Annotated in this window: 34 protein-coding genes and 6 pseudogenes; 24 read left to right on the forward strand and 16 right to left on the reverse strand. The window is 65.4% G+C overall.

All coding sequences use genetic code 11. From position 1 onward, the window contains the following. Positions 1-1011: 1011 nt before the first annotated feature. Positions 1012-1716 (forward strand): glutathione S-transferase family protein, encoded by a 705-nt coding sequence (locus NCT05_RS32080; protein WP_250504072.1) that lies wholly within the window; start codon positions 1012-1014, stop codon positions 1714-1716. Positions 1717-1818: 102 nt separating this feature from the next. Here the strand turns inward: NCT05_RS32080 and NCT05_RS32085 are convergent, their stop codons facing one another. From NCT05_RS32085 to NCT05_RS32115, 7 genes are read right to left on the reverse strand one after another with little or no spacing between them, the layout of a single operon-like run. Continuing rightward, complete coding sequence (locus NCT05_RS32085) at positions 1819-2865, reverse strand: ABC transporter substrate-binding protein (protein ID WP_250504073.1); 1047 nt, start codon at positions 2863-2865, stop codon at positions 1819-1821. A 14-nt stretch (positions 2866-2879) separates the two neighbouring features. Further along, positions 2880-4013 carry an NAD(P)/FAD-dependent oxidoreductase gene (locus NCT05_RS32090; RefSeq protein ID WP_250504074.1) on the reverse strand — a complete coding sequence of 378 codons (1134 nt, stop codon included), beginning with the start codon at positions 4011-4013 and terminating at the stop codon, positions 2880-2882. Then, the gene (locus NCT05_RS32095; RefSeq protein WP_250504075.1) at positions 4006-5430 is read right to left on the reverse strand and encodes an FAD/NAD(P)-dependent oxidoreductase; all 1425 of its coding nucleotides are present in this window, start codon (positions 5428-5430) and stop codon (positions 4006-4008) included. The genes NCT05_RS32090 and NCT05_RS32095 overlap by 8 nt, the downstream gene beginning before the upstream one ends. Next, positions 5427-5741, reverse strand: coding sequence for a (2Fe-2S)-binding protein (locus tag NCT05_RS32100; RefSeq protein ID WP_250504076.1), 315 nt, complete (start codon positions 5739-5741; stop codon positions 5427-5429). The genes NCT05_RS32095 and NCT05_RS32100 overlap by 4 nt, the downstream gene beginning before the upstream one ends. 10 nt (positions 5742-5751) lie before the next feature. Then, the gene (locus tag NCT05_RS32105; RefSeq protein WP_250504077.1) at positions 5752-6546 is read right to left on the reverse strand and encodes an ABC transporter permease; all 795 of its coding nucleotides are present in this window, start codon (positions 6544-6546) and stop codon (positions 5752-5754) included. A 15-nt stretch (positions 6547-6561) separates the two neighbouring features. Next, positions 6562-7479, reverse strand: a complete 918-nt coding sequence (locus NCT05_RS32110; RefSeq protein WP_250504078.1) for an ABC transporter permease — start codon at positions 7477-7479, stop codon at positions 6562-6564. Then, on the reverse strand, positions 7472-8560 hold the full coding sequence (locus NCT05_RS32115; protein ID WP_250504079.1) for an ABC transporter ATP-binding protein: 1089 nt from the start codon (positions 8558-8560) through the stop codon (positions 7472-7474). The genes NCT05_RS32110 and NCT05_RS32115 overlap by 8 nt, the downstream gene beginning before the upstream one ends. A 282-nt stretch (positions 8561-8842) precedes the next feature. Between NCT05_RS32115 and NCT05_RS32120 the strand changes: the two genes are divergently transcribed. From NCT05_RS32120 to tagF, 19 genes and pseudogenes are all read left to right on the forward strand, one after another. Further along, on the forward strand, positions 8843-9724 hold the full coding sequence (locus tag NCT05_RS32120; protein WP_250504103.1) for an IclR family transcriptional regulator: 882 nt from the start codon (positions 8843-8845) through the stop codon (positions 9722-9724). A 361-nt stretch (positions 9725-10085) separates the two neighbouring features. After that, positions 10086-10860 (forward strand): annotated as a pseudogene (locus tag NCT05_RS32125) (aspartyl/asparaginyl beta-hydroxylase domain-containing protein). A 56-nt stretch (positions 10861-10916) separates the two neighbouring features. After that, positions 10917-11624, forward strand: a pseudogene (locus tag NCT05_RS32130) (MlrC C-terminal domain-containing protein); the annotation flags it as partial. Between the two features lie 71 nt (positions 11625-11695). Beyond that, positions 11696-12718: a hypothetical protein gene (locus NCT05_RS32135; protein ID WP_250504080.1), complete on the forward strand. Its 1023-nt coding sequence runs from the start codon at positions 11696-11698 to the stop codon at positions 12716-12718. 86 nt (positions 12719-12804) lie between these two features. Continuing rightward, positions 12805-13308, forward strand: a complete 504-nt coding sequence (locus NCT05_RS32140; RefSeq protein WP_250504081.1) for a DUF3455 domain-containing protein — start codon at positions 12805-12807, stop codon at positions 13306-13308. An 83-nt stretch (positions 13309-13391) separates the two neighbouring features. Next, a complete protein-coding gene (gene tssA / locus NCT05_RS32145) occupies positions 13392-14414 on the forward strand; it encodes a type VI secretion system protein TssA (RefSeq protein WP_250504082.1) in 1023 nt (340 codons plus the stop codon). 37 nt (positions 14415-14451) lie between these two features. Beyond that, positions 14452-14976, forward strand: coding sequence for a type VI secretion system contractile sheath small subunit (gene tssB, locus NCT05_RS32150; RefSeq protein WP_250504083.1), 525 nt, complete (start codon positions 14452-14454; stop codon positions 14974-14976). A gap of 10 nt (positions 14977-14986) precedes the next feature. Next, on the forward strand, positions 14987-16504 hold the full coding sequence (tssC, locus tag NCT05_RS32155) for a type VI secretion system contractile sheath large subunit (RefSeq protein WP_250504084.1): 1518 nt from the start codon (positions 14987-14989) through the stop codon (positions 16502-16504). Between the two features lie 50 nt (positions 16505-16554). After that, positions 16555-17046, forward strand: a complete 492-nt coding sequence (locus NCT05_RS32160) for an Hcp family type VI secretion system effector (RefSeq protein WP_250504085.1) — start codon at positions 16555-16557, stop codon at positions 17044-17046. A gap of 13 nt (positions 17047-17059) precedes the next feature. Next, positions 17060-17563, forward strand: coding sequence for a type VI secretion system baseplate subunit TssE (gene tssE, locus NCT05_RS32165; RefSeq protein ID WP_250504086.1), 504 nt, complete (start codon positions 17060-17062; stop codon positions 17561-17563). Beyond that, positions 17560-19422 (forward strand): type VI secretion system baseplate subunit TssF, encoded by a 1863-nt coding sequence (gene tssF / locus NCT05_RS32170; RefSeq protein WP_250504087.1) that lies wholly within the window; start codon positions 17560-17562, stop codon positions 19420-19422. Before tssE ends, tssF begins: the two co-directional genes overlap by 4 nt. Next, positions 19407-20423 carry a type VI secretion system baseplate subunit TssG gene (tssG, locus tag NCT05_RS32175; protein ID WP_250504088.1) on the forward strand — a complete coding sequence of 339 codons (1017 nt, stop codon included), beginning with the start codon at positions 19407-19409 and terminating at the stop codon, positions 20421-20423. Before tssF ends, tssG begins: the two co-directional genes overlap by 16 nt. 4 nt (positions 20424-20427) lie before the next feature. Next, positions 20428-23037: a type VI secretion system ATPase TssH gene (tssH, locus tag NCT05_RS32180; RefSeq protein ID WP_250504089.1), complete on the forward strand. Its 2610-nt coding sequence runs from the start codon at positions 20428-20430 to the stop codon at positions 23035-23037. After that, on the forward strand, positions 23024-24997 hold the full coding sequence (locus NCT05_RS32185) for a type VI secretion system Vgr family protein (protein WP_250504090.1): 1974 nt from the start codon (positions 23024-23026) through the stop codon (positions 24995-24997). The genes tssH and NCT05_RS32185 overlap by 14 nt, the downstream gene beginning before the upstream one ends. A gap of 9 nt (positions 24998-25006) precedes the next feature. Next, positions 25007-26386 (forward strand): type VI secretion system-associated FHA domain protein TagH, encoded by a 1380-nt coding sequence (tagH, locus tag NCT05_RS32190; RefSeq protein ID WP_250504091.1) that lies wholly within the window; start codon positions 25007-25009, stop codon positions 26384-26386. Between the two features lie 8 nt (positions 26387-26394). Then, the gene (gene tssK, locus NCT05_RS32195; protein WP_250504092.1) at positions 26395-27729 is read left to right on the forward strand and encodes a type VI secretion system baseplate subunit TssK; all 1335 of its coding nucleotides are present in this window, start codon (positions 26395-26397) and stop codon (positions 27727-27729) included. A 28-nt stretch (positions 27730-27757) separates the two neighbouring features. After that, a complete protein-coding gene (tssL, locus tag NCT05_RS32200; protein WP_250504093.1) occupies positions 27758-29092 on the forward strand; it encodes a type VI secretion system protein TssL, long form in 1335 nt (444 codons plus the stop codon). Then, a complete protein-coding gene (gene tssM / locus NCT05_RS32205; protein WP_250504094.1) occupies positions 29089-32598 on the forward strand; it encodes a type VI secretion system membrane subunit TssM in 3510 nt (1169 codons plus the stop codon). Before tssL ends, tssM begins: the two co-directional genes overlap by 4 nt. Next, complete coding sequence (tagF, locus tag NCT05_RS32210; protein ID WP_250504095.1) at positions 32580-33122, forward strand: type VI secretion system-associated protein TagF; 543 nt, start codon at positions 32580-32582, stop codon at positions 33120-33122. The genes tssM and tagF overlap by 19 nt, the downstream gene beginning before the upstream one ends. Positions 33123-33124: 2 nt before the next feature. On the opposite strand, the gene NCT05_RS32215 is transcribed toward tagF, so the two are convergent. The 8 genes and pseudogenes from NCT05_RS32215 to NCT05_RS32250 form a co-directional block, all read right to left on the reverse strand. Continuing rightward, complete coding sequence (locus NCT05_RS32215; protein WP_250504096.1) at positions 33125-34474, reverse strand: serine/threonine-protein kinase; 1350 nt, start codon at positions 34472-34474, stop codon at positions 33125-33127. A gap of 3 nt (positions 34475-34477) precedes the next feature. Beyond that, complete coding sequence (locus NCT05_RS32220; protein ID WP_250504097.1) at positions 34478-35371, reverse strand: Tll0287-like and HAMP domain-containing protein; 894 nt, start codon at positions 35369-35371, stop codon at positions 34478-34480. A 29-nt stretch (positions 35372-35400) separates the two neighbouring features. Beyond that, entirely contained in the window at positions 35401-36225 is an 825-nt protein-coding gene (locus tag NCT05_RS32225) for a hypothetical protein (RefSeq protein ID WP_250504098.1), read from the reverse strand. 103 nt (positions 36226-36328) lie between these two features. Further along, entirely contained in the window at positions 36329-37291 is a 963-nt protein-coding gene (locus NCT05_RS32230; RefSeq protein WP_250504099.1) for an anti-sigma factor family protein, read from the reverse strand. A gap of 160 nt (positions 37292-37451) precedes the next feature. Continuing rightward, positions 37452-38357, reverse strand: coding sequence for an anti-sigma factor (locus tag NCT05_RS32235; RefSeq protein ID WP_250504100.1), 906 nt, complete (start codon positions 38355-38357; stop codon positions 37452-37454). Continuing rightward, positions 38354-38899, reverse strand: coding sequence for an RNA polymerase sigma factor (locus tag NCT05_RS32240; protein WP_250504101.1), 546 nt, complete (start codon positions 38897-38899; stop codon positions 38354-38356). Before NCT05_RS32240 ends, NCT05_RS32235 begins: the two co-directional genes overlap by 4 nt. Before the next feature lie 166 nt (positions 38900-39065). After that, complete coding sequence (locus NCT05_RS32245) at positions 39066-40133, reverse strand: catalase family peroxidase (RefSeq protein WP_250504102.1); 1068 nt, start codon at positions 40131-40133, stop codon at positions 39066-39068. 279 nt (positions 40134-40412) lie between these two features. Continuing rightward, positions 40413-40583: pseudogene (locus tag NCT05_RS32250) on the reverse strand (porin); the annotation flags it as partial. On the opposite strand from NCT05_RS32250, the pseudogene NCT05_RS32255 reads away from it, so the two are divergent. From NCT05_RS32255 to NCT05_RS32265, 3 pseudogenes are all read left to right on the forward strand, one after another. After that, positions 40570-40935: pseudogene (locus NCT05_RS32255) on the forward strand (IS66 family transposase); the annotation flags it as partial. The pseudogenes NCT05_RS32250 and NCT05_RS32255 overlap by 14 nt on opposite strands. 144 nt (positions 40936-41079) lie before the next feature. Then, positions 41080-42275: pseudogene (locus tag NCT05_RS32260) on the forward strand (IS256 family transposase); the annotation flags it as partial. Then, positions 42272-42397: pseudogene (locus NCT05_RS32265) on the forward strand (IS3 family transposase); the annotation flags it as partial. The pseudogenes NCT05_RS32260 and NCT05_RS32265, both read left to right, overlap by 4 nt. Before the next feature lie 353 nt (positions 42398-42750). On the opposite strand, the gene phaZ reads toward NCT05_RS32265, so the two are convergent. Beyond that, the gene (gene phaZ, locus NCT05_RS32270) at positions 42751-43563 is read right to left on the reverse strand and encodes a poly(3-hydroxyalkanoate) depolymerase (RefSeq protein ID WP_250504104.1); all 813 of its coding nucleotides are present in this window, start codon (positions 43561-43563) and stop codon (positions 42751-42753) included. 955 nt (positions 43564-44518) lie between these two features. Between phaZ and NCT05_RS32275 the strand changes: the two genes are divergently transcribed. Next, on the forward strand, positions 44519-44712 hold a 194-nt coding region (locus tag NCT05_RS32275), incomplete at its 3' end, for a helix-turn-helix transcriptional regulator (RefSeq protein ID WP_350030103.1).

The raw sequence follows: 44712 nt of genomic DNA on the forward strand, positions 1-44712 counted from the left end.
AAACAAAGCCAATCACACATCAAAAACACGACATCTGTATTTAGCCGGTGGTACGACATTTCAATTTTGCTTTGACACGCATCATTATGCGTTTTGACGTTTGTCATCAAGAACATAGCGGCCGCGCCAGGGTCGAAGCGTTAAGAATAACGCATAGACATCGAGTAAATGCCGAGTGCGGTCAGAGCGGGCGGCCCTAACCAGGTTTCTTATTGTCGCGTCGAAGAAGGCCGGATGGCCGCCGTTAAACCAAGCTTTGCTTAAGTTGTCCGTTACAGACGCTGAACCGACTGACGTTACATGCGGCTCAGCGCGCTGGTTGCTCGGCAGCATGCGATCAAACTCGCCCTTGACAAATTGAGTAGCACTCGCAAGCGCTGGCTTCCAACGCGGCGCGGTCTAGCAGCCTGATGCGACCGCGGCTGGTACGAACAACTCCCGCGCGATGCAATTTTCCGGCGGGCTCCGTAAAGCCCTTCGCGACGGCCGCCCAGGCTGTCAGCGATTCTCTGGTGAGTAATCGCATCTCATCCGACCGTACCCGGTCAGGCTAATTTAAGAGCCACGAAGACGCCGTTGACCGAAGTTGCGCAAACGGCGGCCTGCAATCCGCATCACTCCATGAGCAGGGCCGTCACGCTCTTGCAGTCCAAGGAACACGGCGGACGCGTAGAGGTGGCGGCGGCAGGCCGCGACGGCATGACAGGCGTCCCGATTACTTTCACATCCCCGTCAGGATAGAGGAGCGTAACGCGTCGTAAGGACTCTGAACGGCCTAAGTGCGCACTGAGTGAGGCTGGACTTATACGATAAGCAAACCCTGTACGTCGGACCTGAACACGGGTGGGCGAACCGACAAAGCTTTCCGAGCGAGGACTCGCCGATGCGAATCGCAGTGGGACCCAAGTGGCGAAACCGGCGAATCAATCGAGACGGTCCGGTTCGCCTCGGTGCTCAAAGCTCGTTCGATTTAAGATGGCACATATCGGCCACGACACGGAGACTATACGCATGATCGAGTTCTACTTTCACCCGACGCCCAATCCCGCGAAGATCGCGCTCTTCCTTGAAGAATCCGGTCTGCCCTACGAGGTGAAGCCCGTGGACACCAGCAAGGGCGAGCAGCATTCGGCCGAGTTCCGTGCGATCAACCCGAACGGCAAGGTGCCCGCCATCGTGGACACGGAAGGGCCCGGCGGCAAGCCCGCTGTCGTGTTCGACTCGACCGCGATCCTGCTTTATCTTGCGGAGAAAACGGGGCAGTTCGCCGGTGCGCCGGAAGATAGACCGCAGCTGCTTTCGTGGATGCTGTTCGTTGCAAGCGGTCTCGGGCCGTTTTCGGGGCAGGCGGTGCACTTCCAGTACGCGGCTCCGGAAGGGCTGGAATACGCGGTGAACCGTTACCGGCGAGAAGCGGATCGGCACTATCAGGTGTTGAACGACAGGCTGAAGGACCGCGATTACATCGTGGGCGACAGCTATACGATCGCCGACATGTCGGCGTGGGGCTGGCTCGATCGGGCATCACGCGTGTTTAAGTCGAGCGACGACCCCCTCGGCCCGTATCCGGAACTCAAGCGCTGGTTCGCGAGGATCGACGCGCGGCCCGCCGTCGAACGCGCACGCGCCGTGAACAGGACGCATGCGTTCAAGACAGTCAACGACGACGAGACGAAGCGTGCGTTGTTCCCGTCGAACTACCCGAAGACGGCGTGAGAGTTTGTCTAAAAGATCAAGGCCATCCCTGTAGCCGCATCGGCGAGCAGGATGGCCGAGTCGGTTCTCGCCCGATATCGACGCGAGCCTGACCGGCGACGCCTACTTCTCGATCTGCTGATTCCAGCGCTGATCCCACTGCGCGCGATTAGCGTTGATCGAGTCCCAGTCCACCACGGTCACCTTCCTCACGAGCGCGTTCAGGTCGCCGAGATTCTTCTCCATGTCCGGCGTCATCTTCGCCTGCGAGTTGGTGGGAATCTGCTTGCCGGCCTCCGCCGCCTTCGCCTGCGCGGGCGCGGACAACAGATATTGCGCGAGCTTTTGCGCGAGCGCCGGGTCCGAATTGTTCTTCACGACGCACACATCCACGAGCAGCAGCACGGCACCTTCCTTCGGCGCGACGTAGGCCACCGGCAGGCCCTTGTCCTTGAGATCGCCGATGGCGGTCGGCGTGAGCGGGAAGAGGCCGGCTTCGCCCGTCGTGATCATCTCCGAGAGCTTCGCCGAGTTCGGAATGTATTCGACGACATTCGGACCGACCGTCGTCGCCCATTTGCTGAAGCCCGGCTCGACGTTCTTCTCGCTGCCGCCCCACAAGCGGTTGAGCGCGAGAAAACCGTGCAGGCCGAAGGTGCTGCTCGACGCCGACTGGAACACGACCTTGCCCTTGTACTTCGGATCGGCGAAATCCAGCCACGAGGTCGGCGGCGCCCAGCCCTTTTCCTTGAAGAGATTCGTGCTGTAGCCGATGCCGGTCATGCCGAGCTGCACGCCCGCGCCCATGTCGTCCTTCAGGCGCGCGAACGGATACAGCTCCTTGAGCACCGGCGCATCGTCGAGCTTCTGGCACACGCCCATGCTGACGGCGCGGGCCATCACGCCGTCATCGAGGAACGCGACGTGAATCTGCGGACTGTTGCGATTCGCGAGCAGCTTCGCCAACACGTCGGACGAGGTGCCCGGCACCACGACCACCTTCACGTTGTTGGCCTTCTCGAAGTCGGGCAGCACCTGGCTCGTGTAGGCCTTTTCCATCGGCCCGCCGTTCATGCCGATGTAGATCGTCTTGCTCTGCGACCAGGCCGCAGACGACGCGCCGAGCGCAACGAGCGTGGCGAGGGAAACGAGTGTGCGAGGCAGCTTCATCGAAATTTTCCTTGTTATGAGTGGGGGATGGCGGAAAGAGGCATCGAACTGAACCGTCCGATCGAAAAGGCCTCGATCGGCGTGCTGGTTTCGCCCTGCGTGACGAGCTCGGCGAGCACTTCGCCGACGCCGGGCGCAAGCAGGAAGCCGCCGCCCGAAAATCCGAATGCATGAAGCAGGCGCGGCGTGGTGCGGCTGGGTCCGATGACCGGATTGTTGTCCGGCGTCTCGCCCTCGACGCCGCTCCACGTGCGAATCAGAAGCGCATCGCGCAATGCGGGCAACAGCGCACAGGCGTCGCGCATCACGGCGCGCGTCGTCGCCGTCGATGGCTGCGCGTACTCGCCGTCGCCATGACCGCGTCCGCCGCCGATCACGCAGTTGCCGCGCTCGACCTGCCGCGCGTAGATGCCACCGCCGACCACGCCGAGACTGTGGCCGATGAACAACGGCAGCGGCTCGGTCACCCACATGTTCGGATAGATGGCCTTCATCGGCACGCTTTCGCCGAAAATGCCCGCGATGCGATTCGCCCATGCGCCCGCGCTGTTCACGAGCCAGTCGGCGCTGATGCGTTCATCGCCCGCGCGCATCTGAAAGCGCGTGCCGTCGAAGACGATGTCTGCGAGCTCGGTCTGCTCGCGCACGTCAGCGCCGGCGCGGCGTGCCGCATGCGCGAAGCCGGGCGACACGAGGCGCGGATTCGCGTGGCCATCGGTCGGACAAAGCGAACCGCCGATCGCCGCCGCGCCGAGCCACGGATAGCGCGCGCGAAACGCCGTCCCGCGCATCACCTCCGATTCGACGCCGTGTTCGCGCGCCATTGCCGACCATTGGTCGAGCACGTGGAGATCGGCTTCGCGCCGCGCGAGCCGCAGATGACCCGACACCACGAGTTCGCCGTCGATGCCGATCAATTCCGGCAGCCGCGCATAGACGCGGCGCGCGCGCACCGCGAGCGGCAGTTGCTCTTCGGTGCGTCCTTGTGTGCGCACGCCGCCGTAGTTCACGCCGCTCGCCTGTGCGCCGCAAAAGCGCCGTTCGACGAGCGCGACGCGCATGCCCTGCTTCGCGAGCGCGAGGGCCGTCGAGGAACCGACGAGTCCGCCGCCCGCAATGACGACATCGAAATGACGCGCGTCATTCATCGTGCGCTTCCTCCGGCTGCACGCGCACGCCGTCGTCGTAGAGCATCGGGGTGATCGGAATCGGTTTGACGGGCGCCTGACTGCGCAGACGGCCGACATCGGCGAGCGTCTTGCCTGTTTCGGCGGCGAGCAGGGCGATGGCGGACTCGCCGCACATGCGCCCCTGACAGCGCCCCATGCCGATGCGCGTGAGCGCCTTCAGGCGGTTGACTTCCGTGGCGAGGCCGCTGCGGATGCACGCGCGCAGGGCGCCCGCGGTGACGTCCTCGCAGCGGCAGACGACGAGATCGTCGGGCCAGCGCTGTGCGGCGTTTGCCGGCGGCGCGAATGCCTGCTCGATGCCGGCGCGGAAAGCGGCGATGCGCGCGAGTTCGCGTTCGAGCGCCGATGCATCGGGCGGGGCGCTCTCGTGGGCCACGAGGCCGATGTCCTCGATCAGCGCGAGCGCCGCGCGCCGTCCGGCGAGTTCGGCGGCGTCCGCGCCCGCGATGCCTGCGCCGTCGCCGGCGAGATAGACGTGGCGCACGGAACTGCGGCCCGCCGCGTCGCGCTCGGGAATCCAGCAGCGATTGAGCGCGTCGAAGCGGAAGCGGCAGCCCGCGAGATCGGCGAGCTGCGTTTCGGGGCGCAGGCCGAAGCCCATGCCGACCGCGTCGCATTCGAGCGTGCGCGTCTCGCCGCGACGCGTGCGCCAGCGGATGCCGCGCACGGCGTCGTCGCCTTCGATGCCCTCGAGCGTGACGCCGCGCTCGATGCGCACGCTGCGCGCGTGCAGCCATCCGACGTAGTACATGCCCTTGGCGAACGTCGAAGGCTGGTTCAGCATGCGCGGCGCGGCGGTGGCCTGACGCGAGAGCGGGTTCGTGTCGAGCACGGCCGCGACCCGCGCGCCTGCCTTCACATACTGGTAGGCGACCAGATACAGGAGCGGCCCCGTGCCCGCGAGCACGACGCGCGAGCCGATCGCGCAACCCTGCGCCTTCAGCGCGACCTGCGCGCCGCCGAGCGTGAAGACGCCCGCGAGCGTCCAGCCGGGGATTGGCATGATGCGATCCGTCGCGCCGCTCGCGATGATCAGATGCGTGAACGGCACGCTCGCTTCGCGGCCCGCGTGGAGCGTGTCGAGCCGGTTGGGCTCGCAGGACCAGACGAGCGTGTCGGGGCGATAGTCGAGCTTCGGCAGCAGGCTGGCCATCGTGTCGTGCACGGCCGCGGCTTTTTTGGCCTCGAAGCCGTAGAGCGTCGATTTGCTGCGCGCAAAACCCGCGTCGGCCGGCGGCTGACGATAGATCTGCCCGCCCCAGCGCGCGTTTTCATCGATGACGACGGGACGAATGCCCGCCGCCACGAGCGTCTGTGCCGCGCGGATGCCCGCAGGCCCCGCGCCGACGATCACCACGCGCGCAGCCGCGCTCATCGCGTCTCTCCGGAGTGCGTGACCACGCGCATGCCCGCTTCGATGCGCGTCGAGCACGCGCGCATGCGCCGGCCGCTTTCATCGCGCACCCAGCAGTCCTGACAGGCGCCGATCAGGCAGAATCCGGCGCGCGGCTTGCCGCTGAATTCGCTGTGCCGCACGTGACGTTGCTGCGTGAGGATCGCGGTCAGAAGCGTGTCGCCGGCGAGTGCGTCGGCTGGCGCGCCGTCGAGAACGAAGGAGATGCGCTCACGGTCTTGCTCGACGAGGCGAACGAACTGCGGCGCGTGATGAGGCGTTGCGTGGCTCATGAGGATGAGTTCAGTGCTGGCCGATCAGAATGCGGTTGAGCCCGTACACGCGGTCGAGGATCAGCATCGCGCCCGCGGTGATGAAGATCACCAGCGCGGAGACGGACGCCATCATCGGATCGATCGATTCGGTCGCGTACATGTACATGCGCACCGGCAGGGTGACGGTTTGCGGCGAGGTGACGAAGACCGACATCGTCAGCTCGTCGAAGCTGTTGATGAACGCGAGCAGCCAGCCGCCCGTGATGCCGGGGAGGATCAACGGCCATGTGACGCGGCGAAAAGTCGTCCACGCGCTCGCGCCGAGCGACGCGGCGGCGTGCTCGATGCTGCGGTCCATGCCGCTCACCGAGGCCAGCACGAGCCGCATCACGAACGGCGTGATGACGACCATGTGCGCGAGGATCAGCCACGTGAACGAGCCGGTTGCGCCGATCAGCGCGAAGAAGCGCAGCATGGCGATGCCGAGCACGAGCCCGGGAATCACGAGCGGCGAGAGCAGCAGCGCATTCAGGAAGTTGCGTCCCGGAAAGCGCGCACGGCCGATCGCGAGTCCCGCGGGTAGCGCGATGACGAGCGAAAGCGTAGCCGAGGCGAACGCGAGCTTCACGCTGTTGAGAAACGCCGAGATGAAATCGGGATAGTCGAGAATCGCGCGGAACCAGCGCAGCGAGAGCCCGCGCGTGGGCAGCGTGAGCGTCTCCTCGGGCGTGAACGCGACCAGCACGACGATGACGAGCGGCGCCAGCATGAACAGGATCACGAACGTGTGAAACGCCAGCGCGACGGGACCGTTTTTGCGCATGATGTCTGCCTCGCCCTAGCCCATGCTGCGCGCGTAGCGCCGCTCGAGCACGCGGTAATAAGTGAGCATCACCACAAGATTGGCGATGAGCAAAAGCAAGGCGATGGTGGCGCCGAGCGGCCAGTTCATCGAACTGAGGAACTGGTCGTAGACGGTCGTGGCCGCCACTTTGAGACGCCGCCCGCCGAGCAGGCCGGGAATCGCGAAGGCGCTCGCGGAGAGGCCGAACACCATCAGGCTGCCCGAGAGAATGCCCGGCACGAGTTGCGGCAGCACGATGCGCCTCAGCGTGACGGCGGGCGAGGCCATCAGCGAGAGCGCGGCGTTTTCCGTTTGCGGATCGATGCGTTGCAGCGCGGTCCACACCGGAATCACCATGAACGGCAGCATCACGTGCACGAGCGCGATGACGATCGCGAACGTCGTGTACAGCAGCTTGTAGGGCCCCATGCCGAACACGCCGAACAACTGGTTCACCAGTCCGTTCACGTTGAGCAGCATGCTCCAGCCGAACGCGCGCACCACGACCGACACCAAGAGCGGCGCGAGGATCACCAGCAGAAATACCGAGCGCCACGGATCGCCCATGCGCGACAGGATGTACGCCTCCGGCGTGCCGATCACGACGCACAACAGCGTCACGAGCGCGGCGATGCCGAAGGTGCGCAAAAAGATCGTGTGGTAGTAGGACGAGCCGAGCACTTCGGCGTAGTTATGCAGATCGAACGCGGCGACGGGCCCGAGCGGCGGATCGAAGCGGTAGAAGGTCAGGCCGAGCGTCATCGCGAGCGGCACGATGACGAGCACCGAAAACAGCAGCAGCGCGGGCGCGCTCATCATCCACAAGGGCAGATAGGCGTGCCACGGGGCGCGGCGTGCGCTTCCCGAACCGGCCGCCGCGGCGGATTCCGTCGAGCGCAAGGTGCTATCCACGGGCGGCCTCCTGAATGAAGCGGATCGATTCCGCATTCCAGTCGATACCCACCTGCGCGCCTTCTTCGAGCGGCTCGTCGCCGTGATTCTGGCAGCACACGAGCATTTCGCCGGCGGGGCTGTCGAGCCGGTAGAGCCACTGGCTGCCGAGGAAGAAGCGGCTCGTCACGCGGCCCGGCAGACGTCCGCCGCCCGCCGCGCCGAGCCTGAGCTTTTCCGGGCGGATGCACACCGTGACGGCGTCGCCGACTCCGATCGCGCGCTCGCGCTCCGGCAACTGCGAGGTTGAGCCCGTTTCCGCGAGATCGTGGCCGAGATCGATGCGAATGGCGTCGCCGTCGCGCGCGACGATCGTTCCGCGCAGCATGTTGGCCTTGCCGATGAATTGGGACACGAAGCTCGTCTCGGGACGTTCGTACGCGCGATACGGCGTATCGACCTGCGTGATGCGGCCCGCCTCCATCACGACGACGCGATCGCTGATCGACAGCGCTTCGGACTGGTCGTGCGTGACCATGATCGTCGTGGTGCCGATCTTGCGCTGGATGCCGCGCAACTCGAACTGCATGTCCTCGCGCAGTTTGGCGTCGAGATTGGACATGGGTTCGTCGAGCAGCAGCACCGGCGGCGCGATGACGATCGCGCGAGCGAGCGCCACGCGCTGACGCTGGCCGCCCGAGAGCTCGCGCGGAAAGCGGTGCGCGAACTTGTCGAGCCGCACGAGCGACAGCGCTTCCTGCACGCGCTCACGGCGCTCGCGCTTGTCGATGCCGCGCATCTCCAGGCCGAAGCTCACGTTCTGCTCGACGCTCATGTGCGGAAAGAGCGCATAGCTCTGGAACACGATGCCGAGGCCGCGCTTGTTCGGCCTCATGTGCGTGATGTCGCGGCCGTCGAGCAGAATGCGCCCGCGCGTCGCTTCGATGAAGCCCGCGATCATCTGCAGGGTCGTGGTCTTGCCGCAGCCGGACGGGCCGAGCAACGAGACGAATTCGCCTTTTTCGACGGTGAGGTTGACGTCGGCGACCGCGTGCAGATCGCCAAACGACTTCGACAGATCCGTCAATGTGAGGAACGACATGGCCTTTCCCTTCGGCGTAGCGGGCGCCGGCTGTATGTGATGAACTCGATGAAATGGACTTTAGCCAGCCATATTTCGGCCAGTCAAACTGAAATTCCATCTGTCGATAAAGACCTCATATGAAATTTCGATTGACGGAATATAAACGCGATGTATGCGATATTTGTTTCACTCAGTGTGATTTGGGTAATCCCCGAGTCCGACGCGCATTGTGCGATGCGGCCGTATCGGGTCGAATAGGCGGCACACATGAGCAGCATCAGTCGCATTCCGTTCAATGGAATGAATGAGGCCCGGATGAAGGCATCGAACGAAGAAAACAGAATGGACGCACCCGGGACGGGCGCGCTGCAACGCGCATTCGCGGTGATCCGCGCGCTCGGTGAGGATCAGGCGGAAGGAAGCCGCGTCACGGCGCTTGCGAAGGCCGTTGGTCTCACGCAGGCTACCGTGCATCGGATACTCCAGGCGTTGATGACGGAAGGCGTGGTGGAGCAGGACGAAAACAGCAAGCGCTATCGGCTGAGCGTGGATTTCTTCTCGCTGGCGGCGCAGGCGGGCAATCCGAGCCGGATGCGCACGTTGTGCCGGCCCGCGCTGCTGCGTCTGTGCGCGAGTCTCGGCGAGACCATCTTCCTGCTCGTGAAAAGCAGCTTCGATGCGGTGTGCCTCGACATGTGCGAAGGTCCGTATCCGATCCGTTCCTTCACGGGCGATGTCGGCGGCCGAGTCGCGCTGGGCGTGGGGCAGGGGAGCCTCGCCATTCTCGCGTTTCAGCCGGAAGCGGAGCGCGAAGAGATCATCCGCTACAACGTGCCACGGCTGCACAACTACGGCGTGTTCGACGAGGTGTATTTGCGCACGGAGATCGAGCGCGTGCGCGCGCAGGGGTACGCGGGCCGCAACAGCGGGTTGATCGATGGCATGGCGGGCGTGGCGGTGCCGATTCTGGACCGCTCCGGGAATGCGCTCGGCGCGTTGAGCGTCGGCACGCTGTCGACGCGCCTGGGCGAAGACCGCCTGCCGATGGTGGTCGAACTGCTGAAGCGCCAGGCGCAGGCGCTCGGCCCGCAAATCAATCCGTTCGATGTGGCCGTGCGCCGTCCGGTTCATGGCCTGACGCGCGCGATGGCGACCAGGCCGCTGTCGGGGCCGGCGCAATAGCGGGCTCGCTGAAAAGCGCTGCTCTTCGTGGAGACGACAGGTCAGAGTCGAACTGAGAAAGCCACGGGGCTCGGACCGGCGACGGCTGAATCCCACCAACGTCAATTGTTGCCGTGGCCGGCCGTCCAACATTCCTAAGAGTGCGAGATCGGCCTCTGGGATCGAGGATCGCGTCCCATTGGTCATCATCACCCACAGCTTCGGCAGATTTTCACGTGCGACCGCATTTTGTTCTGGTTAGGACGAGCAAATCCTGCACAGAAAGTTGTCCCTGCCGCCATCCAAGCAGACCTCAGTTATTGGTTTGTATATATTTTGGAACGCTGTGCTAAGCGAGAGACTAGCTGCGAAGGGAGAAACCATGCGCTGGGTGATGTTGTCGATTTTTATCGCTTGCGCTGCGTACACCCACTGGCGCGGCAAGGTTCGGCACGGGTTCTTCCGCCAGCTTTCTGACCATTCGACTTTCATGTCGCCGCTAAACGGTTTCGTGTACATGTTCTCGCGCGTGCCGTCGACACCTTTTCTCGAGCCTTCCTTCTTTCGGCTGGCGGCGCTTTTACCTGAAATGGTATGACCGCCCTCATCCGTCCGCCGTCGCACAGTGTCCGAACACGGTCTCAATCCTGCAAAAGGTTCCGACGGTAAAGGCGGCGATGTTCGCCATGCTGCCGCCCGGCGGCGTGCTTACGCTGCACCGCGATCCATACGCGGGATCGCTGCGCTATCACCTGGGACTGGTGACGCCGAACGACGACAACTGCGCGATCATCGTCGACGGCCAGCGCTATTCATGGCGCGACGGCGAGGAAGTCGTTTTCGACGAAACCTATCTGCACCGGGCCGAAAACAAAACGGACAAGGACCGCATCATCCTATTCTGTGACATCGAGCGGCCGATGAAATACCGATGGGCGCAGGCGTTCAACCACGCGGTAGGCGGCTTCCTGATGCGCGCGGCGACCTCGCCGAACGAGATGGGTGACCGTACCGGCGGCCTGAATCGCGCGTTCAAGTATTTGTATTCGATCCGGCTCGTCGGCAAGCGTCCGAAGGCGTGGAACCGGATCGTCTACTACATCGTGAAGTGGCTGCTGTTCGGCGGATTAGCGGTTGCGATTTTCTGGCGCTACTGAGGCCAGCCGAAGTTAAGCCAGCCCAGACCTGGCGGTGCCGTGACGCGGCGAACACCCCTAGGGACCGGATCGCGCGTCAGATCTGGGACGAGCGCGACGCGTTCGTGTATCGCAGCGCGCCCCTTGCGCAATCGATCGGTGAAGGCGCGGCGCTCGCGCGCGACACCGGCAAGCCCGTGCTGCTGCTCGATCACGGCGACGATTGCATGTCGGGCGGCACCTGCGACACGACCGACGCCTTCGAAGAAGCGCTGAAACAAGGACCCGCAGGCATCGTCGTCGGGCCTTTGTGCGATCCCGAAGCGGTGGCGGCGCTCTTCGAAGCGAGCGAGAGCGCGACGGTCACGGTCGGCAACAAGCTCACGAGTGTCGCATCGCTCGGCAAGCCGCCGCTCGAAGTGACGGGAATCGTGCGCGCGCTGACCGACGGCGAATTTGTGATCAGCGGCCCGACCTACACGGGACAGCGCGCCTACATGGGCCGCGCGGCGGTGATCGAGACGCCGGCGGCGCGCATCCTCGTGACGGAGCGCACGCACGAGCCGTGGGATCTGGGCGTGTTCGAAAGTGTCGGTATCGATTCCCGCGGCGCGCGGTTCCTGATCCTCAAGTCGCGCCTGTATTGCAGACCGGTGTTCGTGCCCATCTCGGGCGGACTCGTCGAGTGCGATAGCCGTGGCGCGACGAGCTCCGACTACGGGCTCTTTACATTCGAGAATCTGAAGCGGCCGGTCTATCCGCTGGATTCGAACGCCGAATATTGAGCCAAAAGACCACGGAATAATGCGGCCCCGTCGGATGTTCTGACTCAGACATCTGAACGGAGCAACGCGACATGACCGATGAAAAGCGTAAAGCCAGGCACCCAGACATCAGCCCCGATTCTCTTGACCGATTCGCCAGAAAGACTGCTTCTGCACTGCGCGCACGAGTCGCACAAAAACCGCAGCGGGACATGTTCGACAAAGGTGAACTTTGGCGCAGACATCAAAGGGACAACGGACAGATCGAGGCGATCGACAAGCTCTCGCGCGCGAATCTCGCCCGCCTGCGCGCCAACCTGAAGAGGCTTAGCCCGCTCGAGTACGACTTCGTTACGAAGTTCGACAAGCGGCCGTTCTACGCGACGCACTTCACGCCCGCCGAGCGTGACCGCGGCGGGGAAACCACGTTGTATTCGCGCAAGAAGCTGATCGAAAAGGGCATCACGTTCGATCTGTCACATTCGCAGGCAGCCGATCTCGCCGAGGCGGCCAACGACGACTACGTTTTCTTCTCGCTCGAATGTGGCCGCACGCCGAAGAAGGCCAGCAGCCGGTTCGGGGACGTGTTGTACCGTTTCGATCTTGCATCCTCGCGAGTCGGCTCGCGCTTCGAACATGCGTGGCTGAGCCTCAACGACATGGTCGCACCGCCGGACAACACTCTCCCGCGCCGCGTTCCCGGGCTCCCTGAAAGCGATTACCGCAAGGTCAATAACGCAGTCGACGTTTACAACAAGCCAACCTATGTCTTCTCGGGCGGCTCGATGATGGTGGGCGTGGCGTTATCGATCGTGGAACTCACGCGCGACTTGAGCCCGGGTTCACAGCGCAAGCTTCTTTCCGCTTTATCCGACGATGACACCGACAAAACCCTAAACGGCCTGTTCAGGCCGGAACTCAAGCTGGCACGGTTTCTAATCACCGACGATTTCGAAAAGCATCTAGGTGCGACCGGCGGCGCCGCTCCGCCGTCGCCTCCGTCGCCTCCCGCATCGCCGACCTACATGGACATTCTGGACGCGTACCACGGTGGGCCCAGTCGCGGCTCGGATTCCGACTCCGCCTCGAATTACAGCCAGGATTCGATGGAATAGCCTGCGGGGCTCGGGTGTTATGAAAGGGCCAGCGCAAGTCCCCACACGCGTGGCGGCTTCCAAACAGGGATTCAGGAGAGCACGAGATGAACGGTCTGTCACGCACCATGCACGCCTTGAGCGGCGTCACTTTCATGATCGTCGCGTGCGGCGCGGGCGCACAGGCGGCGTCGATCGATTTGCCCGATGCCCAGCCGCTGCTGCGAACGACTGCGTCGGGCGAGCAGATCTATTCGTGTGAATATGGCGCGGATCGCGTGCTCGGCTGGGTATTCAAAGCGCCGCGCGCCACGCTTTCCGATGAGAGCGGCGCACCCGTCATCGAGCATGGGGCGGGACCGTCCTGGCAAGCCGGGGATGGTAGCCGGATCGAAGGTCGCGTGCTGGCACAACGTCCGAGCAAGACGCCGAACAGCGTGCCCGAACTGCTGCTCGAAACGCGCTCGACGGGCACGGCGGGATTGCTGGCTTCGGTGCGTCGCGTGCAGCGCGTCAATACGATCGGCGGCGTAAAGCCGCAAACATCGTGCACGCAGGAGCACGAGTTAGCCGGTTCGCCTTATACGGCCACCTACATCTTCTATCGATAGACCATCCCGTCGAACTTGCATCGGAATATTTCGTTACCGGTCGATCAGGATAACAAAATAACCCCTCTCACTCCAACGCTGACATGAACACTGAGCTCATCACGCATCAGAGCTGGAATCGCTGGCTCTCACCGCTCACGGACGATGTCCCCTGCGGGCCCGACCTCGAGTACGACCCTCAGTTTCGCGAGTTCGAAGAGGCGATCGAGGGTCGGCCGGAAGCGGAGTATGGCGCGACGCTCGTCGCCGCCGTGCCGGCCGACTGGACCGTCGTGGACTCACTCGGCACGGCGCTGATGGAGCGCACGCGGGACCTGCGTGTGATCGTGCCGCTGGTGCGGGCCCGGCTGGCTCGCGAAGGCGTCGAAGGACTGAACGATGGACTCGCGCTCACGGTCGCACTGCTCGAGCAGCGATGGCAGCACGTGCATCCTCAACTCGATGCGGGCGATGCCGACGATCCCACCGCGCGCGTCAATGCGCTTGCCGCATGGGTCGATCCCGCTGGCTTGCTGGCCGAGCTGGCGGACACGCCGCTGTCCGGCCAGGGGCAGCCGATCACGCTGCGCGAATGGACGTACGCCAGCGGCGATGCCCGCGCACCCGATGGCCGCGCGATGCGTAGCGCGTCGGAGATCGAGGCGGCGATCGCGGCTACACCCGAAGCATCGCTGCGCGCGAAGGCTGCGTTCGATGCCGCGGCCGCTCACGTCGAGGCGCTCGAAACGCTTCTGTCGGCGCGTGTCGGTGCGGCACGGACGCTCGATCTCGCTCCGTTGAAGACGCTGTTGCAGCGGGCGAGAGCGCTTTTTGGCGGATGTCTCGGGAATCGCACGGATGCGCCCGTGCCGGGCGAGCGTGTATCGACGGCGGCCGGGGCGGGCGGCGTCATCAACAGCCGCGCCGACGTGGCGGCGACGCTTGCGCGCCTGTGCGAGTACTACGCGCGTCAGGAGCCCGCGAGCCCCGTGCCGCTGCTGCTCGGGCGCGCCATCACGCTGATCGACAAATCGTTTGTCGATCTGATGAAGGACCTCGCGCCGGAAGGGCTGGCGCAACTCACCCAAGTGGTCGGCGTATCGGCGGTCGAGTCGTTCGACGACTGAGCCTCACGCCGCGCTTTTCAACCAGGAGCACCGACAGATGGCCAAAGAGAGCAGTCAGAAATTCATCGCGCGCAATCGCGCGCCGCGCGTGCAGATCGAGTACGACGTCGAGGTGTACGGCTCGCAGAAGAAGGTCAATCTTCCCTTCGTGATGGGCGTGCTGTCCGACTTGTCCGGGCAGCCGCAGGAGGACTTGCCGCCTGTTGCGGAGCGCAAGTTCCTCGAGATCGACATCGACAACTTCGATGAACGCCTGCGTTCGATGAAACCCCGCGTCGCCATGCAGGTCGATAACACGCTGACCGGCGAAGGCAAGATCGGCGTCGACATGACCTTCGAGAGCATGGACGACTTCGAGCCCGCCGCGATCGCCCGCAAGGTGGAACCGCTCGCGAGGCTGCTCGAAGCACGCAGTCAGTTGCGCAACCTGCTGACCTACATGGACGGCAAGACCGACGCCGAGAAGCTCGTCGCGCGGCTGCTCGAAGACCCGGCGCTCATGAGTTCGCTGGCCGCCTCACCCAAGCCCGGCGAGCATGCCGGAACCCAGGACACCGAATAAGGGAACGACGATGGCAGAAACCAACTTCGATCAATCCGTCGAGCGCGATCGGCAACCCGCCTACAAAGCCGGCGACGCAAGCCCGTCCGGCGACTTCCAGCAACTCCTGCAGAAGGCGTTTCGCCCCCGCTCGGACAAGGCCCGCGAGGCGGTCGAAAGCTCGGTGCGCACGCTTGCCGAGCAGGCGTTGCTCGACACCCAGCGCGTGTCCGACGATGCGCTCGCGACCATCGAAGCGCTGATTGCGCGTATCGACGAAAAGCTGAGCGCGCAGATCAACGTGATCCTGCATGCGGGGCCTTTTCAGAAGCTCGAAAGCGCATGGCGTGGCCTTCACTATCTCGTCACCAACACCGAAAGCGACGAGAGTCTCAAACTGCGCGTGATGAACGTCTCGAAGGCAGACCTGCACCGTTCGTTGCGCAAGTACAAGGGCGTGGCATGGGATCAGAGTCCGCTCTTCAAACGGCTCTACGAAGAGGAGTACGGCCAGTTCGGCGGCGAGCCGTACGGTGCGCTCGTGGCCGACTATTACTTCGACAACAGCGGCCCCGATGTCGATTTCCTCACGCAGATCGGCAGGGTGTCGGCGGCGGCGCACGCACCGTTCATCGCCGGCGCGGATCCTGCCGTCATGCTGATGGATTCGTGGCAGGAGCTTGCGAACCCGCGCGATCTCACCAAGATCTTTCAGACGCCCGAGCACGCCGCGTGGCGTTCGCTGCGCGATTCCGAGGACTCGCGCTACATTGGTCTCGCCATGCCGCGCTTTCTCGCGCGCACGCCCTATGGCGCGAAGACGAGCCCGGTCGACGCGTTCGATTTCGAGGAAGACACGGCGGGCACGGATGCATCGAGATACGCATGGGCGAATGCCGCCTATGCCATGGCCACCAACATCAACCGCTCGTTCAAGACGTGGGGATGGTGCTCGCGCATTCGGGGCATCGAGTCCGGTGGCGCGGTCGAGAATCTGCCGGTCCATGCGTTCCCGACCGACGACGGCGGCGTGGACATGAAGTGCCCGACCGAAATCGCCATCAGCGACCGCCGCGAGGCCGAACTCGCGAAGAACGGTTTCATGCCGCTCGTGCACCGGAAGAACTCGGACTTCGCGGCATTCATCGGTGCGCAGTCGCTCAACAAGCCGATCGAGTACGAAGACCCCGACGCCACCGCGAACGCGAACCTCGCGGCGCGTCTGCCGTATCTGTTCGCGTGCGGCCGCTTTGCTCACTACCTGAAGTGCATCGCGCGCGACAAGGTGGGCAGCTTCAAGGAGAAGGACGAGATGCAGCGCTGGCTGCAGGACTGGATTCTCCAGTACGTGGACGGCGATCCCGCGAACTCGTCGGAAGAGACCAAGGCGCGCCGGCCGCTGGCCGCGGCGGAAGTCGTCGTTGAGGAAGTGGAGGGCAATCCGGGCTACTACACGTCCAAGTTCTTCCTGCGGCCGCACTACCAGCTCGAAGGCCTGACGGTGTCGTTGCGGCTCGTCTCGAAGCTGCCCTCCGCAAAAGCCGCCTGAACGGCACACACGCTTTAGCGCAGTCAATTCATCATCGATAAGGAAACGTCATGGCAGTCGATATTTTTCTGAAGCTGGACACGGTCAAGGGCGAATCGCTGGATTCGAAGCACAAAGACGAGATCGACGTGCTCTCGTGGAGCTGGGGCCTGTCGCAGTCGGGGACCATGCACCTTGGCACGGGCGGCGGCGGCGGCAAGGTCGCGGTGCAGGACCTGACCATCACGAAATACACCGACCGCGGCACGCCGTCGATCATTTCCGCGTGCGCCACCGGCAAGCACTTTCCGACCGGCAAGCTCACGGTACGCAAGGCGGGCGGCACCAAGCCGCTGGAGTACTACACCATCGAGCTCGAAAAGATCATCGTGACGAACTACGCGACCGGGGGCTCGGACGCCGAGGATCGCTTCACGGAGACGGTCACGCTCAACTTCGAAAAGTTCCACGTGACGTATCAGCAACAGGACCCGAGCACCGGGTCGGCGCGGGGCGGCGTGGTGGAGAGCAAGTGGAACATCCCCGCCAACGCGACCGCGTAAGCGAGGCATCCGCATGAGAAACGCGGACAGAGTGCGGCCGTCGCTGCTCGACCGTCTGACCGATCATGCGCCCGGCGCATCGCGCGAAGCGCGCGAGCACCGGGCCAGTTCGGCGCGCGCGCAACGCCTCAGCGTAATGCGCGATATCGGCTGGCTGCTCAACGCGCAGGGTATCGCGTCGGCGCAGGATATCGCGCGTTTTCCGGAAGTCGCGGCATCGGTGCTCAACTTCGGCTTCGCGGACCTGGCCGGCAAGAGCGCGTCGAACGTCGATGTCGGACGCATCGAACGGCTGATGAGCGACGCCATTGGCACGTTCGAGCCGCGCATCGTGCCCGGTACGCTGCGGGTGCGCGCCATGCAGTCCGGCGACGCGGCCATTCAGCACAACGCGCTGGCCTTCATCGTGGAAGCGGATCTGCATGCGCATCCGGTGCCGGATCGCCTCTATCTGCGCACGGAGCTCGATCTCGAAGCAGGCAAGGCCAAGGTATTCGAAGGAGCCATGGAGCGATGAACCCCGACCTCATCCAGTACTACAGCCGCGAATTGCAGCATATCCGCGAAATGGGCGGGGAATTCGCGCAGGCGTTTCCGAAGATCGCGGGACGGCTGGGCCTCGAAGGCTTCGAATGCGCCGATCCTTACGTCGAGCGTCTGCTGGAAGGTTTCGGCTTTCTCGCCGCCCGCGTTCAGATGAAGATCGACGCGGAGTTTCCCCGCTTCACGCAGCATCTGGCGGAACTGGTCTATCCGCACTATCTGACGCCGACGCCCGCGATGACCGTCGTGCACGTGCAGTCTGACATGACGCATCCCGCGCTCGCCGAGGGCGTGCCCGTGCCGCGCGGCACCGCCTTGCACGGCCGGCTCGACGGTGAACGCGCGACGCGTTGCGAATTCCGCACCGCGCATGCGTTGACGCTGTGGCCCATCGAACTCTCGGCGGCGCGGCTCTTCACGCATACCGGCGCGATCCCGGGTATCGACGCGCGCCTGCCTCGCGGCGTAAAGGCGGGCCTGCGTCTGACCTTGCGCGCGGCCGGCGGGCGCAAGCTGCGCGACCTCGCGATCGAGCGTCTGCCCATTTATTTGCGCGGCAACGATGGCGTCGCCGCGAAGCTCTACGAGTTGTTGATTGGCTCGACGCTCGGCGTCGTGGCGGGTGACGCCGTGCTGCCGGCCTCCGCGCTGCGCCCGCTCGGTTTCAGCGATGAGGAAGCGTTGCTGCCCGTGAGCGAGCAATCGTTTCCGGGCTATCGGCTGTTGCAGGAGTATTTCGCCTGCCCGCAGCGTTTCATGTTCGTCGGTATCGAGGGACTGCGTGCTCAACTGGCGCGCTGCGACAAGAGCGAGATCGAGCTGGTCGTGCTGCTGTCGCGCGCGGACACCGCGCTGGAACAGGTCGTCGATCAGGCGAATTTCGCGCTGCATTGCACGCCCGCGATCAATCTGTTCCCGCGCCGCGCCGATCGCATCGCCGTGACGGGCGAGCAGTTCGAACATCACGTCGTCGTCGATCGCACGCGGCCGCGCGATTTCGAGGTGGTCCGCATTCAGGGCGTGACGGGATACCGTGCGGGCGGCGGCGAGATCGCATTCCAGCCGTTCTACCGCATGCGCGATCTCGGCATCGACGAGCCCGATGCCGCGTTCTATCAGGTGCGTCGCGAGAAGCGTCTGCCGTCGGCGCGCGAGAACGAGCGCGGCGTCCGGTCTGCCGCGCGTTCCTCGTATGCGGGCAGCGAAACGTGGATTGCGCTCGTGGACACGCGCGAGTCGCCTTATCCCGCCGATCTTCATCAGCTCGGCATCAGCGTGCTGTGCACCAACCGCGATCTCACGCTGACCATGCCCCTCGGACGCGGCGAGACCGATTTCACGCTGGAACTCGAAGCGCCCGTCGCGGCCGTGCGCTGCGTGGCCGCACCGAGCCGTCCGCTGCCTTCGTACGCGCAGGGCGCGGTCGCATGGCGGCTGCTGAGCCATCTGTCGCTGAACCACGGCTCCCTCGTGGACAATGCCGACGGTAGCGGCGCACGCGCCATGCGCGATCTGCTCGCGCTCTACGCACCCGAAGGCGACAGCGCGGCCGCGCGTCAAATCGATGCACTGCGCTCCATTCGCTCGAACGCGGTCACGCGCCGGTTGCCCTCGCGCGGCCCTATCGTATTCGGGCGCGGCCTCGCGCTCGACGTGCTGCTCGACGAGAGCGGATTCGAAGGCGCGAGCGCGTTTCTGTTCGGCGCGGTGCTCGCGCGCTTCTTCGAGCAATACGTCTCGTTGAACGCCTTCACGGAAACCATCGTGTCGTCGGCGACGCGCGGTGAAATCATGCGCTGGGCGCCGGAGAGCGGACGATGCCGGACGCTGTGACCTTGTTCGAACGCTTCGCCGCCGATGCGAACCGCTTCGATTTTTTTCAGGCGGTCAGGCTCATCGACGCGGCTCATCCGGCCTGGCCGCGCACGGGCGCGTCCCTGCGTCCGCGCGACGATGCGGTGCGCTTCGGCCAGGAACCGGAGTTGATCTTCTTTCCGACCACGCTGAAGCACTTCGTCGGCATGCAGGCGCAGCCGCCCAGGCTCGCCGTCAACTTTTTCGGCCTGCTCGGACCGAATGGCCCGATGCCCACGCATCTGAGCGAATATGTGCGCGATCGCGCGCGCAATGCGGGCGATCCGACCTTTGCGCGCTTTCTCGATGTCTTTCATCACCGCATGACGTCGCTGTTCTATCGCGCATGGGCGGCCGCGCAGCCGGTCGTCAGTCTGGATCGCCGCGACGACGATCGCTTTTCGTCCTATGTCGGCACGGTGTTCGGGCTCAATCAGCCATCGCTGCGCCACCGGGACTCGGTGCACGATTTCGCCAAGCTGCATTTCGCCGGGCTGCTGGCGGGGCCGACGCGCCATGCCGCCGGCTTGCGCTTGGTGCTGTCGCGCTATTTCGGGCTGCCGGTGCAGGTGACGCAGAACGTCGGTCACTGGCTGAAGCTGCCTGACGAGGCACGCTCGCGGCTCGGCGCGCCCGACGACGGCGCGCGCATGGGCGTCGGCACGATGCTCGGCGCGCGCGTGTTCGATCGCCAGCACAAGTTCCGCATCGTGCTCGGCCCGCTTTCGCTGCAGGACTACGCGCGTTTCCTGCCCGATGGCGCGAGCCTCGTGCGCCTGGTCGACTGGGTGCGCTTCTATGTGCGCGACCCGCTCGAATGGGACGTGAACCTGCAATTGCAGCGCGCGGACGTCCCGGGTCTCGCGCTCGGGCGGCATCGGCGACTCGGCTACACGACGTGGCTGCATGCGCGAGTGCCAAGCCGCGACGCGACACAGCTCATGCTTCGGCCGCTCGCCTCATCTCATGCAAAGGACTAGCTCAATGGCAGACATCAGCCGTGCCGTCATGTTCGGCAAACTCGACACGCTCAGCTTCCGCGCGATGGAAAGCGCCACGACGTTCTGCCGTCTGCGCGGCAATCCGTATGTGGAGGTCGTGCACTGGCTGCATCAGGTATTGCAGTTGCCGGATTCCGATCTGCATCGCGTGATCCGCCATGCGGACATCGATCCGGCGGTGCTCGCGCGCGATCTGACCGATGCGCTGGACCGTCTGCCGCGCGGCGCATCGTCGGTGACGGATATCGGCGCGCAACTCGAAGAAGCGGTGGAGCGCGGCTGGGTGCATGCATCGCTGATGTTCGAGGCGCATGCGATACGCAGCGCGCATGTGCTCGTCGGCATGTTGCGGACGCCCTCGCTGCGCAACGTGTTGCGCGGCATCTCGCGCGAGTTCGACCGCGTGAAGACGGACGATATCGTCGAGCGTCATGCCGATCTGTTCGACGGCTCGCCCGAAACGCAGCCGCCGACGGCGCCCGCGCCGCAGCCGCCGGCGGACGCGGGCGCGCCGCGGTCGAACGACGCGTTGCAACGCTTCACCGTCGATCTGACCGAGGACGCGCGCTCGGGCAAGCTCGATCCGATCGTCGGCCGGGACGAGGAAATCCGCCAGGTCATCGACATTCTCATGCGCCGCCGGCAGAACAACCCGATTCTCACGGGCGAGGCCGGCGTCGGCAAGACGGCGGTCGTGGAAGGGCTGGCGTTGCGCATCGTCGCGGGCGATGTGCCGCCCGCCTTGCGGCACGTGAGCCTACGCACGCTCGACGTGGCGCTGCTGCAGGCGGGCGCGGGCATGAAAGGCGAGTTCGAGACGCGTCTGCGTCAGGTGCTGGATGCGGTGCAGTCCGCGGAGAACCCGGTGATCCTCTTCATCGACGAGGCGCACACGCTGATCGGCGCGGGCGGGGCGGCGGGAACCGGCGACGCGGCGAATCTGCTCAAGCCGGCGCTGGCGCGCGGCGCCGTGCGCACGATCGCGGCCACGACGTGGTCCGAATACCGGCGGCACATCGAGAAGGATCCCGCTCTCACGCGGCGTTTTCAGGTCGTGCAGGTGCATGAGCCCGACGAAACGCGCGCGGTGACGATGATGCGCGGCATCGCCGCTGCGCTCGAGGCGCATCACGGCGTGCAGATCCTGGACGAAGCCGTCGAGGCGGCGGTGAGGCTTTCGCATCGCTATCTGCCGGCGCGTCAGTTGCCCGACAAGTCGGTGAGCCTGCTCGACACCGCCTGCGCGCGGGTCGCCGTGAGCCAGCATGCGACGCCGCCCGCCATCGACGATGCGCGGCGGCGCATCGAGACGCTCATGACCGAACTCGACATCATCGCGCGCGAGGCCGCCATCGGCATCGATACGGCGGCACGGCACGAAGCGGCATCCGCGGACCTGCAGCTTGTCAACGCGCATCTGGAGGACCTCGAAGCGCGCTGGCACGCCGAGCGCGGCATGGTCAAGGACATCCTCGCACGCCGCCGCGCGTTGCGCGAGCACGCACCCGACGCGGATCTGACTGCGCTGCGCGAACGTCAGGCGCAACTTGCCCTGCATCAGGGCGAAGCGCCGCTGATCCTGCCCGGCGTCGATCGTCACGCGGTCGCGGCGGTCGTTCAGGACTGGACGGGCGTGCCCGTGCTCAACATGCTGAAGAACGAGGTCGGCAATGTCCTGCGTCTCGACGAACTTCTCGACAGACGCATCATCGGGCAGCACCACGCCACGCGCATGATCGCGCGCCGCGTGCAGACCTCGCGCGCGGGCCTCGACGATCCGAACAAGCCCGTCGGCGTGTTTCTGCTGGCCGGAACTTCGGGCGTCGGCAAGACGGAGACGGCGCTCGCGCTCGCGGAAGCGCTCTATGGAGGCGAGCAGAATCTCATCACCATCAACATGAGCGAGTATCAGGAGGCGCATACCGTGTCGCTCCTGAAGGGCGCGCCGCCGGGCTATGTCGGTTTCGGCGAGGGTGGCGTGCTGACCGAGGCGGTGCGCCGCCGTCCGCATAGTGTCGTGCTGCTCGACGAAGTCGAAAAGGCTCACCCGGATGTGCACGAACTGTTCTTCCAGGTCTTCGACAAGGGCCGCATGGACGACAGCGAAGGGCGTTCTATCGATTTTCGCAACACGCTGATCCTGCTGACCACCAACGCGGGCACCGACTGTATCGCGGAACTGTGCGCCGGCCCGCGGGCACCCGCGCCGATGGAGGTGATCGAGCGGGAACTGCATGCGCAACTGCTGCAGACTTTTCCGCCCGCGCTGCTCGGGCGCATGGTGACGATTCCGTATTACCCGCTTTCCGGCGACATGCTGCGCGCGATCATCCGGCTGCAACTCGGGCGCGTGGCGGAGCGGGTGAATGGCACGCATCGCGTGCCATTCACTTACGACGATGACGTCGTCGCGCAGATCGCGCTGCGCTGTACGCGGCTGGAAAGCGGCGGCCGCATGATCGACGCGATCCTCACCAACAGCGTGCTGCCGCGCATCAGTACGGAGTATCTGTCGCGCGTGATGGCGGGCACGGCCCTTTCGCGCGTGCATGTGGGCGTCGAGGACGAGGAGTTCACGTATGCCTTCGACTGAACGCCATGTGCGCCTGAATTGCGCGGCGCTCGGCGGCGATGCCGTGTTCCTGCGCATGTCCGCCAGCGAAGCGCTCGGGCGTCTGAGCCGTTACGAGATCGTATTTCTTTCGATGCGCAACGACATCGATCCGGGCAAGGTGCTCGGGCAGGACCTCACGGTAACGCTCGACTATCCGGCCGGCGGTGCGCGCGAGTTCAACGGCATCGTGACGACGCTGCGTCTCCTGATTCCCGGCGACAGCACGAAGAACCGCATGGCGCGCTACGAAGCGATCGTGCATCCGCGCATGTGGCTGCTCACGCGCGCCGCGCACCGGCGCTTCTACCATCAGCGCACGGTGCCGCAGATCGTGTCGAAGGTGCTCGAATCGTACGACGTCGATTTTCGCAACGCGTGCACGGCGAGTTATCCGCCGCTCGATCATTGCGTGCAGCACCGCGAAACGGATTTCGATTTCGTCAGCCGCCTGATGGAACGTGAAGGCATTCACTACTTCTTCGAGCACGAAGGCGGCAAGCACACGCTCGTGCTCGCGGACTCCGGCGCTGATCACCGGCCCATCGCGCATTACGGCACGGTGCCGTTTCAGGCGTGGGACACGCCGCGGCAGGACGAGGAGTGCGTGTATCGCTGGCTGTCGGGCGCGACGCTGGAAACGGGGCGCTACGAAGTCAACGATTACGACTTCGAGAAAGCCTCCGTCAGCAACAGCGAAGGGCTCGTCGCCCGGGCCACGCGCGGCGCGCCGTACGACCCGCCGCGCTACCTGATGCAAGAGCATCTGACTGGGCATCTGTCGGCGGGCGACGGCGAGCGGCTTGCGCGCGTGAACGTCGAGATCCATCAGACGCAGAACGATTCGATCGAAGGGCGCAGCACCGCGCGCGGCATCGCGGCGGGCGGGCTGTTCCGTCTTCGCGATCATCCGGCGAGCGCGCAGAACCGGCAGTATCTGGTGATCGAAAACCACGCGGAGATCGTGTCGGATGCCTATGTATCTTCCGACGATCCGAGCCAGCCGCTCTTCGATTGCCGCTTCCGGGCGATCCGCGACGGCACTACGTTCCGCTCGCCGCGCGTGACGCCTGCGCCGCGCGTCGCCGGACCTCAGACCGCCGTGGTGATCGGGCCGCCGGGAGAGGAGATTCCCACGGATCAATACGGTCGCGTGAAAGTGCGGTTTCACTGGGAACAACTCACGCAGACCGACGGCGCAAACCCGCTCGACCGCTGCTGGGTGCGCGTCGCGCAAGGCTGGGCCAACCGGCGCTGGGGCGCGATGTTCCTGCCGCGCATCGGGCAGGAAGTGCTCGTCGAGTTCGTCGAAGGCGACCCGGACAGGCCGGTGATCACGGGCGCCGCCTACAACTCGACCAACATGCCGCCGTATGAATTGCCCGCGCAAAGCGCCGTTTCAACGCTGAAGAGCCAGTCGACCAAAGGCGGCAACGGCTACAACGAAGTCCGTTTCGACGATCGCAAGGGCAGCGAGCAGATGTTCTTTCATGCCGAACGCGATCACGAAACCTGGATTAAGAACGACGCCCTGATGAACGTATCGGGCGAGCGCCACGTGAGCATTGGCGGCGACGAGTTCCGCGCGACGCGCGGCGCGCGCAACGATTCCGTCACGGGGCGAAGCACGTCGCGCGTGCTCGGCGGCGTGTCGGCGGCGAGCATGACGACGCACGACCAGTTCGTCGGCGAGACGTATTCGCTGGAAGCGGGCGCGACGGTGCGCATCAAGGCGGGCGCGGCGGTGGAAGTCGAGGCGAGCGCGACCATCGCATTGCGCGCCGGCGCGTCGTACATCCTCATCGGGCCCGAGACGATCGAGATGTCGAGCTTTCCGATTCCGATCGGCCCGGGCGTGCCGCCGGTGCCGCTCGTCATTCCGCCCGCGCCGCCCGCGCCGCCGCGCGATGCCGACAATGGCGCCAGCAAGGGCCGCAGATAGGAGATCACGATGACACTGACGCTGACAGTGCGAGGCGGCGAAGGCGAGGAGCGCGCCGCGCCGCATACGATGGCAATCGACGAGACCGCCACCATCGGGCGCGCGCCGGAGTGCACGCTGGTGCTGGGAGATGCGCAGCGCGGCATCTCGCGCATTCAGGCGCGCATCGAACGCCGCGGCGATACCTACGTTCTCGTCGATGCGGGCAGCAATCCGACGCTCCTGAACGACGAAGCGCTCGGGGCCGGGCGCGAAGCGGTCCTGTCGAACGATGACCGTATCGGGATCGGGGCTTATACGCTGGTCGTGTCGGTCGAAACGGTGTTTGCCGTCGACCAGACGCTGATGACGCAACCCGCGCCGTCCGCGCCGGTTCTCTGCGCGGACTTACCGGCCACGCCGGAATTCGAGGCGCCGCCGCCCGCGCCGCTCATTCCCGACGACTGGAACGCGCCGCACGACCGCACCGCGTCTCACGCCGGTCCGGGCGACGACGATGCCCCCTTCACCCCCGACCCGCTTGCCGCGACGCCGCTCTTGCGCGAACCCGGCGATTTCGGCGGCGATGCCAGTCAGGCCCTGATGGATGCGCTGAGCGGCGCCGATCCGCTGCGCGATGCGAGCGTGCCGCGCGCCCCACGGGTGGAGGCGGTGGTGCGCAGTCTGGAGCACGTCTCGCCGGAGCGCGTCATGTCGGCGTTGCCCGCTGTGCAATCGCCTTCGCAACCGGATGCAATACCGCCAGCCGAAGAACGGCAGATGCGCGATGCGCCGCCATCTGCATCGAAAGACGACGAAGCAGCGCTGCTCGATGCCTTGCTCGACGGCCTCGGCGTCGAACGTGCCGACGTTGCGCACATCGCCGCGCCGGACCTCGCGCGCCTGATCGGATCGATGTTGCGCACGGCCACGCAGGGCGCGATGTCCGTCCTTCGTTCGCGGGCGATGACCAAGCGCGAAACCCGCATGGCCATGACGATGATCGAGGAGCGCGACAACAATCCGCTCAAGTTCTTTCCGGATGCCGATCGTGCGCTGACGCAGATGCTCGGCGCGCGGGGCCGCGGCTACCTTGCGCCCGACGAAGCCATGCGCGCCGCGTTCCACGACATCCAGACGCACGAACTGGCGCTCATCGCCGGCATGCGCGCGGCGCTCGACGACGCCATGGCGCGCATGGAACCGGCCGCCATCGAACGTTCGCTCGATGCGCCGGGCCGGTTCCACGCCATCGTCGGCAATCGCAAGGCGCGGCTGTGGCAGCGCTACGTCAAGACCTGGGAACGCGTGTCGCGCGATACCGGCGACGACTTTCAGCAGCGCTTCGGCGAGCCGTTCGGCCGTGCGTATCAGGCGCAACTCGATGCGCTGCAATCCCCGAAAGACTGAGTCAGCTCATGTACTGGAACAACAAGGTCATCTGGTCGGAGGGCATGTTCCTCCAGCCGCAGCATCTGCAGCAGCACGACCGTCATGTCGAGGCGCTGCTCGAAGGCCGCGCCGGCGCACTGCGTCCGTATGCGTGGGGCTTCACGAGGCTCGAAATCGACGAGGCGCTGCTCAAGCTCGGCAAGCTCGCGCTCCGATCCGCGGCCGGCGTGCTGCCGGACGGCACGCCCTTCAGCCTGCCCGCCGACGACGACCTGCCCGAGCCGCTCGATATTCCCGAGAACGCGGCGAACGTGACGGTCATGCTCGCCTTGCCGGTGCGACGGCCCGGCTCGCCGGAATCGGGCGGCGACGAGCATGCGGACAATCTCGCGCGTTATCGCGCAGGCGATGTCGAAGTTCACGACAGCAACGACGCCGATGCGCTCGCCACGCTGCTGCAGGTGGGCAAGCTGCGTCTACGCCTCGCGCTCTCGCCCGACGTCGCGCATGCGCATACGTGCGCCGGGGTCGCGCATGTGATCGAACGCAAGAGCGACGGCCGTGTGGTGCTCGACGACGAATACTGCGCGCCGTGTCTCGACTATCGCGTGGCGGGCAAGCTCGCGCGCTTTGCGACGGAGCTCGCCGGCCTGCTGCAACAGCGCGGCGAAGCGCTTGCGGGGCGGCTCACGCAGCCCGATGGCGCGGGCATGGCCGAGATCGCCGATTTCCTGCTGCTGCAGATCGTCAACCGGGCGCAGCCGCTGGTCGCGCATTTCAACGCGCTGAGCGGGCTGCATCCCGAGGCGCTTTATCGGGTGTGCATCGGCCTCGCGGGGGAACTCGCCACGTTCAGTCAGGCGGGCCGCCGTCCGCCGGAATTTCCCGCGTACCGGCACGAACGTCTGAAGGAGAGCTTCGAGCCGGTAATCGCCGCGCTGCGCCTCGCCTTGTCGCGCGTGGCCGATCCGCAGGTCGTGTCCATTGCGCTGGAGGAGCGCCGCTACGGCCTGCGCGTCGCGCTGGTCAACGATCGCGCGCTCTTCACCGGGGCGACTTTCGTGCTGGCGGCGCGCGCTCAGGTGCCGACCGACACGCTGCTGTCCGGGTTCGGCAGCCAGGTGAAGATCGGCAGTATCGAAAAGATCCGCGACCTCGTAAATCTGCAATTGCCCGGCATTGCGCTGCGCGCGCTTGCCGTCGCGCCGCGCCAGTTGCCGTTCCACGCCGGCTACAGCTACTTCGAACTCGACGACAAGAACGAAGCATGGGCGACGCTGGCGTCCTCCGCCGGCATGGCGCTGCACGTCGCGGGCGAATTCCCCGGCCTCGCGATGGAACTCTGGGCGATCCGGCACTGAACCCACGCCGCTTAAAGGAAGCCTTTCCATGTCCAACGACACCCACCCGCCGCTCGACGACGCGGTGTTTCTCGACGCGGCACAGACCATCCGGATGCCGACGCCAGGCCGCAAGCGCGAGCCCACGACGAACGCCGGCGCGCCGTCCGCGACGACAGAAGCGCCGCTCGCGCCGCTCGACGCCTCGATCGCGGGGCGCAATCCGCTCCTGCGCGCGGCCAGTCCGCTGCTCGAACTCGCGCTGCCGCTACGCCGGCTCGCGAGCCATCCCGATCTCGAAGCCCTGCGCGCACAGCTTATCCAGATGGTGCGCAGGTTCGAAGCCGATGGCCGCTCGTTTGGCGTGCCCGATGCGCAGCTCGGACCGGCCCGCTATTGCCTGTGCACGTTCATCGACGAAGCCATTGCCGCCACGCCGTGGGGCGCGGGCGTCTGGGGCCGCCGCAGTCTGCTCGTGACGTTTCACAACGAGGCATCGGGCGGCGAGCGGCTCTTCGTCATCCTGCAACGGCTGGCGCAAACCCCGGCGGTGGAGATCGACACGCTCGAACTCATCTACGTGATGCTCGCGCTCGGCTTCGACGGGCGCTATCGCCTGATCGAAGGCGGCAAGCGTCAGCTCGACGAAATTCGCGCCCGCCTCGAACAGATGATCCGCGCGCAGCGCGGCGCGGTGGAACGGGCGCTGTCGCCGCACTGGCGGCCCGCCGACCGCGAACGCAAACGGCTGCTCGGCTTCCTGCCGCTGTGGGTGGCGCTCGCGCTCGCGGCCGTCGTGCTGATGACGGCGGGCCTCGTGCTCGGCCTGCGCATCAACGCTTTCTCGGACCCGGTGTTCGCCGCGATGCGCGCGATCCGGGTCGCGCCCGCGCCGGTGCTCGCCGACAAGACGAAGGCCGCGCCCAAGCTGGCCGCCGCGCTGAGCGGCTTCCTTGCGCCGGAGATCGCGCAGGGACTGGTGACGGTCGGCGAGTCGGCGGACCGCACGACCGTCACGCTCAACAACACGGCGCAAGGCGTGCAGATTTTCGCGTCCGGCAGCGCCGATCTCGATGCGCATTTCGCCCCGCTCGTGCAGCGCATCGGCGAAGCTTTGCGCGACAAGCCGGGCAATGTCGTCGTGATCGGGCATACGGACAACCAGCGCATCGTGTCGGCGCGCTTTCCGTCGAACGTGGCGCTCTCGCAGGCGCGCGCGGACACCGTGCGCGCGATGCTCGCCGCGAAGGTCCCCGATCCGGCCCGGGTCAGCGCCGAGGGACGCGGCGACACGGAGCCGGTCGCATCGAACGATAGCGCCGCCGGGCGCGCGCGCAATCGCCGCGTGAGCATCGACATTCTTTCGCCGGGAGCTGCACCATGAAGTGGATCGATACCCTGAAGAAGCCTGCTGTCGTCTCGTTCGCCGGCGTGCTCGCGCTGGTTGCGCTCGTGTGGTTCTACGGGCCGCTCGTCGCCTTCAACGGCCGCGCGCCGCTCGACAGCGCCGCACACCGCTGGCTCGCAGCCGCGCTGATCGTCCTGTGCTGGGCGGGATACTGGGGCGTGCGGTATGCCAAGGCGCGCATCGCCGGGTCGAAGTTCGTGCAGGGTCTCGTCGCCGATGCGCTCGATCCCGCGCGGCGCGAGCCGGACCCCGCGCGTCAGGCCGCCGATGCCGAACTGGCCACGCTTCGCACGCGTTTCGAAGACGCCCTCAGGACGCTGCGCGAAACGCGCGGCGGCGCGAAGCAGGGTGTGGCCGGCTGGCTCAGACCGCGCCGCGAAGCGCTCTACGATCTGCCGTGGTACATGTTCGTCGGCGCGCCCGGGGCGGGCAAGACCACCGCGCTTGCGCATTCCGGCCTGCGTTTTCCGTTGGCGGACCGGCTGGGCGCGCAGGCGGTGGGCGGGGTCGGCGGCACGCGCAATTGCGACTGGTGGTTCACCGACGACGCCGTGCTGCTCGATACCGCCGGCCGCTTCACGACGCAGGATAGCCATGAAGAAGCGGATCGCGGCGCATGGCTCGGCTTTCTTGCCCTGTTGCGCAAATATCGTCCGCGCCGCCCGCTGGATGGCGTGATGGCCGTGGTGTCCGCCGCCGACCTGCTGCAGCAGTCCGACGAAGCGCGCGCCGCGCATGCGGTGGCCATCCGCGAGCGTCTGTCCGAACTGAACCGGCAACTCGGCGTGCGTCTGCCGGTGTACGTCGTCGTCACCAAGAGCGACATGCTCGCGGGCTTCTCCGAATACTTCGACGACTTCGGCCGCGACGAACGCGAACAGGTCTGGGGCGTGACGTTTCCGCTCGCATCGGAGCAGGGCGAAGCCGAGGCCGGCACACCGCTCGCGCGCTTTCCCGACGAGTTCCGTCTGCTTCACCGGCAGGTTCAGGACCGCGTGCTGCAACGCATGCAGCAGGAAACCGACGTGCGCCGCCGCGCGCTGATCCATTCGTTCCCGCAGCAGTTCGCGGGCATCGAGCAGGCGTTGCTGCGCTTTCTCGACGATGCTTTCGGCGATTCGCGCTTCTCCCGCGCGGCTTTGCTGCGCGGCGTCTACTTCACGAGCGGCACGCAAAGCGGCCGTCCGCTCGACCGCATGATGAGCACCATGGCCGGCTCGCTCGGACTGCGCCGCGAAGTCGTGATGGCGGATGCATCGAGCGGACGCGCCTACTTCGTCAAGCGGCTGCTGCGTGACGTGATCTTCGCGGAGCAAGGCATCGCGGGCACGGATCCGCGTACGGAACGGCGGCGCACGCGCTTTCAGCGGATCGCCGTCGGTCTGATCGGCGTGTTGCTCGCGGCGGGGCTGGCCGGACTGATTGCCAGCGACCGGCAGAACCGGCGTTTCGTCGAGGAAAGCCGTCAGCAGATCGCGGCGCTGGCGGAACGCGCGAAGCAGACGAGCGCCGGCGACAGTCCGCTCGCCGTGCTGCCGCTGCTCGATGCCGCGCGCGATCTGCCCGGCGGCGACGCCGAGCGCGCCTCGCGCGATCCGTCGTGGTGGGCGGGCTTCGGGCTCGATCAGCGCGAGAAGCTCGGGCTCGAAGCCGAGCGCGTCTATCAGCGGCTGTTGCGGCAGACCTTGCTGCCGATCGTCGTGCAGCGCATGGAGGACCAGTTGCGCCACGGCCAGTCGGAAGATACGGCGACGCTCTACGAGGCGCTGCGCGCGTATCTGATGCTGGGCGATCCGGCCCACTTCTACCCCGACGCACTGCAGGTCTGGGCGATGCGCACCTGGCGGCAGGGCGCCATGAAGGACGCCAGCGACACAGAGCGCGCGAACATCGAGCGTCATCTTCGGGCGCTGTTCAGCCGCGGACAGTTCGATTCGAACCTGCCGCTCGACCAGAACCTGATTGGGCAGGCGCGCGCCGTGCTGAATCGCGTGCCCTTGGCGCAGCGGCTCGACGGGCGCATCCAGCAGCAGCTCGCGCAGCAGCGCCTGCCGGAATTCACGGTCGCGAAGGCGGCGGGTCCGAGCGGACAGATCGTGTTCGTCAGAAAGAGCGGCGCGCCGCTCACGCAAGGCATCGACGGCGCCTATACGCGCGAGGGCTTCGCGGCGTTCGAGCGTCTGCGCGAAGCCGCGCTCGCGAATCTGCCCAAAGACGACTGGGTGCTCGGCAACGGCCAGACCCGCGCCGGCGCGCAGGATACGGACGCGTTGCGCACCGCGCTCACACGCCTCTATAGCGACGAGACCATTCGCCAATGGGACGCGCTGCTGGCGGATATCGGCGTCGTGCCGTTCGATGCGCCGGATCAGGGCGCCCGCGTGGCGAACCTGCTCGGCGCGCCGAATTCGCCGCTGCGCGCGCTGATCGAAGGGATTGCGCGCGAAACGCGCTTCACGCCGCCCGCCGCGCAGCCCGGCAAGCTCGACACGCTGCGCAAGCGCATCGGCATCGAGACGGACACGCCCGCCGCGCCGACGCTCGTCGATGCGCATTTCCAGGCGCTGCACGATCTCGCCGGCGCACCGCTCGACGACTACGTCAACGCGCTGAAAGACGCCGCCGCGACCTTGCAGGCGGAAGACACCGCGCGCAGGCAGTCCCTGCCGCTGCCCGCGACCGGGCCGCTGGACCGGCTCAAGCTGATGTCGCAGAATGCGCCCGCGCCGCTCGCGGCCATCCTGCAGGGCGTCGCCGGCAACGCCGATACCGTGCAGATCCAGAGCCAGCGGGCGCAGTTGCAGTCCGCGTGGGCGGCGAACGTCGCGCCGGCGTGCAGACAGGTGCTCGACAGGCGCTATCCGCTGGTGCGCGGCGCGACGCGCGACGCAGCCCCCGACGATTTCGCGCGCGTGCTCGCGCCCGGCGGCCTGGTCGATACGTTCTTCCAGCAGAATCTGCAGAGCCGCGTCGACACGTCGGGGGCGGTGTGGAAGTGGCGTCCCGAAGCGAAGGCGCTCGGCCTGTCCGACGACGTGCCGGTGCAGTTCCAGCGTGCCGCGATGTTGCGCGATGCGCTGTTCCGCGACGGCGGCCGCGATGTCTCCGTTCGCTTCACGGCGAAAGTGACGTCGCTCGATCCGTCGGTGAAGCGCTTCGTGCTCGATATCGACGGCACGCAGCTCACCGCCTCGGGCGACGCGCCCAACGCTACGGCCGAGTTTCGCTGGCCGAGCGGCAAGGGCACGGGGCAGGCCCATGTCGAACTCGATCCCGCTGACGGTGCGCCGCTGCGCGCGGACGGACCGTGGGCGCTGTTTCATGTGCTCGACGGCGCGCGGGTGCAGCCGGCCGGGCCACCCGATCGCTTCAGCGTGTCGTTCGATGGCGGCAAGGTCGTGCTGTCGCTCGTCGCCAGCAGCGTGAACAATGCGTTCCGCGCGGGCGTCCTGAATGCCTTCCGTTGCCCGGCTTCGTTATGAGCGCGGGTTTCTACGGCAAGGTCCGCACGCACGGAGACTTCGTCGGGCGCGGTTTGCCGGACTCATTCGTGAAAACTTGCGACGCCTGGCTGCAACGCGGCCTTCTGACGGTCCGCCAGCGTGCACCGCACGACTGGCTCGAACGCTATCTCGCCATGCCCGTGTGGCGCTTCTGCGCGAACCCCGGCTCGTTCGACGAATGCGCGTATGCCGGCGTGCTGATGCCCGGCATCGATGCGGTGGGGCGCTATTTCCCCCTGATCGTCGCGCGGCAAACCGACGGCGCGTCGTGCTCCGCCGATTCGCCGTGGCACGAAGCGGCGGCTGCGCTTGCGCTGTCCACGCTCGCGCCGTCGTTTTCAATGCGTGCATTCGAGGCGCGGCTTGCCGCACTGCCTGCGCCGCCGTTCCGTGCAACCTCGTTTGATAGCGGCAGCGCGTGGTGGACGGAAGCGGGCGGCGAAGCGCATCGGCACACGGGCGCGCTCGACTCGGGCCTGTTCTTGCGTCTGCTCGGCGACTGACGCTAGCCGCCCGCGATGCCCCATTCGCGCCGCAAGGTTTGCCGATGCTCATCGGGCACGGCGTCGAGCAGACGCTCATAGAAAGCGGGCAGATCGGCGGATTGCGCGGCAGCACGGCGTGCGACGATGCGCGCGACCGGGCCGAGATAGGTCGTGAGCCGCGCCGCGGCCTCGTTCACGCTTTCCGCGCTGACGGTCTGGGCCCGTGCGCCTGTCGAAGGCGGCGTAGCGGCTGCAAGGCGCATCAGCAGCGCATCGAGATCGCGGCGCGCTTCGTCTGTCGGCAGATGTGCCGCGAGCCGCCCGCGCAGCGTATCGATGTCCGCCGCATTCGCGCAGGCGCGGCGCATCAGCAGCGATGCGACCGGACCCACGTGGCTCGCGAGGCGCTTCTCGATTTGCGCGATCATGTCCGGCGCGAAGGCAGGCGGCGCATCGAGCGCATCCGGCGCGGCGGGCGGAACGCGCGCGGCGATCACCGTGCGTTCGGCATCGTCCTGGGCATCGGCAACGAGCGCGGCCAGCACCGCGTCGCGCCATTCGCGCGCCGAGGCGAAGCGGGCGTCCGGGCGCTTTGCCATGCCCTTCATCACGAGGTTGTCGGCATAAGCGGGAACGCCGCGCGCCACGCTCGACGGAAGCGGCGGCATGTCGTCGAGAATGCCGCGCATGACCACGGCCGGCGTGCCGGTGAACGGGCACACGCCGGTGAGCATTTCATAGAGCACGACGGCGGCGGAAAACAGGTCGGCGCGCGCATCGACGGTATCGCCGGTGAACTGTTCCGGAGACATGTAACTCGGGGTGCCGAGCAAGGTGCCCGTCTGTGTGAGCGCCGACGTGTTGAGACGGGCAATGCCGAAATCGGCGATCTTGCATTCGCCGCGCGGCGCGATCAGCAGATTGGCCGGCTTGATGTCGCGATGCACGATGCCGGCCTCGTGCGCGTAGTCGAGTGCATCGAGCAGTTGCGCGAACCAGCGAAGGGCGCTGGCCGGATTCATCGGCGTGGCCGTGCGCGCGTGCCGGGCGAGACGCGCGGCGAGACTTTCGCCGCGCACGTATTCCATCGTGATGAAGGCGATGTCGTCGGCTTCGCCGTAGTCGTAAATCGCGACGATGTTCGGATGTACGAGACGTCCGGCCGCGCGGGCTTCGTTCAGAAAGCGCGCCGTCAGTTCGTGCGCGGCGGTGGCGTCGTCGGTGGCAAGGCGGTGCAGTGTCTTCAGCGCGACCTGCCGTTCGATATGCGGATCGAACGCGAGATAGACGATGCCCATCCCGCCGCGCCCCAGCACGCGCTCGATGACGTAGCGCCCCAGCGTTGCCGGCACATCGTCTGCCGACGGCATCGGCTAGGCCTGCTCTTCGTCGAGCATGCGGAACGCCTCGACGAGGCTCGTCCGCATGCGGGCGAACGATACCGCGAGAGAGGCGATCTCATCCGACCCGCGCGTTTGCAGAATGACCGTGTCGAGCTTGCCGAGGCTCATTTCATCGGCGGCGTGCGACAGCGAGCGGATCGGCCGTGTGATCAGCACATGCATCATAACGTTCATCGCGATCAGCAAGACCGCGAACACGCCAGTCAATGACAGCATGAAGGTGCGCCAAACGGCGCGGCCGCGCGCCACGGGTTGCGCCATCGGCACCGACACGAACTCCGCGCCGATGACTTCGTTCATGGTCCAGCCAAAGCCGTTCGCGGTGCCGTACTTCTCGATGACCGTCGCGGGCGCGGCCGATGGCGTGCTGTGGCACTGCATGCACGCGGCATCGGTGATGCGGCTCGGGCGCGCGAGAAACAGCGCCCGGCCGCCGGGCGCATCGCGTTCGCCGGAGAGGGTTTTCAGTTCGGGATGATCGTGCAGATGGCGGATCACGTCCGTTTCCCAGTCTGTCGGCCGGTCGCGCGGATTGGTCGGGTTGAGCATCGTCGACTTGTAAGAGAAGTTCGGGAAGTCCTTCTCCAGCAGGTTCAGCATTTCGATGGCGGAGAACGCGGGAATCGATTCGGGGACGAAGCGATACTTCACCTGGGTGGCGAGCAGCGGCGTCACGTGCGCGGCCGTGTAGTTCTGCATCGACGATGCCGCGCTCGCGAGCACGTTGGCATCGTGCACGGTTTCTTCGAGCGCCTGCTTCTGGAGCAGGCGGTCCGACACCGCGCCGATCGCCACCAGCGCGACCGCGAAAATGGCCAGGAACACGAGGTTGAATTTGACGCTGAGAGACAGTCTGAGCTTCATGGCGATGACATGGTAATGATATGCAGTGCTTATGGATGACGGGTGCCCGCGGCATCAGGGCGTCGCGGCGGATAGAGCAGGGCGTGCCAGTCGGGCAGTGCCTTCAGATGGGCATCCACGTCGCGGCGAAAAGCGGTGTCGGCAAGACGCGAGCGAAAGCGCGCAGGGAATGCCCTGCGTTCGGGCAGGCTGCTGACGAGCCACGGCGAGACATCGCCGTAATTCACGGCGCGCGAAACCGGCGCGCGCTGCGACGGCTTCGCGGGCGGGAGCGGCTGCAAGGCGTCGCGAAAGGCGACGGGCATATCGGCGAGAAATGCGCTCGATGGTCGCGCCGACTGTTGCGCGCCGGCATTCGCATCGAGGGTGACGAAGCGGCCGCTGGCGAGCGTCACGGGCGGTTTCGCCGGGAGGGTCTGCGTGCCAGTTTCGCTGAAGATATCGACGGCGTTCGCATCGTCGCGCGCGAGCACGATCGCCGCAGCCCCGGCGCCGATGTCCAGCGCGCCGCGCTCGGTATGCACATGCGGCGTAGCGCATGCTTGAACGGCGCAGGTTGCGGCGGCTACTTTGAGCCAGCCGTCGAGCAGCGCGACGTGCGCATCCGCGGCGAGCATGGCGTGGGTGCGCGCGCCGAGCGCGAGCAGCGTGCCGTGTTCGTCCTGCAGGTGCACGACGCCTTCACGTGATTCGAGGATATCGCCTTCGCGCAGGCTCGCGCCCGCGGTGAGATCGCTCAGGCGCGCTCCGCGAATCACGCTGACGGGCGCATCGGCGCTCGCGAGCGTCCATCCCGCGTATGCGGGCGACGCTACCGCCGCGGCAATGACAAGTCCTGCTGTACTGAAGGGCAATCGATGAATCATCCTCGCCGCCGGTCGATGCGTTGTGGTCCGGCAGACGCCGGTCTCATCAACAAAACAGCCGGGAAGCCCGATTATTCCGTGCTCTCTCGCCTCAATCAGACCATGCGACGAGGGTGCGCAAACCGTCAGCGGGGGCGAGCGGCGGCGCGACGGCGCCGAACAGCGACGCGGTGTCGCCCTGCGCGAGGCTGCGCGCCAGCCGGTTCAGCGCGGCGTCGCCCGATGCGCCGATGAGCGCATAACCGATGTGCGCACGGCGCCACGTGACGACCGCCATCGAGGCGACGGTGCGATCGACGGGCATCGCGTCGGCCTGCGCTTCGTGCATCAGGCACAGCGCGACGGGGTTGCCCTGCGCGGGAAGGTAGACGATCTGCACCAGCGGCCGGCCATGAAATTGCAGGCGCTGAACGCGCTTGAAGGTGAGGCCATACGCGCGCAGGTCGGGAATGCCGATGGCGAGTCGGTCGTCCTGGCGAATCTTGTCGAGCGTCGTCTGCGAGAGCGCCGCATTGGCATCGACATTCGCCAGCGTTTCCCGGCTGTAAAGCTGTTGATAGTGCGCGGCGGCCTCGACCCAGGGCGCGGCCGCTGGATCCGCGGAGACCTGAGCGCCTTGCTGATGCGGCACGAGACGGGCATCGTCGTAACCAAAGCGCAACGCGAAGCCGCAGGCGAGCGCGCCGGCGAAGAACGCCGCGGCGAGCCAGCCGGCCGCGGCTGTCCTGCGGACCCGCGCCGTCGCGTGCCATACGGGCGCGCCGATGTTTCTGTCGTCGTTGGCGCCGGCGCCGCGCCCGCTGTGAGCCGGCCCCGGCGTGTCGAGGCACGCGGCCTGCGCGATGCCGTCGATCATCCGTGCGAGCGATGGCGGAACCGGCGGCAGTCGCTGATACGCGAAGGCCTCCGCGTACGGCAGGCTCGACGCTTCGAGGCGTTTGACACGCAACGTCGCATCGGGCGATGCGGCAAGCAGGCGCTCGAGCGCCGCGCGTTCAGGCGCGGGCAGCTTGCCGTCCACGTAGGCCAGCAGTTCGATGTCGTCCGGTGTCATAAGGCTTTCAAGCGCTGTTCGCGGCGTATTGTGCAGCGCGGTCTCACGCGCTGTCCGGCAAACTGGACGCGCGTCCCACGCCCCCCGATACGAGGGGCTAATCACACAACACCCTGAAACGGTGTTTATTCCATGCGCTAAAAAAGAAAAGCGCGGCGCATCACCCGGCCAGGTTCGCCGGCCCGTGCGAGGCCTCGCTGAAGAGCGGCGCCATGTCGAGTTCGGAGATGCGTTTGCCGAGCGCGCCCAGATCGACGTCACCCGCCTGGCCGATGAGCGCATAGCTCATCTCGCCCTGCCGCCAGGTCGTGACGTCCATGGCGTCAACCGTGCGGGACGCGACCGTCTCGTCCGGCCGGGCATCTTTCATCACGCACAGCGCGATGGGCGGCCCGTTGCGCGGCAGATAGACGATTTGCACCAGCGGCTTGTTGTTGAAGCGCAGGCGCTGCACCGATTTGAAAGTCAGCCCCGCGCTGCTGAGGTCCGGCACGCGTAGCGCGATGCGGTCTTCGTTGCGGATGTCGGCCACGACGCGGGCGGCGGTGGCCGGATCGTCTTCGCGATAGCCGACCGTGTCGCGCGTGTAGAGCTTCTGATAGCCGACGGCGGCGGCGACCCACGGAGAGACATCCGCGCTCGCCATTTGCGTGCCACCGGGCTGCGGTGAACCGAGCAGCGAGCCGAAATGGACGAACTGGCCGGCCACAAACGCGCCCGCGACGCATGCCGCGGCGAGCCACATGGGCATGCGGCGCAGCCGCGACCGCACCGGCGCGGCGGGAGCATGCGTGCCGTCAGGAATGGCGGGTTCATTGGCAGGGGCGGCCGCGGCGGCCCGATGCGCCTTCACCATCTGGTCGATGTTGAGCCGCAGGCTCTCCGGCACGGGAGGCAGAGGCTGCTTCGCGAAGGCGTCCGCGAACTCGACCTTCGAGGCGCGCAGGAGCGCGACTTTCTTGCGCGTTTCCGCGGATTCGCGTAGTTGGGCTTCGACGGATTCGCGCTCCTCCGGAGAGAGCCCGCCGTCGACATAAGCGAGAAGTTGAGCGTCGTCAGCCATCATGCGAACGAATCCTTGTGAGTCGGAGCGGGGCGAGCCTTGGACGTCTGCTCGCCGAACATGGCGCCGATCGACTGCCGGGCGCGCGAGAGGCGGCTCATCACCGTGCCGATCGGAATCTCCAGCGTGTCCGCGGCCTGCTGATACGAGAAGCCTTCGACCGCGACGAGCAGCATGACCACACGTTGCGCTTCAGGCAGGCGCTCGATCGCGTCGACGATCTGCCCGTGCATCAGCTGCGTTTCCGGACTTCTGTCGACCGGGTCGGGCAGATTTTCGAGGAAATCGTCGTCCCACTCGAAGCTCGCCCGCTTGCGGACGCTGCGCGCGCGCAGTTCGTTGATCCACGTCGAATGGATGATGGCATACATCCAGCTCAGGGGCGCGGTGTCGGGTTGAAGCTGATGTGCGCGTTCGAGCCCGCGCACGCACGCGCGCTGCACGAGATCTTCGGCATCGTGCTGGTCGCCCGAAAGACGAAGCGCGAATGTCCATAGGCGCGGCAGCATGTCAGGAAGCATGCCGGGCAGGTCTGCACCGCTCATTGAACGTATCTCTCCATGATCCCCGGGCGGATCCATACCGCGCGTGCTGTCGCGATCGTGGTCGACCGTCTCCTTCCCGGCACCGGCGCGAGGTACGAACCGCAAAGTTTAACTTGGGATGAAACACTTCGCCCGAGGGCTTTATTCCACGCGTTCTCTCATTTTTTCAACGCACGTTCGCACGAGCCTCCTCGGCCGTGCGACGCCTGAACGACTCGGCGTAGGCCGCGGCGCGTGCGGCGAGCAGCGGGTCGCCGGAAGGCGCGATGCCCCGCGGCAGCACGGTCGGATCGAAATTGACGTCGCGGCAGGCGCCGTCGATCTGCGACTCGGCGGACGTGATGACGAGCGTGCCCGCGTCGATTCGATGCGCTTCGCTTTCGGCAGGCCACGCGCGCGTGGCATCGTCGACGGGATCGCCCGGGCCTGCTGGCGTCAGCATCAAGCGCCATGTGACGGGATGCTCGCGCAGCCGCGTGCGCAGGTCGTGCGCGAGAAAGTCGGGATCGCGCGTTGCATTCCGGCTGGCGTCGAACGGTGCGTAGGGCGTTTCCGGCGTCACGCTCCAGCGCACGAATCGAGTGGCATCGTCCGAATCGGTAAAACGGAACGCATTGATGCTGTAATAGTTCGCGTTGTAGAAGGCCGACGACGGCGCATGCGCGGCGAGCCAGTCGCGCAACGCGTTGGTTTCCGGGTGCGCCGCGAAGAACGCCTCCAGCCTGGCGGGATCCGCGCGGCCCGTGTGCGGGTCGGGACGCATGGCTTCCTGTTGCTCGAACACGGCTTGCGGCGTGCGAACGGCGAAGACCGGCGCGGAGTTCATGCCGGTGCGCCATTCTTCTCCGTTGCGCATCATGAAGCGCAGCGCGAAGCTGCGCACGGTGGTGGCCGCGTCGTTTTCCGCGGGATTGCCGCCCGGCGCGGAGAAGCGCCCCGTCACCGGCGTGCGGCCCGGTCGAAAGACCTCGGCACGCGAAAGCGCCGCGCCGTTGCCGTTGCTGTCAAAGTAGCCGCTTACACAGATTCCCTTGGCATGATTGCGACGGAACCCGAGGTGCCTGCCGCCTGCTTGCTCGAATGCGTCGATCAGGCGTGCGGGCGAAAGCGCCGGTGCCGTGCCGGGCCAGTCAATCCACCCGGCGACCCACGAGAACGATACGACGACCACGGTGAGAGCTGACGCGATGAATGCGCAACCGATGACGAATCGCGCAGGCGGAATTCGGGGCATAACGCAGAGCGGACTACGCGACTGATCAGAGCGAAAGGGTGTCGAGTATATGGCAGCCCGTCCAAACGCGCACAGTCCCCTGGCCGCCACCTCAACCGCCTGCGACGCCCGGCGTGTTCAAAAACACCGCATAAAGCAATTGCGACCCCGGCAAGAACAGACCGTTGTGCTTCGGGACGCCGAAGCAGATGTTCGCGCATCGTTCCGGCAGCGCGATGCGCCGGACCGCTTTCCAGCTGCCGACAGCACCTTCCCGCCGTCGAGTGCTTCGCTGCCCATGCCGCAGCCGCACTTGGCTGGGCCAACGGTAAAATATCCGTCGACAATATTGCGCGTGTCCGTGTAAGCGGGATTGTTCAACGGTGCCGATGCTCCCACGCCGCCGCGGGCGACATCGTATGACGCAGCGAGACCGAAGTTCGCCGAATCGTAGGCAATCAATGCGGTGTACCAGTTCGGGATGCCCCTCGACCGTCAGGCCGGCCTACTGCGACGCTTCGGCGGCGACATCTCATCGAACACCATCGCCGCGAGCATCGTCCGTGTCGGGCTTGCGACGCAACCTGTGATCAACCTGATGCGCGATGCGTTGCTCGATGCAGATCTGATCTACTGCGACGAGACGAGATTCCAGGTCCTGAAGGAGAAGGGGCGCAAGCCACAAACAAAGAGCTATCTCTGGTCGCAGATGACCGGCTCGGGCACGCCGATCTGCTGCTTCACTTACACGCCAGGACGAGGTGCAAAGCTGGCTGACAAGCTGTTGCGTGAAGGTGCGGCCCTGATGACCGACGTATATGAGCGCCTCCCGTTTGCACAAGCATCGGTGTTCAGATTCGGCAGAATGAGTAGCAGATGTATATCCGGGCTTGTTGCAGCCGGTCGAACGAGCCTGTCAGATTTTTAGTGTGCCAAGGTCATGAGACGATAACGGGAATAACGTCCTATGGCCGAAGCAACCGCGACAAAGAAGAACAAGAGAACAAAGGCACCGAAGCTGTTTTCCGATGAGCTAATTGACCAATTGCTTGCACAAGTTCAGGGCAAGGATGCCGAGTCGGTCCTGGGCGAATCGGGTCTGGCCGGCCAACTCAAGAAGCGGCTGGCCGAACGCATGCTCGCGGCCGAGCTGAGCCACCATCTGGAAGCCGAGAGCGAGCAAGGCAAGGCTGGCAACCACCGCAACGGCACGAGCTCGAAGACGGTCCTGACGCCCAACGGCGAACTGAAGCTGAATATTCCACGCGACCGGCAGGCGACGTTTGAGCCGCAACTGGTTGGCAAGTATCAACGCCGGCTGCCCGGCTTCGATGATCACGTCATCAGCATGTATGCGCGCGGCATGAGCGTGCGCGAGATCCAAGGCCATCTGCTGGAGTTGTACGGGCTGCAGGTGTCGCCCGATCTGATTTCGACGGTCACCGACGAGGTGCTGGCTGAGGTCGAGCAGTGGCAGCAACGCCCACTCGAGGCGATGTATCCGATCGTGTACTTTGACGCGCTGCGACTGAAGATCCGCGACGGAGGCGCCGTCAAGAACAAGGCTGTCTATCTGGCGCTGGGCATCCGCGCCGACGGTCGCAAGGAAGTGCTAGGACTGTGGATCGAGCAAACCGAGGGCGCCAAGTTCTGGTTGAAGGTTTTCAACGAACTGAAGAACCGCGGCTTGAACGACATTCTGATCGCGGTGGTCGACGGGTTGCGCGGCTTCCCTGAAGCGATTGAGGCGGTCTATCCGGCCGCCCAGATCCAGACCTGCATCGTGCACCTGATCCGCAATTCGCTGAATCTGGCGAGCTGGAAAGACCGCAAGCCGCTGGCGGCCGCGATCAGCCGATCTACCAGGCCGCCACCGCCGAGGCGGCCGCAGCGGCGCTCGAGGCCTTTGCAAGCAGCGAGTGGGGCCGCAAATTCCCGACCGTGGCAGCGATGTGGCAGCGCCAGTGGGAACAGGTGATTCCCTTCTTCGCCTATCCGCCCGAGGTGCGTCGAATCGTATATACGACAAACGCTATTGAGAGCATGCACATGCAATTGCGCAAGATCGTCAAGAACCGCGGCCACTTCCCCACCGACGAAGCGGCCAGCAAACTACTGTATCTGGCCTTGCGCAACATCGAGAAGGACTGGAAGATGCCACCAGGCTCGCGATCGGCGAGTACATCGAAATGTTCTACAACCGGCAGCGCACGCAGGCACGTCTGAACTACCTGTCGCCTGCTGCATTTACGCAGCGGTTCTATCTGGGTCGTACCGTTGCTTAACGCGTTGGCCTCCACCGATTCCGACCGACCTCAAGACATGTTGTTCAATTTTTGTAGATTGACGCCGTCCATTCTACAAGCGCCAGCGACAGGTCAATTGCGTCACCCCGGAAATTGCGCTGTTCGCCGCGAGTTGAGTGCGTTACGCCTCATGAATAGATCACACCCGAATGCATGAGGGAAGTCCATCCTAGCGCGCCCATTACGCGACCCGGTGAATGCTTTTGCAGCTAGCTACCGTCGCGGCGTGTCTCCGTAATAACGACTCGGTAAAAGACGTCAGGCAGTAAGCACGACATGCCGATCCAACGGGAAAGCTCGCTTAGATGCCAAACCGAGCGTGGGCAGTCGGATCAGGATTTACACGATGCTTGGCGCTGAAGGAAGTCCCGAACCAGACCAGCTACTCTGTCTGTTTGCGTAACAAGAAACAAATGCCCATCATCAATGACATGAAGGGCAGAGCACCGAATACACGCTGCGATTATTTTCGCATTGATCAGGGGGACGATCGGATCGTCGTCCCCATGTATGACGAGCGTGGGCTGTGGCAGGCGTCGCAGCCACAGCAAGCTGCTCCATCCCCACAGTGCAAGAAGCTGAAAGATGTAGCCACGCCCATTGGGCGGTCGTAGGTGGTGGCCGTGCTCCTTGAGCAACTGGGGGTCGCGTCTGTACGCGCCACCATATATCTCAGCGCCAACCTTTTGAAGGAAGGCGGGATCCCGGTACCGACGGGGACTTAGCATCTTCAAAAGGACCGATAGGCGAGCGGGAAACATGATCACGCCCGGAGTGGTGGCCGCTAGCACCAGTCGTCGACAGCGCTTCGGATACCGACGCGCGAACTGCTGCGCGAGTGCGCCTCCCCACGACACGCCCAACACATCAACCGGCCCGAGGTAGCCGATTTCTGTTAGCAGCCTATCCGTCAGAACGCACAACGTCGAGAAGCGGTATGGTTTGCGCGGAGCTGGCGAACCGCCCACCCCTGGGACATCGAAAATAATGACTTCAACATCGCCGAGCGCCTCGACAAAAGGTTCGAGCAGTTCCAGATTGGCGCCGATTCCGTTAAAGATAAGAAGGGGCGGCAAAGCAGAGTTGGCGCGACGAATGCCGACGCGAATAAGTTGACCGTCGAGATCGACCGACTGAATTTTCATGACGACCAAGGTGAGAAGTGGTAGTGGCGACTCGCGCGAGGCGAAGTTGATCGTTGCGCAGGCGAACGGTTCAGAAACAACGACCTCGCGATTTCCACGCCGCACGGGCATAGAACGCGAAGCCGAAATGAGGCCCGACGCATAGCAGCGAACGGTGACGATCGCGGCTGCCCGAAGCAGTCGTTGCTTTGGGTACGTCTCCATTCTAGAGACAAGCGGTCAGTTGCTCCCCTCTCTCGAAGGGAGGGCTGAAGAAGTGCCTCGTCCCTCGTGCTGCTGCCGTTCGGCGACCGCAACGCATCCACTCGCCCGCCGGTGGCGCGTCGATCGCCTCCGAATATTTCTGAATAAAATTCCCGTTTGCCGCTTGTTCGGCGCAATAAGGGTCGGAATGGCGGACTTGCCCACGGAACGTAAATGGCACGTGTCGCATGTCCTCTACGGTGTCTCAAGCGCGACACGGGATCGTACGTCGCTTCGACGACTGCAGAAGGCCAACGTTGCGTCGGCAAAAAATGGTGAGCGACTGACGTCGGACTCGGTCAAGAGACGCTCGGCTCAGCTAAAACCGACCGACTAAAGCGAGTCGAGCGTGTGAGTTGGCGGATGACTGCAGCGATCGTCGCGATACCGCGACGTCACCGTCGGCGACTCGCCGATTGCGATCCTCCAAGGGGCATCGTCAATGCCGGCAATTCCAGACTTGCAATGCGACGCCTTCAACGATCAGGAAGGGAAAACAAAGGAAGGTAAGGGTGGTTGCTCCAAGCAATCCTGTACCGGTCCGGTTATGCGACGCGCAGAGCGAGTATTCCCTCATTCCCGATCGTGCTCAATCCTTTGTGAAGATTCGCCAGACGTTTCAATTTGGCGCTGGGCCGGGAAGCCCAGCGCGCGGCTGACAAAGTTCATGGTATTCTTGGTACTTGTCACGTCAAGCGTTACACTCCCCGCCATGGCTTCCACGTCGATTCCCCGCAACATCCCTTACCAGGATACGACACACCGTCCCGGGGATCTTCTCAAGATCTTCGTGCTGCCCCATTTGGGCCTCTCAGTGAGCCAGGCGGCTCGAGATCTGGGCGTGGCTCGTCAAACGCTTCACCGGATCTTCGACGGCAGCGCGAGCATCACGCCCGAAATGGCGGT

Origin of the sequence: Caballeronia sp. AZ7_KS35 (assembly GCF_023631045.1) — a bacterium.
GTDB classification, from domain to species: Bacteria; Pseudomonadota; Gammaproteobacteria; order Burkholderiales; family Burkholderiaceae; genus Caballeronia; species Caballeronia zhejiangensis.

Excerpts from the sequence above, each read along its gene's own strand:
- NCT05_RS32080 (WP_250504072.1), top strand. The coding sequence starts at position 1,012 with ATGATCGAGTTCTACTTTCACCCGACGCCCAATCCCGCGAAGATCGCG.
- NCT05_RS32085 (WP_250504073.1), bottom strand. The coding sequence starts at position 2,865 with ATGAAGCTGCCTCGCACACTCGTTTCCCTCGCCACGCTCGTTGCGCTC.
- NCT05_RS32090 (WP_250504074.1), bottom strand. The coding sequence starts at position 4,013 with ATGAATGACGCGCGTCATTTCGATGTCGTCATTGCGGGCGGCGGACTC.
- NCT05_RS32095 (WP_250504075.1), bottom strand. The coding sequence starts at position 5,430 with ATGAGCGCGGCTGCGCGCGTGGTGATCGTCGGCGCGGGGCCTGCGGGC.
- NCT05_RS32100 (WP_250504076.1), bottom strand. The coding sequence starts at position 5,741 with ATGAGCCACGCAACGCCTCATCACGCGCCGCAGTTCGTTCGCCTCGTC.
- NCT05_RS32105 (WP_250504077.1), bottom strand. The coding sequence starts at position 6,546 with ATGCGCAAAAACGGTCCCGTCGCGCTGGCGTTTCACACGTTCGTGATC.
- NCT05_RS32115 (WP_250504079.1), bottom strand. The coding sequence starts at position 8,560 with ATGTCGTTCCTCACATTGACGGATCTGTCGAAGTCGTTTGGCGATCTG.
- NCT05_RS32120 (WP_250504103.1), top strand. The coding sequence starts at position 8,843 with ATGAATGAGGCCCGGATGAAGGCATCGAACGAAGAAAACAGAATGGAC.
- NCT05_RS32135 (WP_250504080.1), top strand. The coding sequence starts at position 11,696 with ATGACCGATGAAAAGCGTAAAGCCAGGCACCCAGACATCAGCCCCGAT.
- NCT05_RS32140 (WP_250504081.1), top strand. The coding sequence starts at position 12,805 with ATGAACGGTCTGTCACGCACCATGCACGCCTTGAGCGGCGTCACTTTC.
- tssA (WP_250504082.1), top strand. The coding sequence starts at position 13,392 with ATGAACACTGAGCTCATCACGCATCAGAGCTGGAATCGCTGGCTCTCA.
- tssB (WP_250504083.1), top strand. The coding sequence starts at position 14,452 with ATGGCCAAAGAGAGCAGTCAGAAATTCATCGCGCGCAATCGCGCGCCG.
- tssC (WP_250504084.1), top strand. The coding sequence starts at position 14,987 with ATGGCAGAAACCAACTTCGATCAATCCGTCGAGCGCGATCGGCAACCC.
- NCT05_RS32160 (WP_250504085.1), top strand. The coding sequence starts at position 16,555 with ATGGCAGTCGATATTTTTCTGAAGCTGGACACGGTCAAGGGCGAATCG.
- tssE (WP_250504086.1), top strand. The coding sequence starts at position 17,060 with ATGAGAAACGCGGACAGAGTGCGGCCGTCGCTGCTCGACCGTCTGACC.
- tssF (WP_250504087.1), top strand. The coding sequence starts at position 17,560 with ATGAACCCCGACCTCATCCAGTACTACAGCCGCGAATTGCAGCATATC.
- tssG (WP_250504088.1), top strand. The coding sequence starts at position 19,407 with ATGCCGGACGCTGTGACCTTGTTCGAACGCTTCGCCGCCGATGCGAAC.
- tssH (WP_250504089.1), top strand. The coding sequence starts at position 20,428 with ATGGCAGACATCAGCCGTGCCGTCATGTTCGGCAAACTCGACACGCTC.
- NCT05_RS32185 (WP_250504090.1), top strand. The coding sequence starts at position 23,024 with ATGCCTTCGACTGAACGCCATGTGCGCCTGAATTGCGCGGCGCTCGGC.
- tagH (WP_250504091.1), top strand. The coding sequence starts at position 25,007 with ATGACACTGACGCTGACAGTGCGAGGCGGCGAAGGCGAGGAGCGCGCC.
- tssK (WP_250504092.1), top strand. The coding sequence starts at position 26,395 with ATGTACTGGAACAACAAGGTCATCTGGTCGGAGGGCATGTTCCTCCAG.
- tssL (WP_250504093.1), top strand. The coding sequence starts at position 27,758 with ATGTCCAACGACACCCACCCGCCGCTCGACGACGCGGTGTTTCTCGAC.
- tssM (WP_250504094.1), top strand. The coding sequence starts at position 29,089 with ATGAAGTGGATCGATACCCTGAAGAAGCCTGCTGTCGTCTCGTTCGCC.
- NCT05_RS32215 (WP_250504096.1), bottom strand. The coding sequence starts at position 34,474 with ATGCCGTCGGCAGACGATGTGCCGGCAACGCTGGGGCGCTACGTCATC.
- NCT05_RS32220 (WP_250504097.1), bottom strand. The coding sequence starts at position 35,371 with ATGAAGCTCAGACTGTCTCTCAGCGTCAAATTCAACCTCGTGTTCCTG.
- NCT05_RS32230 (WP_250504099.1), bottom strand. The coding sequence starts at position 37,291 with ATGACACCGGACGACATCGAACTGCTGGCCTACGTGGACGGCAAGCTG.
- NCT05_RS32235 (WP_250504100.1), bottom strand. The coding sequence starts at position 38,357 with ATGATGGCTGACGACGCTCAACTTCTCGCTTATGTCGACGGCGGGCTC.
- NCT05_RS32240 (WP_250504101.1), bottom strand. The coding sequence starts at position 38,899 with ATGAGCGGTGCAGACCTGCCCGGCATGCTTCCTGACATGCTGCCGCGC.
- NCT05_RS32245 (WP_250504102.1), bottom strand. The coding sequence starts at position 40,133 with ATGCCCCGAATTCCGCCTGCGCGATTCGTCATCGGTTGCGCATTCATC.
- phaZ (WP_250504104.1), bottom strand. The coding sequence starts at position 43,563 with ATGAAAATTCAGTCGGTCGATCTCGACGGTCAACTTATTCGCGTCGGC.